General features: G+C 63.6%; 55 protein-coding genes and 1 pseudogene. 30 read left to right on the forward strand and 26 right to left on the reverse strand.

Annotation, left to right across the window (positions count from 1 at the left end):
* Both AC0L3O_RS12105 and AC0L3O_RS12110 read left to right on the forward strand, forming a co-directional pair.
* Positions 1-846: DbpA RNA binding domain-containing protein (locus AC0L3O_RS12105; protein ID WP_473615672.1), on the forward strand; the 846-nt coding region annotated here is incomplete at its 5' end.
* A 377-nt stretch (positions 847-1,223) separates the two neighbouring features.
* The gene (locus tag AC0L3O_RS12110) at positions 1,224-1,907 is read left to right on the forward strand and encodes a DUF805 domain-containing protein (protein WP_473475971.1); all 684 of its coding nucleotides are present in this window, start codon (positions 1,224-1,226) and stop codon (positions 1,905-1,907) included.
* Positions 1,908-1,949: 42 nt separating this feature from the next.
* On the opposite strand, the gene leuB is transcribed toward AC0L3O_RS12110, so the two are convergent.
* From leuB to AC0L3O_RS12125, 3 genes are all read right to left on the reverse strand, one after another.
* Positions 1,950-3,053, reverse strand: coding sequence for a 3-isopropylmalate dehydrogenase (gene leuB / locus AC0L3O_RS12115; RefSeq protein ID WP_473615673.1), 1,104 nt, complete (start codon positions 3,051-3,053; stop codon positions 1,950-1,952).
* 236 nt (positions 3,054-3,289) lie between these two features.
* Positions 3,290-3,673, reverse strand: a complete 384-nt coding sequence (locus AC0L3O_RS12120) for a RidA family protein (protein WP_473615674.1) — start codon at positions 3,671-3,673, stop codon at positions 3,290-3,292.
* Positions 3,674-4,390: 717 nt separating this feature from the next.
* Positions 4,391-5,614, reverse strand: a complete 1,224-nt coding sequence (locus AC0L3O_RS12125; protein ID WP_287121033.1) for an argininosuccinate synthase — start codon at positions 5,612-5,614, stop codon at positions 4,391-4,393.
* 182 nt (positions 5,615-5,796) lie between these two features.
* Here AC0L3O_RS12125 and AC0L3O_RS12130 point away from each other — a divergent pair, with 182 nt between their 5' ends.
* A complete protein-coding gene (locus AC0L3O_RS12130; RefSeq protein ID WP_473615676.1) occupies positions 5,797-6,438 on the forward strand; it encodes a LysE family translocator in 642 nt (213 codons plus the stop codon).
* Here the strand turns inward: AC0L3O_RS12130 and AC0L3O_RS12135 are convergent.
* From AC0L3O_RS12135 to AC0L3O_RS12155, 5 genes are all read right to left on the reverse strand, one after another.
* Positions 6,410-6,889, reverse strand: coding sequence for a hypothetical protein (locus tag AC0L3O_RS12135; RefSeq protein WP_023803326.1), 480 nt, complete (start codon positions 6,887-6,889; stop codon positions 6,410-6,412). The genes AC0L3O_RS12130 and AC0L3O_RS12135 overlap by 29 nt on opposite strands.
* Positions 6,886-8,121 carry a dual-specificity RNA methyltransferase RlmN gene (rlmN, locus tag AC0L3O_RS12140; protein ID WP_473615677.1) on the reverse strand — a complete coding sequence of 412 codons (1,236 nt, stop codon included), beginning with the start codon at positions 8,119-8,121 and terminating at the stop codon, positions 6,886-6,888. Before rlmN ends, AC0L3O_RS12135 begins: the two co-directional genes overlap by 4 nt.
* 180 nt (positions 8,122-8,301) lie before the next feature.
* The gene (locus AC0L3O_RS12145) at positions 8,302-8,805 is read right to left on the reverse strand and encodes an invasion associated locus B family protein (protein WP_023803328.1); all 504 of its coding nucleotides are present in this window, start codon (positions 8,803-8,805) and stop codon (positions 8,302-8,304) included.
* A gap of 234 nt (positions 8,806-9,039) precedes the next feature.
* Complete coding sequence (locus tag AC0L3O_RS12150; protein WP_473615678.1) at positions 9,040-9,402, reverse strand: YkvA family protein; 363 nt, start codon at positions 9,400-9,402, stop codon at positions 9,040-9,042.
* Positions 9,403-9,518: 116 nt separating this feature from the next.
* The gene (locus tag AC0L3O_RS12155) at positions 9,519-9,839 is read right to left on the reverse strand and encodes a 4a-hydroxytetrahydrobiopterin dehydratase (protein ID WP_473615679.1); all 321 of its coding nucleotides are present in this window, start codon (positions 9,837-9,839) and stop codon (positions 9,519-9,521) included.
* Between the two features lie 52 nt (positions 9,840-9,891).
* On the opposite strand from AC0L3O_RS12155, the gene AC0L3O_RS12160 reads away from it, so the two are divergent.
* Positions 9,892-10,410: a low molecular weight protein-tyrosine-phosphatase gene (locus tag AC0L3O_RS12160; RefSeq protein WP_473615680.1), complete on the forward strand. Its 519-nt coding sequence runs from the start codon at positions 9,892-9,894 to the stop codon at positions 10,408-10,410.
* Here the strand turns inward: AC0L3O_RS12160 and thpR are convergent.
* Positions 10,314-10,910, reverse strand: a complete 597-nt coding sequence (gene thpR / locus AC0L3O_RS12165) for an RNA 2',3'-cyclic phosphodiesterase (protein ID WP_473615682.1) — start codon at positions 10,908-10,910, stop codon at positions 10,314-10,316. The genes AC0L3O_RS12160 and thpR overlap by 97 nt on opposite strands.
* Positions 10,911-11,050: 140 nt before the next feature.
* Complete coding sequence (locus AC0L3O_RS12170) at positions 11,051-11,695, reverse strand: arylesterase (protein WP_473615683.1); 645 nt, start codon at positions 11,693-11,695, stop codon at positions 11,051-11,053.
* 85 nt (positions 11,696-11,780) lie between these two features.
* On the opposite strand from AC0L3O_RS12170, the gene AC0L3O_RS12175 reads away from it, so the two are divergent.
* The 4 genes from AC0L3O_RS12175 (at position 11,781) to AC0L3O_RS12190 (ending at position 16,754) form a co-directional block, all read left to right on the forward strand.
* On the forward strand, positions 11,781-12,491 hold the full coding sequence (locus AC0L3O_RS12175; RefSeq protein WP_473615684.1) for an ABC transporter ATP-binding protein: 711 nt from the start codon (positions 11,781-11,783) through the stop codon (positions 12,489-12,491).
* Positions 12,491-15,040, forward strand: coding sequence for an ABC transporter permease (locus AC0L3O_RS12180; protein WP_473615685.1), 2,550 nt, complete (start codon positions 12,491-12,493; stop codon positions 15,038-15,040). Before AC0L3O_RS12175 ends, AC0L3O_RS12180 begins: the two co-directional genes overlap by 1 nt.
* A gap of 241 nt (positions 15,041-15,281) precedes the next feature.
* On the forward strand, positions 15,282-16,061 hold the full coding sequence (locus AC0L3O_RS12185; RefSeq protein ID WP_091592171.1) for a Bax inhibitor-1/YccA family protein: 780 nt from the start codon (positions 15,282-15,284) through the stop codon (positions 16,059-16,061).
* A gap of 117 nt (positions 16,062-16,178) precedes the next feature.
* The gene (locus AC0L3O_RS12190; protein ID WP_473615687.1) at positions 16,179-16,754 is read left to right on the forward strand and encodes a GNAT family N-acetyltransferase; all 576 of its coding nucleotides are present in this window, start codon (positions 16,179-16,181) and stop codon (positions 16,752-16,754) included.
* Here the strand turns inward: AC0L3O_RS12190 and AC0L3O_RS12195 are convergent.
* Positions 16,751-17,137 (reverse strand): DUF2794 domain-containing protein, encoded by a 387-nt coding sequence (locus AC0L3O_RS12195; protein WP_023803338.1) that lies wholly within the window; start codon positions 17,135-17,137, stop codon positions 16,751-16,753. The two genes, AC0L3O_RS12190 and AC0L3O_RS12195, sit on opposite strands and share 4 nt — an antisense overlap.
* A gap of 585 nt (positions 17,138-17,722) precedes the next feature.
* The gene (locus AC0L3O_RS12200) at positions 17,723-18,517 is read right to left on the reverse strand and encodes a DUF1223 domain-containing protein (protein WP_473615688.1); all 795 of its coding nucleotides are present in this window, start codon (positions 18,515-18,517) and stop codon (positions 17,723-17,725) included.
* Positions 18,518-18,696: 179 nt separating this feature from the next.
* Between AC0L3O_RS12200 and AC0L3O_RS12205 the strand changes: the two genes are divergently transcribed.
* A complete protein-coding gene (locus AC0L3O_RS12205) occupies positions 18,697-19,368 on the forward strand; it encodes a ceramidase domain-containing protein (protein WP_473615689.1) in 672 nt (223 codons plus the stop codon).
* An 86-nt stretch (positions 19,369-19,454) separates the two neighbouring features.
* On the opposite strand, the gene acnA is transcribed toward AC0L3O_RS12205, so the two are convergent.
* Positions 19,455-22,145, reverse strand: coding sequence for an aconitate hydratase AcnA (gene acnA / locus AC0L3O_RS12210; protein WP_473615691.1), 2,691 nt, complete (start codon positions 22,143-22,145; stop codon positions 19,455-19,457).
* A gap of 285 nt (positions 22,146-22,430) precedes the next feature.
* Here acnA and ccmA point away from each other — a divergent pair, with 285 nt between their 5' ends.
* The 4 genes from ccmA (at position 22,431) to AC0L3O_RS12230 (ending at position 24,706) form a co-directional block, all read left to right on the forward strand.
* Entirely contained in the window at positions 22,431-23,039 is a 609-nt protein-coding gene (ccmA, locus tag AC0L3O_RS12215; RefSeq protein ID WP_473615692.1) for a heme ABC exporter ATP-binding protein CcmA, read from the forward strand.
* Between the two features lie 109 nt (positions 23,040-23,148).
* Positions 23,149-23,814: a heme exporter protein CcmB gene (gene ccmB / locus AC0L3O_RS12220; protein ID WP_023803343.1), complete on the forward strand. Its 666-nt coding sequence runs from the start codon at positions 23,149-23,151 to the stop codon at positions 23,812-23,814.
* Positions 23,815-23,963: 149 nt separating this feature from the next.
* Positions 23,964-24,131 (forward strand): heme exporter protein CcmD, encoded by a 168-nt coding sequence (ccmD, locus tag AC0L3O_RS12225; protein ID WP_023803344.1) that lies wholly within the window; start codon positions 23,964-23,966, stop codon positions 24,129-24,131.
* Positions 24,128-24,706, forward strand: a complete 579-nt coding sequence (locus tag AC0L3O_RS12230; protein WP_473615694.1) for a DsbE family thiol:disulfide interchange protein — start codon at positions 24,128-24,130, stop codon at positions 24,704-24,706. The genes ccmD and AC0L3O_RS12230 overlap by 4 nt, the downstream gene beginning before the upstream one ends.
* A gap of 89 nt (positions 24,707-24,795) precedes the next feature.
* On the opposite strand, the gene AC0L3O_RS12235 is transcribed toward AC0L3O_RS12230, so the two are convergent.
* Complete coding sequence (locus AC0L3O_RS12235; protein ID WP_023803346.1) at positions 24,796-24,963, reverse strand: hypothetical protein; 168 nt, start codon at positions 24,961-24,963, stop codon at positions 24,796-24,798.
* 269 nt (positions 24,964-25,232) lie between these two features.
* Between AC0L3O_RS12235 and AC0L3O_RS12240 the strand changes: the two genes are divergently transcribed.
* Complete coding sequence (locus AC0L3O_RS12240; protein WP_473615695.1) at positions 25,233-26,147, forward strand: SMP-30/gluconolactonase/LRE family protein; 915 nt, start codon at positions 25,233-25,235, stop codon at positions 26,145-26,147.
* 212 nt (positions 26,148-26,359) lie between these two features.
* Here AC0L3O_RS12240 and AC0L3O_RS12245 read toward each other — a convergent pair whose 3' ends face one another.
* The 8 genes from AC0L3O_RS12245 to AC0L3O_RS12280 form a co-directional block, all read right to left on the reverse strand.
* Positions 26,360-26,893 (reverse strand): NADPH-dependent FMN reductase, encoded by a 534-nt coding sequence (locus tag AC0L3O_RS12245; protein WP_473615696.1) that lies wholly within the window; start codon positions 26,891-26,893, stop codon positions 26,360-26,362.
* Positions 26,894-26,932: 39 nt separating this feature from the next.
* Positions 26,933-27,553 carry a pyridoxamine 5'-phosphate oxidase family protein gene (locus AC0L3O_RS12250; RefSeq protein WP_128171119.1) on the reverse strand — a complete coding sequence of 207 codons (621 nt, stop codon included), beginning with the start codon at positions 27,551-27,553 and terminating at the stop codon, positions 26,933-26,935.
* Positions 27,554-27,571: 18 nt separating this feature from the next.
* Positions 27,572-28,246 (reverse strand): septation protein A, encoded by a 675-nt coding sequence (locus tag AC0L3O_RS12255; RefSeq protein WP_023803351.1) that lies wholly within the window; start codon positions 28,244-28,246, stop codon positions 27,572-27,574.
* Positions 28,247-28,308: 62 nt separating this feature from the next.
* Positions 28,309-30,165: a signal recognition particle-docking protein FtsY gene (gene ftsY / locus AC0L3O_RS12260; protein WP_473615698.1), complete on the reverse strand. Its 1,857-nt coding sequence runs from the start codon at positions 30,163-30,165 to the stop codon at positions 28,309-28,311.
* 11 nt (positions 30,166-30,176) lie between these two features.
* Positions 30,177-31,493, reverse strand: a complete 1,317-nt coding sequence (gene mtaB / locus AC0L3O_RS12265; protein ID WP_473615699.1) for a tRNA (N(6)-L-threonylcarbamoyladenosine(37)-C(2))-methylthiotransferase MtaB — start codon at positions 31,491-31,493, stop codon at positions 30,177-30,179.
* Complete coding sequence (gene dapF, locus AC0L3O_RS12270) at positions 31,493-32,377, reverse strand: diaminopimelate epimerase (protein ID WP_287248237.1); 885 nt, start codon at positions 32,375-32,377, stop codon at positions 31,493-31,495. Before dapF ends, mtaB begins: the two co-directional genes overlap by 1 nt.
* Positions 32,378-32,551: 174 nt before the next feature.
* On the reverse strand, positions 32,552-32,713 hold the full coding sequence (locus tag AC0L3O_RS12275; protein WP_128175373.1) for a DUF1328 family protein: 162 nt from the start codon (positions 32,711-32,713) through the stop codon (positions 32,552-32,554).
* A 95-nt stretch (positions 32,714-32,808) separates the two neighbouring features.
* Entirely contained in the window at positions 32,809-33,819 is a 1,011-nt protein-coding gene (locus AC0L3O_RS12280) for an MBL fold metallo-hydrolase (RefSeq protein WP_473615700.1), read from the reverse strand.
* 293 nt (positions 33,820-34,112) lie between these two features.
* On the opposite strand from AC0L3O_RS12280, the gene AC0L3O_RS12285 reads away from it, so the two are divergent.
* Both AC0L3O_RS12285 and zapE read left to right on the forward strand, forming a co-directional pair.
* Positions 34,113-34,661 (forward strand): protease inhibitor Inh/omp19 family protein, encoded by a 549-nt coding sequence (locus AC0L3O_RS12285; RefSeq protein WP_027153708.1) that lies wholly within the window; start codon positions 34,113-34,115, stop codon positions 34,659-34,661.
* 140 nt (positions 34,662-34,801) lie between these two features.
* Positions 34,802-36,004: a cell division protein ZapE gene (gene zapE / locus AC0L3O_RS12290; RefSeq protein ID WP_473615702.1), complete on the forward strand. Its 1,203-nt coding sequence runs from the start codon at positions 34,802-34,804 to the stop codon at positions 36,002-36,004.
* Between the two features lie 173 nt (positions 36,005-36,177).
* On the opposite strand, the pseudogene AC0L3O_RS12295 reads toward zapE, so the two are convergent.
* Positions 36,178-36,489: pseudogene (locus AC0L3O_RS12295) on the reverse strand (GNAT family N-acetyltransferase); the annotation flags it as partial.
* Between the two features lie 241 nt (positions 36,490-36,730).
* Here AC0L3O_RS12295 and mdh point away from each other — a divergent pair.
* The 11 genes from mdh (at position 36,731) to lpdA (ending at position 48,180) form a co-directional block, all read left to right on the forward strand.
* The gene (mdh, locus tag AC0L3O_RS12300) at positions 36,731-37,699 is read left to right on the forward strand and encodes a malate dehydrogenase (protein ID WP_027153710.1); all 969 of its coding nucleotides are present in this window, start codon (positions 36,731-36,733) and stop codon (positions 37,697-37,699) included.
* A gap of 47 nt (positions 37,700-37,746) precedes the next feature.
* Entirely contained in the window at positions 37,747-38,940 is a 1,194-nt protein-coding gene (gene sucC / locus AC0L3O_RS12305) for an ADP-forming succinate--CoA ligase subunit beta (RefSeq protein ID WP_473615703.1), read from the forward strand.
* Positions 38,941-38,944: 4 nt separating this feature from the next.
* The gene (locus AC0L3O_RS12310; protein WP_473615704.1) at positions 38,945-39,316 is read left to right on the forward strand and encodes a cupin domain-containing protein; all 372 of its coding nucleotides are present in this window, start codon (positions 38,945-38,947) and stop codon (positions 39,314-39,316) included.
* Positions 39,317-39,376: 60 nt separating this feature from the next.
* A complete protein-coding gene (locus tag AC0L3O_RS12315) occupies positions 39,377-39,607 on the forward strand; it encodes a hypothetical protein (protein ID WP_292432382.1) in 231 nt (76 codons plus the stop codon).
* Positions 39,597-40,016: a PIN domain-containing protein gene (locus AC0L3O_RS12320; RefSeq protein ID WP_473615706.1), complete on the forward strand. Its 420-nt coding sequence runs from the start codon at positions 39,597-39,599 to the stop codon at positions 40,014-40,016. The genes AC0L3O_RS12315 and AC0L3O_RS12320 overlap by 11 nt, the downstream gene beginning before the upstream one ends.
* 15 nt (positions 40,017-40,031) lie before the next feature.
* On the forward strand, positions 40,032-40,934 hold the full coding sequence (gene sucD / locus AC0L3O_RS12325) for a succinate--CoA ligase subunit alpha (protein WP_023803366.1): 903 nt from the start codon (positions 40,032-40,034) through the stop codon (positions 40,932-40,934).
* A gap of 149 nt (positions 40,935-41,083) precedes the next feature.
* The gene (locus tag AC0L3O_RS12330) at positions 41,084-44,068 is read left to right on the forward strand and encodes a 2-oxoglutarate dehydrogenase E1 component (protein ID WP_473615707.1); all 2,985 of its coding nucleotides are present in this window, start codon (positions 41,084-41,086) and stop codon (positions 44,066-44,068) included.
* 50 nt (positions 44,069-44,118) lie between these two features.
* The gene (gene odhB / locus AC0L3O_RS12335; RefSeq protein ID WP_473615708.1) at positions 44,119-45,426 is read left to right on the forward strand and encodes a 2-oxoglutarate dehydrogenase complex dihydrolipoyllysine-residue succinyltransferase; all 1,308 of its coding nucleotides are present in this window, start codon (positions 44,119-44,121) and stop codon (positions 45,424-45,426) included.
* A gap of 68 nt (positions 45,427-45,494) precedes the next feature.
* Positions 45,495-45,983 (forward strand): hypothetical protein, encoded by a 489-nt coding sequence (locus tag AC0L3O_RS12340; RefSeq protein ID WP_091592210.1) that lies wholly within the window; start codon positions 45,495-45,497, stop codon positions 45,981-45,983.
* A complete protein-coding gene (locus AC0L3O_RS12345) occupies positions 45,980-46,735 on the forward strand; it encodes an SDR family oxidoreductase (RefSeq protein ID WP_128170452.1) in 756 nt (251 codons plus the stop codon). The genes AC0L3O_RS12340 and AC0L3O_RS12345 overlap by 4 nt, the downstream gene beginning before the upstream one ends.
* 38 nt (positions 46,736-46,773) lie before the next feature.
* Complete coding sequence (lpdA, locus tag AC0L3O_RS12350; protein ID WP_473615710.1) at positions 46,774-48,180, forward strand: dihydrolipoyl dehydrogenase; 1,407 nt, start codon at positions 46,774-46,776, stop codon at positions 48,178-48,180.
* 714 nt (positions 48,181-48,894) lie between these two features.
* Here lpdA and AC0L3O_RS12355 read toward each other — a convergent pair.
* Entirely contained in the window at positions 48,895-49,977 is a 1,083-nt protein-coding gene (locus AC0L3O_RS12355) for a TraB/GumN family protein (protein ID WP_473615711.1), read from the reverse strand.
* 113 nt (positions 49,978-50,090) lie between these two features.
* Positions 50,091-51,029 (reverse strand): tyrosine recombinase XerC, encoded by a 939-nt coding sequence (locus AC0L3O_RS12360; protein WP_128187221.1) that lies wholly within the window; start codon positions 51,027-51,029, stop codon positions 50,091-50,093.
* A gap of 132 nt (positions 51,030-51,161) precedes the next feature.
* On the opposite strand from AC0L3O_RS12360, the gene rimM reads away from it, so the two are divergent.
* Complete coding sequence (gene rimM, locus AC0L3O_RS12365; protein ID WP_023800594.1) at positions 51,162-51,761, forward strand: ribosome maturation factor RimM; 600 nt, start codon at positions 51,162-51,164, stop codon at positions 51,759-51,761.
* The gene (gene trmD, locus AC0L3O_RS12370; protein WP_473615712.1) at positions 51,758-52,456 is read left to right on the forward strand and encodes a tRNA (guanosine(37)-N1)-methyltransferase TrmD; all 699 of its coding nucleotides are present in this window, start codon (positions 51,758-51,760) and stop codon (positions 52,454-52,456) included. Before rimM ends, trmD begins: the two co-directional genes overlap by 4 nt.
* Here the strand turns inward: trmD and AC0L3O_RS12375 are convergent.
* Positions 52,438-53,190 carry a sulfite exporter TauE/SafE family protein gene (locus tag AC0L3O_RS12375; RefSeq protein ID WP_473615713.1) on the reverse strand — a complete coding sequence of 251 codons (753 nt, stop codon included), beginning with the start codon at positions 53,188-53,190 and terminating at the stop codon, positions 52,438-52,440. The genes trmD and AC0L3O_RS12375 overlap by 19 nt on opposite strands.
* Before the next feature lie 332 nt (positions 53,191-53,522).
* Between AC0L3O_RS12375 and rplS the strand changes: the two genes are divergently transcribed.
* Positions 53,523-54,062 (forward strand): 50S ribosomal protein L19, encoded by a 540-nt coding sequence (gene rplS, locus AC0L3O_RS12380; protein ID WP_023800592.1) that lies wholly within the window; start codon positions 53,523-53,525, stop codon positions 54,060-54,062.
* The last annotated feature ends 139 nt before the right edge of the window (positions 54,063-54,201 follow it).

Below are 54,201 nucleotides of genomic sequence, written 5' to 3' on the forward strand. Positions count from 1 at the left end.
CGCAAGGGTGTCAGGGCGCTGATCGTGCCCAACAATGCCCGCAGGCGCACCGAACGGCTGCTGCAAAGCGCTGGCCTTGCGGCGACCTGGGCAAGCCCGCCTTCGGCCGACGACGTCCTGCGCCGCGACGACGAGCGCATCCTCGCCGACCCGGTTTTCAGCGAGCCTGTGACGGATGATGAACGCGGCTTCATCAATGCGCTTCTTGAGCAGCACGGCCCCGATCAGGTGGCCGCCGCCTTCGTGCGTCTGTGCCGCTCCAGCCGCTCGGCGCCCGAGGATCTCCTAGACGTCGCTCCGTTCACGCCATCGGGCGACAGGCCCTCTGGCGACAGATCTGCCCGTCGCGACGAGGCGCCAAGCCGCCGCGACGATTTCGGCGACAGCGTCTGGTTCTCGCTGTCGGTGGGACGCAGGCAGAATGCCGAGCCGCGCTGGCTGATCCCGATGCTGTGCCGGACCGGCGGCATCTCCAAGCGCGAGATCGGCGCCATCAAGATGCAGCCGGAGGAAACTTTCGTGCAGATCGCGGCGGATTGGGCCGATCGGTTCCTCCAGGCGATCGGCCCGGACCGCAAGCTGCAGAACAACATCGCGGTGAAGCGGCTGGACGGCACGCCCGACCTGTCGCGGGCCGGCTATCAGGAGCCACGGCCGGACAAGAAGCCGCACCGCGGCAAGCGGACGTTCGACCAGAACGCGCCCAAATTCGAGAAGCGCGCACCGTCAGCCGATCAGCGCCCCGCCGCATTCGAGGCAAAACCCTGGGCCGGGAAGACAAGCAAGCCGAAATTCGACAAGGCCGGACCCGCCAAGAGCAAGAAAGCGAAGAAGCGGCCGGCTTAGCGATTTGCTGGCATCGTTGGCTTGTCATGGCCTGCAAGGGCTGGCCCTCGCCAAGGCAATCGATTCAGGTCTGCGCCGCCCCTCATCCGCCTGCCGGCACCTTCTCCCCGTAAACGGGAGAAGCCCGCTGGCCGCAGCCTCGGCGTTCTTTCCGCGACGCCCGCGATTGGCGAAACCGGCGATGACAGCGTCCTTCTCCCCGTCACTATACGGGGAGTGCCCGGCAGGGCGATGAGGGGCGGCGCAGACTTCGACGATTGGTCGTCTCCAACACGAGTGGCGCGCTATCTTTTGTCTGGAGCGATGCTCCCGCGCACGCACCCCTTGCGGTCTGCCGCAACTTTGAACAGTCTGGCCAGCGGGACGAGGGGCAGGACATGCGCGGCGAAGTGCTTCACTATGACGAGGACCAGGGTTTTGGTTTCATCTCCGGGGCCGACGGCAACCGCTACACGTTCGCGCGCGAGGATCTGCGCCGAGAGGCGACGATAGGCAGGGGCACGGCCATCGAGTTCCAGCCGGCTGGCGGACGGGCACGCGAGGTTTTTTCGATCCGTGTCCAGGCTGCCAGTCCGACGGACGCAACCGTGGCCCCGTCTCAGGCCGGCAATGCGCCCGTGGCGCCGCAACATTTCGGCCGTTTCGCTGAAAATGCTCCCGCCACCGACCTTTGGAGCTACTTCCGGCGGGGCCTGACTGAAAATTACTTCAATTTCGCCGGCCGTGCCCGCCGCAAGGAATATTGGGGCTATTGCCTGTTCTGGGCGATCGCGCTGATCGTGGTCGTCGGCGTCGGCCTCTTCATCGACGACGCGATGGGCGATCTTGACGAATTGCCGGCAGCGACGGTCGGTCTTTGCGGCGCGTTTGTGCTGGCGACAATCCCGCCTTGGATCGGACTGAACGTGCGTCGCCTGCACGACATCGGCCTGACCGGCTGGCTTTTTCTGGCGGTGCTCATCCCGACCATCGGCTGGCTGATCATCCTGGTCTTCGCGCTGATCCCGACGCAGGCCCGTGAAAATCAGTGGGGCCCGGTGCCGGCGGGGGTCAGGGCCTAGCTGGTCGACACAGTGATTTAGAGGACCTCGACAGCCACAGGCTCAGCCCAGGAACCTGGCGATGATCGCGTCGCCCATCTCAGTGGTGCCGACCTCGGTCATGCCCTCGGACAGGATATCCCTGGTGCGTAAGCCCTGATCGAGCACGGCGGCGATGGCGGTTTCCAGGCGGTCGGCCTCGGCCACCATGCCGAAGGAATAGCGCATGCACATGGCGAAGGAGGCGATCATGGCGATCGGGTTGGCGATGCCCTTGCCCGCGATGTCGGGCGCCGAACCGTGCACCGGCTCGTAAAGCGCCTTGCGCTTTTTCGTCTTGGCATCCGGCGCGCCGAGCGACGCCGACGGCAGCATGCCGATCGAGCCGGTCAGCATGGCGGCGATGTCGGACAGCATGTCGCCGAACAGGTTGTCGGTGACGATGACATCGAATTGTTTCGGCCAGCGCACCAGCTGCATGCCGCCGGCGTCGGCCAGCATGTGGTCGAGCTTGACGTCGGCATATCTGGTCTTGTGCGTCTGCGTGACGACCTCGTTCCACAGCACGCCTGATTTCATCACATTGCGCTTTTCCATCGAGGTGACGTGATTCTTGCGCGTGCGTGCCAGCTCGAAGGCGACGCCCGAGATGCGCTCGATCTCGAAGGTGTCGTAGACCTGGGTGTCGATGCCGCGCTTCTGGCCGTTGCCGAGGTCGATGATCTGCTTGGGCTCGCCGAAATAGACGCCGCCAGTGAGCTCGCGCACGATCAGAATGTCGAGCCCCTCGACCACCTCCTGCTTGAGCGAGGAGGATGCCGCCAGCGCCGGATAGCAGATGGCGGGTCTGAGATTGGCGAACAGCTCCATATCCTTGCGGAGCCGCAGCAGTCCGGCTTCCGGGCGCACTTCATACGGCACCGCATCCCATTTCGGCCCGCCGACGGCGCCGAACAGCACCGCGTCGGCGGCCATCGCCTTGGCCATGTCGGCATCGGAAATCGCCGCGCCATGCGCATCATAAGCGCCGCCGCCGACCAGCCCCTCATCGGTGACGAAACCACTGCCGAGCTTGTCGTTCATGGCGGCGATCAGCTTCTTTACCTCGGCCATCGCCTCGGGGCCGATGCCGTCGCCGGCGAGCAGGAGAAGATTTTTCGAAGCCATCGGAACCGTCCTAACTGTGGCGCATGACCCCAAAATCGGCATCGATTTCGGAAGGATCATGCGCAGAACCAAAATTCTACAGCGTCCTTTGCGCGTCCAAAAGGACGCGCGGCGCTGTCGTAAGCCGCGGCCTTGCTAAACGCCAAGCGGCTCACGCGCAAGCCTTTGGTTCAGAGCATCTTTGGCGATGCTTGACGCCCGCCGACGTCGCGCAATCTTCTGCGTCGCCGCCGCGCTCAGGCCGTGCGCTTGAGCGCCGTCACTTCGATCTCGATCTTCATTTCCGGCTTGTTGAGCTGGCAGACGATCATCGTCGCCGCCGGCCTGATGTCGCCAAAAGCCTCGCCGAGGATCGGAAAGACGATGTCGACGAAGGCCGCGTCGGAGATGTAGTAATGCGCCCGCACCACATCGGCCATCTCAAAACCGCCGTCCTGCAACGCCTTGGCAATCGTCGCCAGGCAATTGCGCGTCTGCGCCTCGACCGTCTCCGGCATCGACATGGTCGCATAGTCGTAGCCCGTTGTTCCGGAAACGAAACACCAGTCGTCCTGTACCACGGCACGCGAATAACCGGCGGCCTTCTCGAAGGGCGAGCCGGTGGAGATCAGTTTTCGCATGGTTCCCTCGCATATTCTTCAGGCGATATTGAGCTGAAGACGTGCCTTCGGGCTATGGGCCAGGCGGGGTGGATCGACAGCGCAAACCGTTATAGGCAGGCATGTCGGCCCTGCGTTCGATCGCAGCGAGGTCGAGCGAGGCGGCTCGAACTCCTCAAGGCCCCACCAGAAAGGCCAGCGGAACAGGCATCGGCCAACGCAGTGGTCTCCGTCCCGGAAGCCGAGCGGCAGCGAACGTCGATTGTTTCAGCGGCGATTTCATGGGCGCAAGGACATTCGAGATTGGCCGAAACATCCTCCACTTCGTCATCCTAGGGCGAAGCAAGGAGCGAAGCGACGCGGCGCAGACCCTTGGATCCATGCCGTCACCTCGCGGCAGTGCTCCTGCGGACCAGAACCGAACGCTACCACCCCGTTCCGCGCTCGGCCCTTCTGGATTGGTCTTCTCGATCAGTTCGATCTTCCATTGGCGCAGCGGTGGACGCAAGCGCCGTTCTGAGCCGCTGCATTCTTGGGCTGATGTCACGGAATGGATCCCAGGGTCTGCGCCGCGTCGCTTCGCTCCTTGCTTCGCCCTGGGATGACGAAGGCGTAGTAGCTCACGGCTTGTCGCAGACGCTGGTGATTGGCAGCTGGGGGCAGGCGGCCGCCAACGACCGTCCATCGTCCCTTTTGGGCTCGGTCTAAGAGCCAAAGCCCTCCGTGCAGAGAAACTGGCTAGCTTTTTCGGCCGCGCGCCGCCAGCGTCCGCAACCTCAGCGCGTTGAGGCGGATAAAGCCTTCGGCGTCCTTCTGGTCGTAGGCGCCGCGGTCGTCCTCGAAGGTGACCAGCGCGTCGGAATAGAGCGTCTTCTTCGACTTGCGGCCAGTGACGATGACGTTGCCCTTGTAAAGTTTCAGCCGCACCGTGCCTTCGACGTCTTCCTGGCTCTTGTCGATCATCGCCTGCAGCATCAGCCGCTCGGGCGCGAACCAGAAGCCGTTGTAGATCAGCTCGGCGTAGCGCGGCATGAACTCGTCCTTGAGGTGGGCGGCGCCGCGGTCGAGCGTGATCGATTCGATCGCCCGGTGGGCTGATATCAGGATGGTGCCGCCGGGGGTCTCGTAGACGCCGCGTGATTTCATGCCGACGAAACGGTTCTCGACAAGGTCGAGCCGGCCGATGCCGTTGTCGCGGCCGAGATCGTTGAGCGCCGCCAGCATCGTCGCCGGCGATAGTTTCTTGCCGTCGAGCGCGATCGGATCGCCCTTCAGGAATTCGATTTCGATCTCGGTGACCTTGTCCGGCGCGTCCATCGGCGAGATGGTGCGCTGGTGGACGAATTCCGGCGGCTCGCTCCACGGGTCTTCCAGCACCTTGCCTTCGGAGGACGAATGCAGAAGGTTGGCGTCGACCGAAAACGGCGCGTCGCCCTTCTTGTCCTTCGGCACCGGGATCTGGTGCTGCTCGGCGAAGTTGATCAGGTCGGTGCGCGACTTGAACGACCAGTCGCGCCATGGCGCGATGACCTTGATGTCGGGATTGAGCGCATAGGCCGAAAGCTCGAAACGGACCTGATCGTTGCCCTTGCCGGTGGCGCCATGCGCAATCGCATCGGCGCCGGTTTCTTTTGCGATCTCGACCAGGTGCTTGGAGATCAGCGGCCGGGCGATCGAGGTGCCGAGCAAATAGGTGCCTTCATAGACGGCGTTGGCGCGGAACATCGGGAAGACGAAGTCGGAGACGAACTCCTCGCGCACGTCGACGATGCGAATGTCCTTGATGCCCATCATCTCGGCCTTGCGCCGCGCCGGCTCCAGTTCGCCGCCCTGGCCGAGATCGGCGGTGAAGGTGACCACCTCGGCGCCAAGCTCGGTCTGCAGCCATTTCAGGATGATGGAGGTGTCAAGGCCGCCGGAATAGGCGAGCACGACCTTCTTGACGGCTTTTGCTTTCGACATTTGGCTGTTCCGCGACAGGGTTCTTTGCGGGCGAGGTATCACGGCCTTTCCGGGCTGCGCAAGAGACGAACGGTCCCTCGGTCGCTGCTGGCATACTGGATCAGCCCTTGTGCCGGCCAGTCGCTGGTGCGGAGAAGACGCTTGCGCTATAGGCTGCGCTTTCTTTATCCAGGGGCCCGCAGATGTCCTTCATTCCCGACACCACCACGCTGATCCAATTCGCCATCGCCACCGTGATCCTGGCGATCACGCCGGGCCCCGACATGACGCTGTTCGTGTCGCGCACGCTGAGCCATGGCCGCGCCACCGGCTTTGCCTCGATGGCCGGCGCGCTGTTCGGCACGCTGATCCACACCACGCTTGTTGTGGTCGGCATCTCGGCGTTGATCGTCGCCTCGCCAGCGGCCTTTTTTGTCCTGAAGATTCTCGGCGCCGCCTATCTCGTCTTCCTGGCGTGGCAGGCGATCACCAAGGGTTCGGCGTTTTCGCCCGAGAAGAAGAGCGGGCCGGAGATTTCGCTGTTTCGCGCCTGGGCGGCAGGGCTCGGCGTCAATCTGCTCAACCCGAAGATCATCCTGTTCTTCATGACCTTCCTGCCGCAGTTCGTCTCGGCCCATGATCCGAACGCGCCCGGAAAACTGTTCTTCCTCGGCGCGATGTTCGTCGTTTTGTCGATCCCGGTAACAGCGCCGATGGTCTTTGCGGCAGAAAAATTCTCGGCCTCGATGAAAGCAAGCCCGCGGGTAACGCGCGTCGTCGACTATCTGTTCGCCGGGGTGTTTTCGGCCTTCGCGCTCAAGATCCTGACCGCCCAGGCGAAGTAGACCTTCCGGCTTGGCGCCAGCTTCCGGCCGAGCGCCCGGCGCTCAGCCAGTAGAAAATGCCGCCGACCATGCCGCTGCCGATCACGGCAGCGACGACGCGCGGGTCGGTGATCTCGAAATTGGCGTCGGCGGTCTGGTGGGCGAAGCCGAGGAAGACCGCCGCGACCACCGCGCCCGCCAGCGCATAGAACAGCCAGTCGCGCCGTCCGAGGATTTCCGAGACGAGAATCGCCACCGCTGCCGGCATAAAGGCGAAATAGGCGACGAACAGCGCAACGAAGGGGATTGAAAAATACAGCGAGGCCGTCGCCGCCGGCTGCACATGCTCCGGCGTATAGCCCAGCGACGCCAGGAACATGACGTTGAGGAAAGCGCTGGCCGCCAGCGCGGCAACGCCATAACCGATCAGGATGATGGCGAAGCGGATGAAGTAGGCGACAAGGCGGGTCACGCCTCGCCGTGCCCCGCGATCATCATTGCTTCCAGCGCGAGCCGATCGACCTTGCGCATGCGCTCGGATTCCGACTTGAGCTGGCCGCAGGCGGCGAGGATATCGCGGCCGCGCGGCGTGCGGATCGGCGAGGCATAGCCGGCATTGTTGATGTAGTCGGCGAATTTCTCGATCGTCTCCCAGTCCGAGCACTGGTAGTTGGTGCCCGGCCACGGATTGAACGGGATCAGATTGATCTTGGCCGGAATGCCCTTGAGCAGCTTGATCAGTCCCTTGGCGTCCTCGATCGAATCGTTGACGTCCTTCAGCACGACATATTCGAAGGTGATGCGGCGGGCGTTCGACAGGCCGGGATAGGCGCGGCAGGCGGCGATCAGCTCTTTCAAGGGATATTTTTTGTTGATCGGCACCAAAAGGTCGCGCAGATCGTCATTGGTGGCGTGCAGCGAGATCGCCAGCATGACTCCGATCTCGTCGCCTGTGCGGAAGATCTCCGGCACGACGCCGGAAGTGGACAGCGTGATGCGTCTCTTCGACAGGGAAAGCCCGTCGCCGTCGGACGCGATCAGCAGCGCCTTCTTCACCGCCTCGAAATTGTAGAGCGGCTCGCCCATGCCCATCATGACGATGTTGGACACTTTCCGGCCCTCGGCCGGAACGACCGCGCCATCGGGCGTGTCGCGGTCGGGGAAATCGCCGAGCCGGTCGCGGGCGGTTAGAAGCTGGGCGAGGATTTCCTCCGCGGTCAGGTTGCGCACCAGCTTCTGCGTGCCGGTGTGGCAAAAGGAGCAGGTCAGCGTGCAACCGACCTGTGAGGAGATGCAGAGCGTGCCGCGGCCTTCTTCGGGAATGTAGACGGTCTCGATCTCGACCGGCCGGCCGGCGCCGCGCGGCGGAAAGCGAAACAGCCATTTGCGCGTGCCGTCGGAGGAAATCTGCTCCTCGACGATCTCGGGCCTGGCGACGGTAAAATGCCTGTCGAGCTCGGCGCGCAGATCCTTGGAGATGTTGAACATACCGGCAAAGTCGGAGACGCCGCGCACATACATCCAGTGCCAGAGCTGCTGGGCGCGCATCTTGGCCTGGCGCTCCGGCACGATGCCTGATGCAACGAGCGCAGCGCCAAGCTCGGCGCGGGTCAGGCCGATCAGCGACGGTTTTTCGGCCGGCGCGGCGCGGGCGCGCAACGCGTCACGGGCGCCTTCAGTGGTAAGGTCGAATGAGAGGGTCATTGTTGCGCCAATATAAGCGATTTACGGCCGATTACAGCATCGTGCCCGAAATGAAGCGCGGCGCATAGCACAGCTTGACGGCGGAGTCATGCAGGGGCGATCTTTACCCTTCTTCCCACAAGGGCGGAAGGGAGAGCCGTGCCAGGCCCGGACCGGCCCCTCACTCAAACCCGGCTTTGGCTATTTGCACTTGGCGATGGACGACAGCGCCGCCGAAATGCCTTTCAGCGAAAAGACATAGGTGGTGGTGTTGCCGCGGCCGGACTTCGCCTGCACCTTCATGTCGCTGCCGGTTTTCATCGCGGCGATCAGCACCGGCTCCTCGGCGGCGTTTTCGACCCAGGCCGACTTGCCGCGGGTGAACATCGAAAAGCTCTTGCCGTCGATGGTGACGGTGGCCTTGGAGTTTTCCTGGAAATTGTAGCCGGCGATGAATTGCGGCTCGTAAGACACTTGCTGTCCCGGCCGCTGGCTGACGAAGAAGAACATGTCGCCATGGTCAAGCGTCGGCGGCTGCTTGTCGGTCGGCACGGTCAACACATAGCAAACCTTGCCGCCCGACGCCTGGTAGCTGTAGGTGCCCCAGGCATTGTGCTGGCCGATCTTGGTTGCCGACTGCGCCAGAGCCGGCGCTGTCATGGCCACCAGTGCCAGGCTCGAAATTGTAGCAATCAATCCGCGCATCGCTTTTCCCATATATGGTGCGGAGGCAGGCCGGCTCGGCGTCCTGCCCGTCGCTTCATTTTGATTTAATCTGGGTTACCAAACGGTGAAGTTCCCTCAGGAAAAGGACATCCACCCCAGGAAACCGCCGCCATCCTTGCGCCCGTCGCTCGAGAGCGGCAGTTGCAACGTCCCTTTGGCGACTTGGATGCCACGAAAGCGGCAAGAGTTTGACTTTTCTGCCTTATCGCCGGCTCAGCCGTTGTCGGCAATCGCCTGTTTGGCGGCGAGCCGATGCGCCGATGTGATGTGGGCTTTGACGGTGGTGATCGCGGCGGTCAGCACAGCGATGTCGTCGGTAAAGCCCAGTCCGAGGACGAAGTCCGGGATGACGTCAGCCGGCAGCACGAAATAGCCCAGCGCCGCCACCAGGATGCCCTTGGCGCGCAGCGGCGTGTTCTTGTCCATGGCGCAGTAGTAGGCGGCGACCAGTTCCTCCATGAACGGGATCTGACGGGCAGCCCGCTTGGCCGTGCGCCAGAATTTCTCGCGCACTTCGATCTCGTCGCCCGGCTTGCCGCCAAAGCCGAAGAAATCAAAACCTGATTTTTGCGCCATCAGTCTCTCCTAACGAGGCTGCGCATGGCGTTCCACGCGCGCCTGCCAGCGGAAAATGTGGTGAAAGCTCCAGCCCACTACAAGAGCTCGGCCGCTCCCCGGCCTGAAAATCGGGGCTACGGCGTCGACAGATCTCCAACGACCTGACCGAAATAGCGGCTCATCGTCCTGGCCAGTTCGAAGTCGAGCGCGGTCAGGCCGCCGGCATCATGGGTGTTCAGCGTCACGTTCACGGTGTCGTAGACGTTCGACCAGTCGGGGTGATGGTCGATCTTCTCCGCCGCCAGGGCGACGCGGGTCATGAAGGCGAAGGCTTCGGAAAAATCGCTGAAGGTGAAGCTGCGCGCGATCGAGTCGCCATCCTCGGCCAGCGACCAGCCGTCGAGCCCGGCCAGCGCCTCGGCGACCGCCTCCCTGCCCAGTTTCTCTCTCGCCATGGTCGTTTCCTGTGCTATCTGGATTTGCAGTCATCAGCATAGTGCCGGATCGATGAGCGCCAAGCCGATAAAATCCATTCTCTTTGTCTGTCTCGGCAATATCTGCCGCTCGCCACTGGCGGAGGGCGTGTTGCGCGCGGTCCTGGCAGAGCGCGGCCTCGATCGGGATATCCTGCTCGATTCGGCCGGGACCAGCGACTGGGAAGCCGGTTCGGCACCCGACCCGCGCTCGATCTCGATCGCCAAGCGGCACGGCGTCGATATTTCCGGACAGACGGCGCGCAAGCTGGCGCCGGACGATTTTTCGCGTTTCGACCTCATTCTCGCCATGGACCGATCGAATCTCCGGGATCTTAAAGCGCTGGTGCCTGCCGCCATGCGCGACCGTGTCCATCTGTTCCTCGAGTTCGCCGAGGGAAAGGTGGGCGACGTGCCGGACCCCTATCATCAGGGGCCGGAGGCGTTTGCCTCGGTCTACCGCATGATCCGCGAAGCGTCGGAGGCGCTGGCGACGCGGCTCGAGGCACGGGCATCAGTGCCCGACAGCGGCCAGGCCTCCTCGACGATGTAGGGTCCGCCGCCGACCGAATCGCGCGACGACATCAGGACGAAGCGGCCGACACGGAAGGGCAGCGTCGAAAAATTGCCGCGCGCCGAAAGATACTGGGCGACGTCGAGCGGGCTCGAATTGCGCAACCTGGCCAGCGTCACATGCGGCATGAATTTGCGCGGGTCGGCGGGGATGCCGAGGCGCTGGCAGATGCGCTCGATCTCGGCTTGCAGTGCAACAAGATCGGGCGAGGCGGAGACGCCGGCCCACACCGCGTGCGGTTTCTTCTGGCCGAAGGCGCCGACGCCGGACAGTGTTAGCGCGAAGGACGGGCGGTGGACACGGTCGAGCGCGTTGGCGATCTCGTCGGCCACATGGCCCTCGACATCGCCAATGAAGCGCAGCGTCATATGGTAGTTCTCGACGTCGATCCAACGGGCCCCGGGCAGGCCGCCCCGGAGCAGGGACAGCGAAAGGGCGGCATCACGCGGTATTTCGAGGGCGGTGAAAAGACGCGGCATGGCAAGCCTCCTGTCCTCGAATCGAACTCTGCCCCTAGCGAATCATCGAAAATCGAGCGGGGCAAGCGGTTTGTTGGTTGCACCTGGCCTAAAATCAAATCGTGCGGGGAATGCGTAAGCCTCATCGAAATCCGGTCCCTTCAAGAGTTGCCCTTAACCGCGGCAATGGCTTTCTCGACATCCGGCAGTATGCGCTCGACCATGCGGTCGATGCCCTTGGCATTCGGGTGCAGGCCGTCCTCAAGTTGCATAGCTGGTTCGCCGGCGACGCCGTCGAGAAAGAATGGATAGAGCGGGACGCCGTGTTTTTCCGCCAGTTTCGGGAAGATAGCGTCAAAGCCGTTCTGGTAATCGGCGCCGAGATTGGGGGCGGCGCGCATGCCGGCCAGCAGCACGGCGATGTTGCGCTGCTTCAGCTTCGCCAGCATGGCGTCCAGATTTTTTTGCATGATATCGGGAGAAACGCCGCGCAGCATGTCGTTGGCACCGAGTTCGAGAATGACAAGCTGCGTGCCGTCCGGCACCGACCAGTCGAGCCGCGACAGGCCGCCACTCGACGTATCGCCGGAGACGCCGGCATTGGCGACGGTCACATCGTGGCCCTTGGCGCGAAGTGCTGCCTCAAGTTTACGGGTGAAGCCTTCGTCCGGTCCGAGGCCAAAGCCCGCCATCAGGCTGTCGCCGAGGCCGACGATCTTGAACGGCTCGGCGCGCGCCGAAGAAATGGCGCCGCAAATTCCGAGGAAAAGCACGAAGGCTGCGGCAAGTCGGTGTTTGAAAGCCATGCGGCAGGCCCCATATGACCGAGAACATTATACTGGCGGTAGGCGGAATTCTGCCTCTCCCTTTCCCATATAGGACGATTTTATTTTGACAGAAGCCGTCATCGCGCTGAAAAACGTATCGCTGACGCTCGGCGAAGGAGCGTCTTCAGTCCATGTGCTGAAAGGCGTCAGCCTCGACGTGGCAAGTGGCGAGGCGACCGGCATTGTCGGTCCGTCGGGCTCGGGAAAGTCGACGCTGCTGATGGTTTTGGCCGGTTTGGAAAGGGTCGATTTGGGTATGGTACGAATCGCCGGCGAATTGCTGAACGGCAAGAGCGAAGATCAGATCGCATTGTTTCGTGGGCGAAACATTGGCATCGTCTTCCAGTCCTTCCACCTCATTCCCAACATGACGGCGCTCGAAAATGTCGCAGTGCCGCTGGAACTAGCCGGCCATGCCGATCCGTTCGGGGTGGCGGCGCGGGAGCTCGAGTCGGTGGGCTTGAGCGACCGCGTCACTCACTATCCCGGCGAATTGTCCGGCGGCGAACAGCAGCGTGTGGCGATCGCCCGGGCGCTGGCGCCTTCGCCGCGTATCCTGATCGCCGACGAGCCGACCGGCAATCTGGACCAGGCTACGGGACGGCAGGTCGCCGATCTTCTGTTCGCCAAAGCGGCCGAGCGCGGCATGACGCTGGTGCTGGTCACCCACGATCCGGCGCTCGCCGCACGCTGCTCCCGGCAGGTATCGATGCGGTCGGGCCGGATCGAGGATGCGCCAGAACCAGTTCCAAAGTCTGGCAAGGTGCCGGCCTGATGCCGCTGTCGCGCACGCTGAAGCTCGCCTTCCGCTTCTCGCTGCGCGAGATGCGCGGCGGGCTGTCCGGCTTCCTGATCTTCCTTGCCTGCATTGCGCTTGGCGTGGCGGCGATCGGCGGTGTAAATTCGGTGGCCCGGGCGATTACCGCCGGTGTCGCCAACGAAGGCCAGTCGCTGCTCGGCGGCGATCTTCGTTTCCAGCTCAATCAGCGCGCCGCGACGCAGGCCGAGCAGGTCTTTCTTGACGGGCTGGGCACGGTCTCGCACAGCGCCAACATGCGCTCGATGGCGCGGCTCGAGGACGGCTCCGACCAGGCGCTGGTCGAGGCCAAGGCGGTCGACGGCGCCTATCCGCTCTATGGCGCGCTGCAGACCGAGCCGGCGCTGTCGAAGCAGGAATTGTTCGGCGAACAATCCGGTGTTTTCGGCGCCGCCGCACCCGACCTTTTGTTCGAGCGGCTGAACCTTCGGATCGGCGACCGGCTGAAGCTGGGCAGCGCCACCTTCGAACTGCGCGCCCGGCTCGTCAACGAGCCGGACGCGGTATCCGACGGCTTCGGCTTTGCGCCGCGGCTGATGATCTCGACGGACGGGCTTGCCGCTTCCGGTTTGATCCAGCCCGGCAGCCTGGTCGAGAACGCCTACAAGGTGCGCCTGCCCGGCGGCACCGGCGAGACGCGCATAAAAGCCATTCAGGATCAGGCGGCGGAGGAGTTTCCCGAGTCCGGCTGGTCGATCCGCACGCGCAGCAATGCAGCACCGGCGTTGTCCGCCAATATCGAACGGTTTTCGCAGTTCCTGACGCTGGTCGGGCTGACGGCGCTGGTGGTCGGCGGCGTCGGCGTAGCCAATGCGGTGCGCGCCTATCTCGACGGCAAGCGCGGCGTCATTGCCACCTTCAAGAGCCTGGGAGCTTCGGGCGGTTTCGTCTTTGCCGTCTACCTGGTGCAGATCCTGATGATCGCCGTGCTTGGCATCACGCTCGGCGTCGTGCTTGGCGCGCTGATGCCGTTCGCGGCGAGCGCGGCGCTGCAGTCGATCATTCCGGTGCCGGCGGAAGGCGGATTCTATCCCGGCGCGCTCGGCATGGCGGCGCTGTTCGGGCTGCTGGTGACGCTGGCTTTCGCCTTGCTGCCGCTCGGCCGGGCGCGCGACGTGCCGGCGACGGCGCTGTTTCGTGAAATGGGTTTTGAGGGCCGCGGTTTTCCGCGCCCGCTCTACACGGCGGCGGCGCTCGGCATCGCGCTGCTGCTGGCGGCGCTGGCCATTCTGTTTTCCGGCGACCGCTACATCGCCTCGATCTTCGTCGGCGCCACCATTTTTGCTTTTTTGGTGCTGCGCCTTGTCGGCGCGCTGGTGCAGTGGGCCGCCAAAAGGAGCCCGCGCGTTGGCTCGACGGTGCTCAGGCTCGCCATCGGCAACATCCATCGGCCGGGCGCCTTGACGCCGTCGGTGGTGCTGTCGCTGGGACTGGGGCTGACGCTTCTGGTGACGCTGGCGCTGATCGACGGCAATCTCAGGCGGCAGATTTCCGGCAGCCTGCCGGAGCGGGCGCCGAACTTCTTCTTCGTCGACATCCAGAGCAGCGATGTCGATGCGTTCTCGGCGCTGGTCGGCAGGGAGGCGCCGCAAGGCACGCTGGTCAAGGTGCCGATGCTGCGCGGCCGGGTGATGGCGCTGAACGGCGTCGACGTCGACAAGGTCAAGGTCCCGGCGGAAGGGGCCTGGGTGCTGCGCGGCGATCGCGGGCTGACCTACGAGGCCAGAATTCCTGCGAATGCGACGCTGACCGAAGGGACATGGTGGCCCGACAATTATGCCGGCGAGCCGTTGGTGTCGTTTTCGGCCGAGGAAGGCAAAGAGATCGGGCTGAAACTCGGCGATACCGTCACCGTCAACGTGCTTGGCCGCAACGTGACAGCGAAGATTGCCAATTTCCGCCAGGTCGAGTGGGAGACGATGGGCATCAATTTCGTCATGGTGTTTTCGCCCAGCACATTTGCCGGCGCGCCGCACAGCTGGCTGGCGACGCTCACCGAAAAGGGCGCGTCGCCGGCCGACGATGCCCGTCTTCTCAACGCTGTCACCCGTGCCTTTCCCGCGGTGACGACAGTCAGGGTCAAGGACGCGCTCGACATCGTCAACCGGCTGGTGGCGCAACTCGGCACCGCGATCAGGGCCGCGGCCGGGGTGGCGCTGATCGCCTCGGTGCTGGTGCTGGCCGGCGCGTTGGCGGCCGGCAACCGCGCCCGCATCCACGATGCGGTGGTGCTGAAGACGCTGGGCGCCACCAGGAAGACGCTGATCGCGGCCTTTTCGCTGGAATACATGCTGATCGGCCTCGCCACCGCGATCTTCGCGCTGGCGGCAGGCGGCATTGCGGCGTGGTTCGTTGTCGCGCGCGTCATGACGCTGCCGTCGCATTTCATGCCCGATGTGGCGGTGGCAACCATTGTCTTTGCCTTGCTGGTCACGGTCGGCATCGGCCTCGCCGGCACCTGGCGGGTGCTGGGCCACAAGGCGGCGCCGGTGCTGCGCAATCTCTGATCTGCAAGGGTCGGCAAGCTCAACGCGACCGGGATTTGGTTAAATCTTGTTAATGTTGGGCTTCGGACGGCCGATAAATCCGGATTTTTGCTACTTCACGAAGCATTACGCCCGGTTACGGTCTTGTTCTTGACGCCAATAACCATCATATTTCGCGTCAGGCATGCTGGAGCCCCGCCAGCGGCGCCTCGGTCAAAATCGACCGGACACCGGACGGGGCAGAAGCAATATGAGGATTTCCATGGCTGAACCCGTTCGCAATTATCAGACGCGTGCCGTGCCCGGCGTCGGCGTCGATGCTGCTATCGACCAGGGCCTGCGCGCTTATATGATCAAGGTCTACAATCTGATGGGGCTTGGCCTCCTCATCACCGGCCTCGCCGCGGTCGGAACGATCATGCTGGCCACCACCACCGATCCGGCTTCGGCGGTCGCTACGCTGCCGAACGGCGATATGCTGACATCCTTCGGCTACGCGATCTTCGGCTCGCCGCTGAAATGGCTGGTGATCTTTGCCCCCCTGGCAGCGGTGCTGTTCCTGTCGTTTCGCGTCCAGTCGATGAGCGTTTCGGCCGCGCAGACGACGTTCTGGGTCTATGCCGGCCTCGTCGGCCTGTCACTGTCGTCGATCTTCCTGGTCTACACCACCGCCAGCATCTCGCAGACCTTCTTCGCCACCGCCGCCGCCTTTGGCGGACTGTCGCTCTACGGCTACACGACCAAGCGCGATCTTTCCGCGCTCGGTTCGTTCCTGATCATGGGCCTGGTCGGTCTGATCATCGCAAGTGTGATCAACATCTTCCTGCAGTCGTCGGCGCTTTCCTTCGCCGTTTCGGCGATCGGCGTGCTGATCTTCGCAGGGCTGACCGCCTACGACACGCAGAACATCAAGGAGATGTATTTCGAGGGCGACGAGACTGATGTCGCCGGCCGCAAGGCTATCATGGGCGCTCTGAGGCTCTATCTCGACTTCATCAACCTGTTCATGTTCCTGCTGCAGTTCATGGGCGATCGCCGTTAACAACGGCCCCTTGAGTCTGTGGACCAGCGAATTTGGAAAGGGCGGCCCAACGGCCGCCCTTTCCTTCTGTGCCGGCCTTTGCTGTTATAGAAGGCAGATGAACGGCTTGCATAAATTATGAGCACCATCACGATACGCGGCGCGACAGCGGCCGATCTCGACCGGATCACCGCCATCTATGCCGATGCGGTGATCCACGGCACGGCGAGCTACGAACTGGAGCCGCCTGATCTTGCCGAGATGGGCGAGCGCTTCGACAGTTTGATAGCGGGCGGCTTTCCCTATCTGGTGGCGGAAAAAGCCGGCATCGTGCTCGGTTATGCCTATGCCGGCGCCTTCCGGGCGCGGCCTGCGTACCGGTTCATCGTCGAAGATTCTGTCTATGTCGCGCCCGAGGCCAAGGGCCATGGCATCGGGCTGAAGCTGATGCAAGGGCTGATCGCGGCGGCCGAGGCGGCGGGCTTCCGCCAGATCATCGCGGTGATCGGCGACGGTCGGCCGGACAGTGCCTCGGTCCGGCTGCATGAAAAGCTCGGCTTTCGCCATTCGGGCCGTCTGGAAGCCTCCGGCTACAAGCTCGGACGCTGGCTCGACACGGTGTTCATGCAACTGCCGATCAATGGCGGGTCTCAGGTTCCGCCCGATCCCAACTCACTGCCGGAACGGAGATTCCGGAAGCACAACAAGTGTTAGGCCTCGACAAGTTTCAGCGTGCGGTCGAACACGCCAAGCACGCGGCCAAGCTCCTGGCCGCGCTTAAGGATGCGGCCGCCGGCGGCAATGACGGCGAAAGCCCCTTGCCGGCGCGCCAGCTTCGGATCCTTGACGATCTGGAACAGCGGCACCTCGCTGGTGCGACGGAAGACGGAAAAGACGGCGCGGTCGGCAAGATGGTCGATGGCGTAGTCGCGCCATTCATTGGCGGCGACCATGCGCCCGTAAAGCCTCAGGATCTGGTCCAATTCACGCCGGTCGAACCGCACCGGCTGGTCGAGGCGTTCACGTCTTGCCTCATGCAGCGGGATCAGTATTGCGGATGCGTCCCCATCCTCCGTCCCACTGCCGTGATCAGTCATGCCTCGATCCCTTCGAATGAATCTTACATTAATCAAAGTTGGCGCTTTCGCCATGGAATTGCAAGCCCGGCTGGGGAAAGGCTGGCGGCGCAACGTTTCCGCGGTGTCCAGTCACGTTTATAAAAACGCCCGTTGAAATTGGTGATGCTTTGCCACAATCCCGCCTTCTTTTAACCGCGCTAAAGCCCCAATCTCCGACGAATTTACGGATGTTGCCTGAGACGGTTCGGTCCGGCACTGGCTCGTAAACCCCAAGCCCCCCGCCCACGGGTCTGCGTCGGATCGAACCAACCTCGGTTTCTCCCTTGGAGAAATCGAGTGCGACGATCCCAAAACCTAAATGACCGGCGTCAGAAGCAAGCTGACGTCGGTTTTTTATTTTATTGGCCGAGTGAATGCGCGGCCTTCCCTTCTCCACTGTGGGAGAAGGTGTCGCCGAAGGCGACGGATGAAGGATGTTGCAGCTTGGCAATTTGCTTGAAATCGCCGCTGCCTCATTCGACGTTGCGCGCCGATCCACCACCCGGGGCGAGTCGTGGGCCTCGCCCGCCCTTCGGGCCCCACAAGGGGAGAAGGAGAGGGCGTTCAGGGCTTGTGGATCAGGGCGGCGCCCAGGATGGGACCCGGCATGCCGTCCTTGCCCACCGATTGCAGCAGCACGGCGCAGCCGCCTTTCTTGGCAATCACGCTCATCGGCAATTCGTAGCGCTGCGCCTTGCCGTGCCACATGCCGGCGGTCTGGATGCCGGAGACGGCGTTCCAATAAGTCATGCTGCGGCCGGTGTTCTCGCCCTTGCCGATCTTGATGGTCTGCGGCGGGTCGAAATAGACGATGACGACATGGGCATCGCTGGGGCCGCTGCCGGCATCGCCGGCGTCGATGATGACGCGGTCGCTGGTCCGGCTGACGTCGATGGGGACCCGCATGCCCTCGCCGGATGTTTTCATGCGGGCGAGCGCGCCGTCGACTTCCTCGCGGCGGGCGCCGTTGACATGGCTGCGGCCATTGATGACGGCCTGCGGCGTATAGACCGAGCGGCTGCCGAAGGCACGCATATATTCATACTGCCGCTCGGTGTTCTCCTTGCGGCTCAGCGTGTCCTTCCAACCGAGATAATCCCAGTAGTCGACGTGATAGGCGAGCGCGACGATGTTCTCCTTGGCGGCAAGCTCGGCGAAAAATGCATCGGCCGGCAGGCAGGAACTGCAGCCCTGGCTGGTGAAGAGCTCGACCACGCCCAAGGGCTGGCCGACCAGGGATTTATCTGTCTGGGAGCGGTCGGCCTCGCCGGCAAGCGCATTGGCGGCAAGTCCAACTCCGGCAAGCACCGAGAGGGCCAGCGCAAACGCCGCAAGCCGCAATGGTCTTCGAGGTGTCATGGCCGTTTCGACTCCCGCCGGTGATGGCCGGCTTTATTCTGGTTGGCGAAATATGTGGCAGAAGCGGCAGTCAACGGGAAGTCACGTTGCGGTGAAAATTTTACCGCTGCAGCCAACTGCAAGGGCGCAACAGGACGGGCTACACTTCAGGGTAGATACCGATTCGGGCAACAATCAGCATGTGGCAAACTCTCCTGACGCCGGTCGACCTGTACTGCGAGCGGGTCGGGCCAGAGTTCTGGGCCGAGCCGGTCAACGCACTGACCAATCTGGCTTTTCTTGTCGCCGGGCTGTGGGGTGTCCGGGAGGTGCGCCGGCGCGGCACAGGCATCTTCGCCGAAATTCTGGCCTGGTGGGTGGTGGCGATCGGCATCGGCTCGGCGCTGTTCCACACCTTTGCCAACCATGCCACAGTCTGGGCCGACGTGCTGCCGATCGCCGGGTTCACGCTGGCCTACACGCTGTTCAACCTGCGCCGTTTCCTCGCTATGAAATGGGGCAAGGCGATCGCCACCTTCCTTGCCTTCTATGCCGTCACCGGATTGTTGACCTGGGCCGTGCCGGACTGGCTGCGCCAGGCATCGAACGGCACGACCGGCTACCTGCCGCCCTTCCTGGCGCTCGCCTTCTTCGGCGCCTGGGTGGCGGCGAGCGGCAACCGCGCCGGCTGGTACAATCTGGCGGGCTCGGCGATCTTCGTCGTGTCGGTCATCTTCAGGACGATCGATCCGCTGGTCTGCGGCAGCTTCCCGCTCGGCACGCATTTCCTGTGGCACATCCTCAACGGGCTGATGCTCGGCGTGCTGCTGGCGGCGGCGGCGCGGTTCGGAGGGCCGAAATTAGGGCAGTAGGGCAGTAGGAGTAGGGGATAGGACGAGGCAGCGGAGGCGACTTTTCCCCTACTGCCTTACTGCCCTACTCCCCTATTCCCTTCACATTATGCGGCCAGATCGCGCAGCACATATTGCAGGATGCCGCCGTTCTTGAAGTAGTCGAGCTCGTCCAGCGTATCGATGCGGCAGATGATCGGAATGTTCTTCACCGTGCCGTCGCCATAAGTGATCTTCGCAATCATCTTCTGACGCGGCTTGATGGCGCTCAGTCCGTCGATTTCGACCAGTTCGTCGCCCTTGAGGTTGAGCGAGGCCCATGAGGTGCCTTCCTCGAAGACGAACGGGATGACCCCCATGCCGACCAGGTTCGAGCGGTGGATGCGCTCGAAGGACTGAGCGATGACGGCGCGAACACCCAACAGGTTGGTGCCCTTGGCCGCCCAGTCGCGCGACGAGCCGTTGCCGTATTCGACACCGGCGAAGATGACCAGCGGCACGCCTTCCTTCTTGTACTCCATGGCGGCGTCGTAGATCGATTTCTCTTCCTTCGACGGATAGTGGATCGTGTAGCCGCCCTCGCGGCCGTTCTCGCCCAGCATGTGGTTGCGGATGCGGATATTGGCGAAGGTGCCGCGCATCATCACCTCGTGATTGCCGCGCCGTGTGCCGTACTGGTTGAAGTCGGCGACGCCGACGCCATGGTCGGTAAGATACTTGCCGGCCGGCGAGGCCGCCTTGATCGAGCCGGCCGGTGAGATGTGGTCGGTGGTGATCTTGTCGCCGAACAGGCCGAGCACGCGGGCGCCCTTGATGTCGCCGATCGTGCCGAAGCCCGATGTCATGCCAGCGAAGTAGGGCGGGTTCTGCACATAGGTCGAATTGTTGTCCCAGGCATAGGTCTGGCCTTCCGGCGCCTTGACGTTCTGCCAGTATTCGTCGCCCTTGAAGACGTCGGCATATTTGCGGGCGAACAGTTCGCGCGTCACGTTCCTCTCGATGAACTCCTGGATCTCGACCGAGCTCGGCCAGATGTCCCTGAGGTAGACCGGGTTGCCGTCGCGGTCCTCGCCGAGCAGTTCGGTGGTCAGATCCTTGGTCACGGTCCCGGCCAGTGCGTGGGCGACGACCAGCGGCGGCGAAGCGAGGTAGTTCGCCTGCACGTCGGGCGAGACGCGGCCTTCGAAATTGCGGTTGCCGGAAAGCACCGCGGCAGCAATCAAGCCCTTGTCGTTGATGGTTCTGGAGATCGGCGCCGGCAACGGGCCGGAATTGCCGATGCAGGTGGTGCAGCCGAAGCCGACCAGATTGAAGCCGATCTGGTCCAGTTCCTTCTGCAGGCCGGATTTCTCCAGATATTCGGCGACGACCTGGCTGCCCGGCGCCAGCGATGTCTTGACCCACGGCTTCTGCTTGAGCCCGAGCCGGTTGGCGTTGCGTGCCAGCAACCCGGCGCCGATCAGCACGCTCGGGTTCGACGTGTTGGTGCAGGAGGTGATGGCGGCAATGACGACGTCGCCATGGCCAAGGTCGTAGTCGGTGCCCTCGACGGCATAGCGCTTGTCGATTTCGACCGCCTTCTTGTATTCGGTTTCCATCGCCTTGACAAAGCCGGCCGGAATGCCTTCGAGCGCGACCCGGCCCTCTGGACGCTTTGGGCCGGCCATCGACGGCACGACACTGCCGAGATCGAGCTCGAGCAGGTCGGTGAAGACCGGATCGGCCGACCCGGTATCGCGCCACATGCCTTGCGCCTTGGCGTATGCCTCGACCAGCGCGATGCGGTTTTCCTCGCGGCCGGACATGGTGAGGTAGCGGATGGTTTCGCCATCGACCGGAAAGAAGCCGCAGGTCGCGCCATATTCGGGCGCCATGTTGCCGATGGTGGCGCGGTCGGCCAGCGTCATGTTGGACAGACCCGGACCGAAGAATTCGACGAACTTGCCGACGACGCCCTTCTTGCGCAGCATCTGGGTGACGGTGAGCACGAGATCGGTGGCGGTGACGCCTTCCCTGAGCCTGCCGGTGAGCCGGAAGCCGATGACTTCGGGCAACAGCATGGAGACGGGCTGGCCAAGCATCGCGGCCTCGGCCTCGATGCCGCCAACGCCCCAGCCGAGCACGCCAAGGCCGTTGATCATGGTGGTGTGCGAATCGGTGCCGACGCAGGTGTCGGGGTAGGCGGTGGTTTCGCCGCCTTCGGAGTTGGTCCACACGACCTGACCGAGATATTCGAGATTGACCTGGTGGCAGATGCCGGTGCCGGGCGGCACGACGCGGAAATTGCGGAAGGCCTGCTGGCCCCATTTCAGGAATTTGTAGCGTTCCTCGTTGCGCTCGTATTCAAGCTCGACATTCCGGGCGAAAGCCAGCGGCGTGCCGAACTCATCGACGATGACCGAGTGGTCGATGACCAGGTCGACCGGCACCAGCGGATTGATCTTTTGCGGGTCGCCGCCGAGCGAGGCCATGGCATCGCGCATGGCGGCCAGGTCGACCACGGCCGGAACGCCGGTGAAATCCTGCATCAGCACGCGGGCCGGGCGATAGGCGATCTCGACCCCGGCGGTGCCCCTGTCGGTCAGCCAGCCGGCGACCGCCTGGATGCTCTCCTTGGTGACGGAACGGCCGTCCTCGTTGCGCAACAGGTTCTCCAGCAGCACCTTCATCGAATAGGGCAGTTGGGCGATGCCGGTGAGGCCGTTCTTCTCGGCCTCGACGAGGTCGTAGTAAACATAGTCGGAGCCGCCCGCGGTCAGCGTGCGACGGCAATTGAAACTATCGAGGGATTTTGACACGTGCGATCCGTCCTTGTCTGTTCAGCCTGAAAGGGAACGGACGCCGATGGCATGCAATCACGCGCAAAGGTGCGGGTACGGCCATTTCCGCTGTCCGTTCCCAGCCAACCCGAGCCGTTCAAGGCGGCGCGTGCGCTGGTTCGGCGCTAATTCGCTTCCCGTGCCGACCGCTGGCACGGATGCCCCGCATATAGAGAATTTCCTGGAATAGTTCTAGACAGTCGAAAGGCTATTTTGTGCAATGCGGCAGCTGCCGTGAAGCGGCGTTCTCGGGACGGGCAAGAAATGCGGCTGATCGCCGAAAATCTGGGCGGCGAACGCGGCAGCGAGGCGGTTTTTTCCGGCATCGGTTTTGCCCTGGAAAAAGGCCAGGCGCTGATCGTCACCGGGCCGAACGGCGCGGGGAAATCGACGCTGCTCAGGGTGGTCGCCGGGTTGCTGCCGGTGGCGGCAGGCCGTTTGCTTGTCGAAGGCGGCGGTGAGGATTTTCCGTCGGTCGCCTCGGCCTGCCACTATCTCGGCCACCAGAACGCGATGAAGACGGCGCTGAGCGTGGCGGAGAATCTGCGCTTCTGGCGCGATTTTTCGGGCGCGGATTTCTTGAGCGCCGAAGAGGCGCTGGCAATGGTCGGGCTTGACGGTATCGGCCATCTGCCGTTCGGCTATCTCTCCACCGGACAACGCCGCCGCGCGGCGATCGCAAAACTGCTGGTCAGCCGGCGGCCGCTGTGGCTGCTCGACGAGCCGACGGCCGGATTGGACAAGGCTTCGGAAGAACGATTCGGCCGGCTGATGCGGGAGCATCTGGACGAGGGCGGAATCATTATTGCGGCGACGCATCTGCCACTGGGGTTGGAGGGGGCACAGGAATTGAGGATGGGGGAAACTCGGTAATGTCGGCGTTCCCGCCCACCCCCTTCTGTCCTGACAGCCAATCTCCCCCCTTGAGGGGGAGATGTCCGGCAGGACAGAGGGGGGTGCCTGGGCAAGGGCATCTAAAACCATGCTAGCCCTCTTCCTGCGCGATATCCGCCTGAGTATCCGGGCCGGCGGCGGGGCGCTGACCGGCGTGATCTTCTTTCTCGCGGTGATCGCCACAATCCCGTTCGGCGTCGGGCCGGACCTCAATCTGCTTGCCCGCATCGGCCCGGCGATCCTGTGGATCGGCGCCTTGCTGGCTTGCCTGCTCGGCCTCGACCGATTGTTCCAGGCCGACCGGGAAGACGGCTCGCTCGATCTGCTGGTGCTCGGCGACGACCGGCAGATGCTGGCGCTGACCGTGCTGACAAAATGCCTGGCGCATTGGGCAGGAAGCGTGCTGCCGCTGGTCATCGCGGCACCCCTGCTCGGCCTGTTCATGAACATGGAGCCGATCGGCATCGGCGCCACGGCGCTGACCCTTCTGGTCGGCACGCCGGCGATTACCTTCATCGGCGCTGCCGGTGCGGCGGTGGCGGTGGCACTGCCGCGCGGCGGGCTGCTGATCTCGGTGCTGGTGCTGCCGCTGACCATCCCGGTGCTGATCTTCGGCGTCTCGGCAAGCTATGGCGCGGTGGCGAACCCTGATCCGTTTCTGCAGCCTTTCCTCATTCTTGCCGCGCTGACCTTGTTTCTTGCCGTGCTGGGGCCGGTTGCGGCAGCGTTGGCGCTGCGCCATGGAACCGACTGATTTGGCCGGCCATGTTGGTGATTACAGGGCGTCAAAGGCTGCGGCGCTGCTGTCGATTGCGAAGCCGATGGCGCAGGGTTAAAGGAAGGCATGTTGGAACGAAGCGAAATGGTCCGGCTGAAAGGTTTTGCACCGGAGGAGCGACCCCTATGAGCGCGCATGCGCTCTATGTGACCGCTGCCTATGCCATTACGGCCGTGGTGCTGGCCGGGCTGATCGGCTGGATCCTGCTCGACCAGCGTGCACGCAGACGAGACCTCGCCGAGCTGGAAGCGTCCGGCGTGCGGCGGCGCTCCGATAAGGCGGGGAAATCATGAGCATGGAGACGGAAACGCCGGCGCGCTCACGCCGCCTGATCGTGCTGTTGCCGCTGCTGATTTTCCTCGGGCTGGCGGGGCTGTTCCTGACGCAGCTGCTGTCCGGCCGCGACACTTCGGAAGTGCCATCGGCGCTGATCGGCCTGCCGGCGCCGCAGACCAATCTGCCGGCGCTGGAGGGCATGAATTTGCCGGGGCTCGATTCCAGGCAGTTTGCCGGCAAGGTCACGCTCGTCAACGTCTTCGCGTCGTGGTGCGGGCCGTGCCGCGACGAACATCCGCTGCTGCTGGCGCTGTCGCAGGACAAGCGCTTCGTCATCGCCGCCCTCAACTACAAGGACCAGCCGGAAAACGCCCGCCGGTTCCTCGGCGATCTCGGCAACCCGTTCCAGGCGATCGGCGTCGACACGGCAGGGCGCGCGGCGATCGACTGGGGGGTCTACGGCGTGCCGGAAACCTTCGTCGTCGGCAAGGACGGCAAGATCGCCTACAAGCACGTCGGCCCGCTGACGCCGGGCTCAACACAAGCGCTGCTGCTGCCGGAGATCGAGAAGGCGCTGGCAGCACCCGGCTGATGGCCCCGCCGTTTCGTCATCCTTGGGTCTTCACTCCGCTTTGCGTCGTTACGCCCAAGGATTACGAACGTGATAGGTCGACCGAAGATTCAGCCGTAGACCTGCTTGTGGACCTGGTAGAGCATTTCGCTGCGGTCGGCGCGCATGTCGGCCAGATCGCGGCTGGAAAACGAATCGATTTCGGCGATGAGGCGGTTGTATTGCCGGCGCTTGGCGATGCTGGTGCGAGCGCGGCTCATTAGGCTGTCGAGAATCATAGCGAGGTTCCTTCTGTGCAGCATTGTTGCGGCAGGTTGTTCCTCCCTGATCGATACGCAGCATGACATAGTTATGGTGCATCGCAAAAAGAAGATGTTGCAATGCACCATTGCGCTGGGCGCATAGCCGGTTAACGGCGCATGGGCCCGTCCTTCGTCACTCGAGCAAGAGCCGCATTGCCTGTCCCGATACAACGATCTTGCCATATCGATCGCCGGCTGGCTTGATCGCGCCGGCACCAACGATTTGCATGACCCGGGAGAAAACCATGGCCGAAGATTACGAAATTCTCGATCCACGCTTTGCGCGGCTGTTCAACGGCAACGCACAGGTGGACAAGCTGTTCACCGGATGCCGGTGGGCCGAAGGGCCGGCCTGGTTTGCGGCCGGCCGTTATGTGGTCTGGTCCGACATTCCCAACAACCGCATGCTGCGCTACGACGAGACCGACGGCAGCGTCAGCGTGTTCCGGCAGCCGTCGGGCAATTCCAACGGCAACACCGTCGACCGGCAGGGCCGGCTGGTCACTTGCGAGCATTCGGGCCGCCGGGTCAGCCGCACCGAGCATGACGGCTCGATCACCACCATCGCCGACAAATGGCGCGGCAAGCGGCTGAACTCGCCCAACGATGCGGTGGTCAAGTCCGATGGTTCGATCTGGTTCACCGACCCGACCTACGGCATCGATACGGATTATGAGGGCGACAAGGCCGAGAGCGAGATCGGCGCCTGCCATGTCTACCGGGCCGACCCCGGCACCGGCGAGATCGAAGCGGTGATCACCGACATGGTCAGGCCCAACGGGCTTGCCTTCTCGCTCGACGAGAGCAAGCTCTATGTCGTCGATACCGGCCGCACGCATGGCGCGCGGAATCCGGCGCATATGCGGGTGTTCGATGTCGACGGGGCCGGCAAGAAGGTCTCAGGCGGAAAGGTCTTCGCCGATTGCACGGCCGGCCTGTTCGATGGTTTCAGGCTCGATGACCAGGGCCGAATCTGGACCAGTGCCGCCGACGGCATCCATTGCTACGATCCGGACGGGACGCTGATCGGCAAGATCAAGGTGCCGGAAGTCGTCGCCAATTGCGTGTTCGGCGGCAACAAGCTGAACTGCCTCTACATCGCCGGCACGACGTCGCTCTACATGGTCCGGCTGATGGTCAACGGCGCAAAGACATTTTGAGCGGCCCTGGGGCCTTCGAAGAGGTCGCTGCGCGTGACTGGTTCGTCGGCGAGACCAATGTCGCGGCGTTGAGACCGAAGGGAAATTTGCGAGAGGCTGCGGGACAGCGCCCCGCTCTGCCCTGCCGGGCATCTCCCCCACTTGGGGGCTTATCGCCGACGCTTGCTTCGCGTTCGCTCCGCCCGGGATAACGAAAGCACGGTGGCCGCCGCTTAACGCGACCGGATGAAATCGGCGAATGCCGAAATGGCGTTGTGCATTGCCAGTTGGCTTGCCGGCTCCGATAGGATTTTGTCCACCTCCGGTGGCCTCTTGCCGAGCAGGGCGATTTCGAGCGCGGTGTCTTCAACAAGCGCGAAAGACATGGTGCGCATGATCTCGGCCAGAGCCGCGCGGGCAAACAGCGAGCGCGGCGAGGCGTGCACCAGCATGGCCGGCTTGCCGACAGCTGCATCGCGCGACACCAGCCAGTCGAGCGCGTTCTTCAGCCCGCCCGGTACGCCATGGGCATACTCAGGGCAGGAGACGATCACGCCGTCAGCGGCGGTGACCGCGTCGATCAGCACGGATGCTTGCGGTGGCGTCCGCTCGCCTTCGTCATCCGGATTGAAAATCGGCAGCCGGCCAAGCCCGTCATAGACGGATACGTGACAGTCCGGCGGCGCGTTTTGCGCGAGCGCCGCGACCAGGGTCGAATTGGTCGAGGCGGCGCGCAGGCTGCCGGAAATGGCGAGGATGTTCAGCAAAGGCTTAGAGGCGGGCTCGGCGATTCGTGGTCGGGCACACTACCACATGGTGTGTTTGTATTCTTCGTCCAGCCAGCGGTCGGTCGCCTCGGCCGAATCGGCGAGCGCCAGCTGGTCGCGCAGGATCTGGCCGAGCGTCGGCAGCGTCGCGCGGTCGTACCAGGTTTCCGGCTTCCACAGATCGGAGCGCATGAAGGCCTTGGCGCAATGCATGTAGGCGGCCTTGACCGTCACCAGGACGACGCTTTGCGGTTCCTTGCCGTCAACGGCGAGCCGCTCGCGCAAAGCCGCATCGACGGTGATGCGGGCGTCGCCGTTGACGCGCAGCGTCTCGTTCATGCCCGGGATGAGGAAGAGCAGCCCGACCGAAGGGTTGAGAAGAATGTTCTCCAGCGTGTCGAGCCGGTTGTTGCCGGGCCGGTCGGGGATGGCGATGGTCTTCTCGTCGAGCACGGCGGCAAAGCCCGGCCTATCGCCCTTCGGCGTCACATCGGCATTGCCGGCGCCGTCCGAGGAGCCAATCAGCACGAAGGGGCTTTTGCCGATGAAGGAACGGCCGTGGCCATCCAGCGCCTTCAGTTCCTTGCGGATCGAGCCGTCGGTCGGCCGAGGCGTCTTGTAGATCGTTCTCAGCTCTTCGCGCGTGGTGACGAATTCCATGCCCTCTCCTTAAAATCGTTACTTGCCGGGCTTCCCTTCCGTTCCGGTCTTGCCTTCAAGCGAATGGCGCATGATCAGCGGCATCTGGCTGAAGGTGAAAAGAAGGGTGATCGGCATGATGCCCCAGACCTTGAATGTAACCCAGGCGTCGGTGGAAAAATTCCGCCAGACCACTTCGTTGACAAGGGCCAGGAACAGGAAAAACAGGCCCCAGCGGAAGGTGAGTTTCTTCCAGCCCTCGGCATCGAGGCTGAAGGCCGAATCGAAGACGTAGCCGAGCAGCGACTTGCCGAAGAACAGGCCGCCGAGCAGCACGCCGCCGAACAGCATGTTGACGATTGTCGGCTTCATCTTGATGAAGATGTCGTCCTGCAGGTAGAGCGTCAGCGCGCCGAAGACGAAGACGACGACGCCCGACACCATCGGCATGATCGGCAAGGTGCGGGTGAGCAGCCAGGACGCGGCCAGCGCGATCGCGGTCGCGGCCATGAACAGGCCGGTGGCGACGAAGATCGGTCCGCCGAATTCGGCCAGCACCGGAAACTTCTGCGACAGCCATGCGCCACGGGCGTTGGCGAAGAAGAACACCATCAACGGGCCGAGCTCCAGCACCAGCTTGAGCAGAGGATTGACGCCTTCCTTCTTCTGTTTCTGCGGGTCGGACGGGTCGCGTTCGAGGATGCGCGGGTTCATAGGCTTTCCTTCTTGCGCATGATCCTGGTCCAAAAGTCTGCAACTTTTTGGGATCAAGCTTGTTACGCCACTCCAGCGATCGCCCTGGCGAACTCGCTTGCGGAGAATGGTTCGAGGTCGTCGACCTGTTCGCCGACGCCGATGAAATAAACCGGCAATTTATGCTTTGCCGCAATCGCCACCAGAATACCGCCGCGTGCCGTGCCGTCCAGCTTGGTCATCACCAGGCCGTTGACGCCGGCGACATTGCGGAAGATCTCGACCTGGTTGAGCGCGTTCTGGCCGGTGGTGGCGTCGACCGTCTGCAGCACGGTGTGCGGCGCCTCCGGATCGAGCTTGCCCAGCACCCGGACGATCTTTTCGAGTTCCGCCATCAGCTCGGTCTTGTTCTGCAGCCGCCCGGCGGTGTCGATGATCAGCACGTCGGAGCCGGCTTGCCTGGCCTGTTCGAAGGCATCGTAGGCGAGGCCGGCGGCGTCGGCGCCAAGCTTCGAGGCGATGACCGGCGACCTGGTGCGCTCGCCCCAGATCTTCAATTGCTCGATCGCGGCGGCACGGAACGTGTCGCCGGCGGCGAGCATCACCGACAGGCCGCCGTCGGTCAGCTTTGCCGCCAGCTTGCCGATGGTCGTGGTCTTGCCGGTGCCGTTGACGCCGACGACAAGGATGACATGCGGCTTGTGGCTGAGGTCGAGCTCCAGCGGCAAGGCGACATGGGTCAGCACCTTCTCCACCTCGGTCGCCATGATGGCGCGGACTTCCGTCTCGGAGACGTCCTTGCCGTAGCGGCTGGCAGCCAGCGAATCGGTGATGCGCAAAGCCGTCTCCATGCCGAGATCGGCGCGGATCAGCACGTCCTCCAGATCCTGCAGCGTGTCCTCGTCGAGCTTGCGCTTGGTGAAGACGCCGGCGATGTTGCCTGACAGTTCCCGGGAAGAGCGGGCGAGCCCCTCCTTCATGCGCTGGAACCACGAGCGTTTCGGTGCCGGTTCCGGCGCCTTCTGCGGTTCGGCTCTCTGCTCGACCTTCTTGGCGACGGTGACCTTGCCGGCAGCCGGCTTTGGCTCCGGCGGTGGTTGTGGAACGGGCTCGCGCTTTACCTCCCCCGCGATGGGGGAGGTCCCGAGCGAAGCTCGGGGGTGGGGGTGACTGGCGCCGGCGCCGGCGCTGTCACCCAACCCCGCCGCTTCGCGGCGACCCTCCCCATCGAGGCGAGGGTGGGGCGCTGGAATGGCTTCAGGTTCGGGCGCGATCTCGGTAAGGACCGGCTTCGCCTCGATCGGCGCTGGCTGGCGAATGGGGGGCGGGATTTCGGCCGTCGGTGCGGCATCTTGCGCAGGTCCGCGCTGCCCCTCACCCTTACCCTCTCCCCGTGAAGGACGGGGAGAGGGGGGCGTCAGCGCAGCCGCTTCTTCCTCGGCCTCTGCGGGAGTGGTTCGGGCGGCGCGATCAGCACCCTTCTCCCCGTCCCTATACGGGGAGAAGGTGCCGGCAGGCGGATGAGGGGCGGCGCCAGCCGCTGATGATGGAAGCTGAGTGGACGCTTCGACGGACGCAGGTTCGGGTTGTTTCTTCGGGGCGATTTCCGGCTGCTCGGGCTCAGGAACGTCCTGCGGCTCCGGAGTTGGCTCGGGAATGACGGGAGCAGCCGGAATCTGCTCTGGCTCTTCGACCGGATCAGGCTCCGGCTGAGCAGGCTCGGCCTCTTCAACAGGCACCGGCTGTGCCGGAGGCGCAGCTTCCGCTTCGGGCCAAGGCTCTTCGCGTTTCAAAAATTCCGGAACGGCTTGCTCGGCCGCCGGTTTCAGTGCCTCGAGCGCGTCCCATTTGATCGGCGGCAGCGGTGCGGTCTCGTCGATCCGCTCCTCGACCACTTCCTTCTTGCCGAACGAAAAAATCTTCTTGAGAAAACCAGCCATGTTCTAGCGTCTCAGGCGGCGCGGGCGGCAAGCGGCGCCGCGATCAGTCTGACACCGTCATCGCCGGCGATATCAGCCTTAACGATTTCGCCCGGCGCACCCTCGGAGATCGCGGCAAGCGTAAACCCTTCGGTGCGGCCGAGCCCGTCGCGCTCGATCAGGATCGACTGGCGTGTTCCGGCGAGCGAGGAAAGGTGGCTGCGATAGGCGGTGTCACCGGCGGCGCGCAGCCGTGCCGCACGCTGCTTGACCAGTTCGCGGCGAAGCTGCGGCATGCGCGCGGCGGGGGTGCCTTCGCGCGGCGAAAACGGAAAAACGTGGAGATGCGTCAGCCCGCATTCCTCGACGATCTCCAACGATTTTTCGAACATGGCGTCCGTCTCGGTCGGGAAGCCGGCGATGATGTCGGCGCCGAAGACGATGCCGGGACGCAATTTGCGCAAATCCTGGCAAAAACGGATCGACTGATCCCGGTTGTGCCGGCGCTTCATCCGCTTCAGGATCATGTCGTCACCGGACTGCAGCGACAGATGCAGATGCGGCATCAGCCGAGGCTCGGTGGCGATGGCTTGGAGCAGATCGTCGTCAGCCTCGATCGAATCGATCGAGGAAAGGCGCAGGCGTGTCACGTCAGGCACCTGCTTCAGGATTGTCTTGACCAATTTGCCGAGTTTCGGGCTGCCCGGCAGGTCGGCGCCGAAACTGGTCATGTCGACGCCGGTCAGCACGATCTCGGCATAGCCATTGCCGCTCAGCCGCTTGACCTGCTCGACCACGGCGCCCATCGGCACCGAGCGCGAATTGCCGCGGCCATAGGGGATGATGCAGAAGGTGCAGCGGTGGTCGCAGCCGTTCTGAACCTGGACGAACGCCCGCGCCCGGCCTTCGATGGCGTCGACCATGTGGCCGGCCGTCTCGCGCACCGAAAAGATATCGTTGACGCGAGCCTTCTCGGTGTCGTTGACGCCGAAATCCGGCAGCGCGCGATAGGAATGCGCCTTCAGCTTTTCCTCGTTGCCAAGGACGAGATCGACCTCGTCCATGGCGACGAAATTCTGCGGCTCGGTCTGCGCGGCGCAGCCGGTGACGATGATGCGGGCGGCCGGATTCTCGCGGCGGGCCTTGCGGATCGACTGTTTTGCCTGGCGCACCGCCTCGCCGGTGACGGCGCAGGTGTTGAAGATGATGGCGCCGCCTTCCAGCGCGCCAAGGCCGGCACTTTCCGCCTCTCGCCGCATCACCTCGGATTCATAGGTGTTCAGCCGGCAGCCGAAGGTGACGACGTCAACACCTTTGGGAAGAGCGGGGCCCTTGGCAAGAGCGGCCATCAAGCGGCGCTTTCGGTGTCGCGGGCCCACACGCCGGTCGCCGGGTCGAAGCTGCCGGAAAATTCCCATTCGGCGGCACCGGTGAGGATGACGTGGTCGTCGCCGCGCCACTCGACATGCAAGGAGCCGCCGCCGGGCGTCACCAGGGAGACGCTGCGTCCGGTCCGCCTGGTGCGCGCCGCGGCGACGACGGCGGCACAAGCCGCCGTGCCGCAGGCCTTGGTCAGGCCGGCGCCGCGCTCCCAGGTGCGGATGACCATCGTCTCGGTCGAGGTCACCCGCGCGATGGTGATGTTGGCTCGTTCGGGGAAGATCGGGTGGTTTTCGAGCAGCGGACCGAAGCGGTCGAGCTCATAGGACCAGACGTCGCGGTCGACCCAGAAGATGGCGTGCGGATTGCCCATCGACACGACCGAGGGCGAGTGCAGCACCGGCGCGTCGATCGGGCCGACCTGCAGCTCGATCATGCGGGTATCGCGGAATTCCTCGGCGAGCGGAATATCCTGCCAGCCAAAACGCGGCTTGCCCATGTCGACCGAGATCAGCCCGTCGGCATGTTCTTCGGCGTTGAGGATGCCGGCGACGGTCTCGAAGGCGAATGTCTTCTGGCCGGTCTCGGCGGCAAGTGCCTGCACCACGCAGCGCATGCCGTTGCCGCAGGCCTGCGCGCCGGTTCCGTCGGAATTCAGGATGTCGATGAAAAAGGCAGTGCCCGGCGTTCTGGCGTCGTGGATCGCCATGATCTGATCGAACTTCGTCGCGGCATCGGCATTGAGCGCAAGGGCGGCAGCCGGCGCCACCCGGTCGGCGCGACCGCGCATGTCGGCAACGATGATTTCGTTGCCGATGCCGTTCATCTTGGCGAAGGGGGCAGTGCTTGCCATGGATCGAAAGGTCTCATGCCGGTTTGGCGCCTATATGGCGGATAGCGGCCGGAATTACCAGTGCGAGACGCCAGCGCGCCGTGCGTCGACTTGGACGCACAAAGTGCGCTCCGACATTTTGAACCCGCGCATCGTGCCTTCTGAAAATCGATTCCGATTTTCGGGCCGATGCGTCTACGCCACAGCGAAGACGCCAAGCATGACCAGCAGGAAGATGATCAGCACGATGCCGATGAGAATGCGGGCGCCGGTGGCAGCGGCTCCGGCCAATGCCGGCATGCCGAGCAGGCTGGCCGCGGCCGCGATTATCAGAAGAATCACAATCCATTTGATCATGGGAAATCCCTCGCAGCCGACGGTTGTGGACCACCACCAACGCGTTTACGACGTCCGGGTTCCCCCGGGGGCCTCTGGGGGGCCGGGTCGCCAGCCTAGAGCGCCGGCACGTCCCAGACTTCGCCGGGACGCAGGGCGCGAAAGCGTTCTTGCGGGACACCTTGATCGTTGAGGGCCTCGCCCAGCTTTCTTGCCGGCTCGTCGATCGGCTCGTTGGTGAGCCGGAACGTGCCCCAATGGCAGCCGGCGGCATAGTCGGCGTTGCACAACAGCATGCCTTGCACCGCCTCCTCCGGGTTCTGGTGGTGTGGCGCCATGAACCAGCGCGGCTCGTAGGCGCCGATCGGCAGGATGGCGAGGCGGAAGCCGCCGTGCCTTGCGGCCATCAGCCGGTAGTTGATGCCATCGTGGAAACCGGTGTCGCCGGCGAAATAGACCTTTCCGCCCGGCGTCTCGACCACAAAACCCGCCCACAGCGCCATGCGCCGGTCGCGGGTGCCGCGCGCCGACCAGTGGTGCACCGGCTCGACATGGACGGCGACGTCCTTGCCGATCTCGACCCGCTCGCCCCAGTCATGCACGGAAAGCCGCATTCCGGGAACGCCATCGTCGATGATGGCGTCGTTGCCGAGCGGCGTCAGCACCAGCGGGTCGTGCTTTGTCTTCAGCCGCTTCAGCGTGGCGAGGTCCAGATGGTCGTAGTGGTTATGGCTGACCAATACGAGATCGATCGGCGGCAGACTGGAAAAGGCGATGCTGGGCGGATTGACCCGTTTCGGCCCGGCAAAGGGGAGCGGCGAGGCGCGCCGCGACCAGACCGGGTCGGTGAGGATGTTCAGGCCGGCTGTCTGGATGAGCAGCGTGGAATGGCCGACCATGGTCAGCCTCAGTTCGGAGCCGTCGATCCGTTTGGCCGGTGTCGCCTGATGAAACGGACTTGGATTCGCCGACGGCCATTTCGAGCGTTCGCCGCCCAGCTGCCACTTCAAAAGATCGGAAAAGCGGGCAGGCAACTTGCCGTTGGGATTGAAGAACAAGGTGCCGTCGAAATGATCGCTGGGCGGCCCGCTATAGTAGCGGTTGGCCGCCCTTTTCCTCGCAGCCAAGATTTCGCCTCCGGCAAGGTTCGGTTTCATCAGAGATAGGACCGAAGCGGGCTGGCGCAAGCATTTGGCGGCCGGACGCCAGGGGCAGGCCTGTCCTGGCAAACCGCTGCGCAGTCTCGCGTCAGACCCCCAGGACAGGTTTTCGGGCGGCACGCATTTGTGGCAAAGTTGCAACAGGTGCCGCCGCAAATGCTATTTTAACCATACAGGGTTGAAATTTTGCCACCTTCTCCGTCTTGGTAAGGGGGATATTGTGCGGACGGCAGCCCGGCCGGATCCGACGGAGGTTTGAAATGAATTTTTCGAAAACCGGTCTGCTGGCCGTATCGCTGGCCGCGCTCTTTGCGAGCGGCTGTTCAACGTCACGGTTCTCGCCGATGGACCAGCAGCCGGCGCCGCTGCAAGCCGCGCCCTCCGGCAAGGTGACCGCAAACCAGCTGCCGCCGCCGGCGTCGCCTGGCACCGCCGACCCGTCGAAATTTCCGACGGCGCCGCAAGGCACGCTAAACCCGCAGGTCGCCTCGCTGCCGCCGGACGGAACGGCTCCGGCCGGAGCCCCGGATCTTACCGCAAGCAGCGTCGCCGGCGTGTGGAAGGCCAGCGTGTCCGGCCAGAGCTGCCAGGTGGCGACGCCGCAAACCAAATTCGGCTCCGGCTATCGGGCTGGACCACTGCATTGCCCGGCACCGATCGACGGCATCAAATCCTGGAACGTCGCCGGCAAGCAGTTGACGCTGTACGACGCGAACGGCGGCACGCTGGCACGGCTCTATTCCTCGGGCGGAGAGAAATTCGACGGCCAGACTTCCAACGGCCTGCCGATCTCGCTTACAAGAGGCTGACCCGCCCGCCCTTATTGTTTTTACGCGATTCCGAAAACCGCTACACGCTTTTCCCGGAATTGCTCTCTTTGTTTTTACGCAATTCCGGACAGAAAACCGCTACACATTTTTCTTGGAATTGCTCCGGAACGACGTGACCGATGCATCTGCGTGACGGCCTTCAGACCCATGCGACCGTCCGGCAGCGTTACGACCATTGGGTCGATACGGGCGTGATCGACCGCGATCCGGCGCAGGAGCGGGTCGTCGCGGCACTCGATCGGTTGATCGACGAGATTTCGGCAAAACGGCTGGCGCACAAATCGAGCGCGCTGGGCTGGCTGTTCGCTCGCAAGCGCGAGACGCGCGAGGCCGTCAAGGGCCTCTATATCCACGGCGGCGTCGGCCGTGGCAAGACCATGCTGATGGACATGTTCTTCGAGCTGGTGCCGGTCCGGCGCAAGCGCCGTGTGCATTTCAACGACTTCATGGCCGATGTGCAGGACCGCATCCAGAAGCACCGGCAGGCGCGTAAAGAGGGCACCGTCAGGGAAGACGACCCGATCGCGCCGGTGGCCCGCGCGTTGGCCGAGGAAGCCTGGGTGCTGTGCTTCGACGAGTTTTCCGTCACCGACATCGCCGATGCGATGATCCTGTCGCGGCTGTTCTCGGCGCTGTTTGCCAACGGCGTCGTGCTGGTCGCCACGTCCAATGTCGCGCCGCAGGATCTCTACGGCGACGGCTTGAACCGCAAGCTTTTCCTTCCCTTCATCGGCATCCTGGAGCGGCATGCGCAGGTGATTGCCCTCGATGCCGACAAGGACTATCGGCTGGACAAGCTCAGCCGCCTGCCGGTCTATGTCACCCCTGCCGATGCCGCCGCCGATGCTGTCCTCGACGAGGCCTGGAAAGTGATGACGCATGGCAGGCCGACGCAGGCAGCAGCCCTGACGGTAAAGGGCCGGCAGGTCGTCGTGCCGCGCGCCGCCGGCGAAGCGGCGCGGTTTTCCTTTGCCGATCTCTGCGAAAACCCGCTCGGTGCCCGAGATTTCCTGGCGATTGCCGGCCGCTTCTCGACCGTCTTTATCGATCATGTGCCGGTGCTTGGCGAAGGCATGCGCAACGAGGCGAAGCGCTTCATCCTGCTGATCGACACGCTCTACGACCATCATGTGCGGCTGGTGGTGAGCGCCGCCGCACCGCCAGCGGAGCTGTATACGGCTAGGCGCGGCAACGAGGTCTTCGAGTTCGAGCGCACCGCGTCGCGGCTGATCGAGATGCAGAGCCACGAATGGCTGGAAGACTGGGTGGAGAGGCAGAAGGCGCGGGTGGTGCCTGCGGAGGCGAGGCAGGATCGGGCCTGAACCTCGTTTCGTAGCGTTCCGGCACACCCCCTCTGTCCTGCCGGACATCTCCCCCTCAAGGGCCCCTCAAGGGGGGAGATCAGATGTCGCCTCGGCCCGTGCGGCTGCTTGCGCGACTCATAAAGCGCCTGGGCCGCCACATTGTCCGGCTCGGTGCCGACCCAGGCCTCCTCGCAGCCATGCTCCCGGCCGAGCTCAAACATGGCGTCGAGCATCTTCGTCGCTATGGCCTGGCGCTGGAAGGCCGGCGCCACGCCGACTTCGTCGATGTAGAGTTCGCTCACCTTGTCCGGGTGGCGGTGGATGACGGCCGCGCATTGGCCGACGACTGTGCCACCGGCCAATGCCACGATCATGAAATGACCGGGTTCGCGGAGATACGCTGCCAACCGATCCAGCCTGACCGGTTCATCGAACACATCTTCGGCGACCCGCATCACAAGGGCGTCATCGCCGGAAAACAGCCTTCTTGTTTCCATCTTCATTGCGTAACTTTCCCAAGTCGGCTCAATTCTTTTGACGTTTACGTAAATCCCAACCCATCCAACCGATTGAAAAATCTCACTCCAAAATAATCGTTTGAATATTCTATGCGCCGGGGCTATTGGGTGCGGCGAAATCTTCGCGGCTTCCCCGCCGCATTCCGGCCTCCTTCCTCGACGCCGTCATCCAATTCGTTAAGGGATTTGGGGCGCCGTCACAGTCCTAAAGGGAAAACATCCTGACATGGCACGCAACAAGATAGCGCTCATCGGCTCGGGCATGATCGGCGGCACGCTCGCCCACATGATCGGCCTCAAGGATCTCGGCGACGTTGTGCTGTTCGATATCGCCGAGGGCATCCCGCAAGGCAAAGGGCTGGATATCGCGCAGTCGTCGCCGGTCGATGGGTTCGATTCCAGGCTGACCGGCGTCAACGATTATGCCGGCATAGAGGGTGCCGACGTCTGCATCGTCACCGCCGGTGTGCCGCGCAAGCCCGGCATGAGCCGCGACGACCTTCTCGGCATCAATCTGAAGGTCATGGAGCAGGTTGGCGCGGGTCTCAAGAAATACGCGCCGAAAGCCTTCGTCATCTGCATCACCAACCCGCTCGACGCCATGGTCTGGGCGCTGCAGAAGTTTTCCGGCCTGCCGAAGAGCCATGTCGTGGGCATGGCCGGCGTGCTCGACAGTTCGCGCTTTCGCTATTTCCTGGCCGAAGAATTCAAGGTGTCGGTCGAGGACGTCACCGCCTTCGTGCTCGGCGGCCATGGCGATTCCATGGTGCCGATGATCCGCTATTCGACGGTTGCCGGCATCCCGCTGCCCGACCTCATCAAGATGGGCTGGACCTCGAAGGAAAAGCTCGACCAGATCGTGCAGCGCACCCGCGACGGCGGCGCCGAGATCGTCGGCCTGCTCAAGACCGGCTCGGCCTTCTACGCACCGGCCGCCTCGGCGATCGCCATGGCCGAAGCCTATCTCAAGGACAAGAAGCGCGTGCTGCCCTGTGCTGCGCATCTCTCCGGCCAGTATGGTGTCAAGAACACCTATGTCGGCGTGCCGGTGGTGATCGGCGCCGGCGGTGTCGAGCGCGTCATCGAGATCGAGCTCGGCAAGGCCGAGCAGAAGATGTTCGACAATTCGGTGGCGGCGGTGCAGGGCCTGTGCGAGGCTTGCGTCAAGATCGCTCCGCAACTCGCCGCCAAATGATCCGCCGCCAAGTGACTCGCCAGTAAAGTGATCTGGAGACAACGCGCATGAACATCCATGAATATCAGGGCAAGGCGCTGCTGAAGGGCTTTGGCGCACCGGTGGCCGAAGGCGTGCCGGTGTTTAGGGCAAGCGAGGCGGAAGCCGCCGCCAAGGCACTGCCCGGCCCGCTCTATGTGGTGAAAAGCCAAATCCATGCCGGCGGCCGCGGCAAGGGCAAGTTCAGGGAGCTTGGCCCCGACGCCAAGGGCGGCGTCAGGCTGGCGAAATCGGTGGCCGAGGTCGTCGCCAACGCCAAGGAAATGCTTGGCCACACGCTGGTCACCAAGCAGACCGGCCCCTCGGGCAAGCAGGTCAACCGCCTCTACATCGAGGATGGCGCCGACATCGAGCGCGAGCTCTATCTGTCGCTGCTGGTCGATCGCTCCGTCGGCCGCATCGCTTTCGTCGTTTCGACCGAGGGCGGCATGGACATCGAGGCGGTCGCCCACGACACGCCGGAAAAGATCATCACCGTCGCCATCGACCCGGAAAAAGGCATAACGGCGGATGATTTGAAAGAACTCAACGGCGCGCTGAAGCTCGACGGCGACGCCGCCAAGGACGGCGAGACGTTGTTCCCGATCCTCTACAAAGCCTTCGTCGAAAAGGACATGAGCCTGCTCGAGGTCAATCCGCTGATCGTCATGAAGAATGGCCGGTTGCGCGTGCTCGACGCAAAAGTGTCGTTCGACAACAACGCGCTGTTCCGCCATCCCGACGTGATGGAACTGCGCGACATTACCGAAGAGGACGAGAAGGAGATCGAGGCGTCGAAATACGACCTCGCCTATGTCGCGCTCGACGGCAATATCGGCTGCATGGTCAATGGCGCCGGCCTTGCCATGGCGACGATGGATATCATCAAGCTCTATGGCGCCGAGCCCGCCAACTTCCTCGATGTCGGCGGCGGTGCGTCGAAGGAGAAGGTGACGGCGGCGTTCAAGATCATCACCAAGGATCCGGCGGTCAAAGGCATCCTGATCAACATCTTCGGCGGCATCATGAAGTGCGACATCATCGCTGAGGGCGTTATCGCGGCGGTCAAGGAAGTCGGCCTGCAAGTGCCGCTGGTGGTGCGGCTGGAAGGCACCAATGCCGAACTCGGCAAGAAGATCATCAACGACAGCGGGCTCAACGTCGTCTCGGCCGATGACCTCGACGACGCGGCCAAGAAAATCGTGGCGGCGGTGAAGGGCTGATCTGGTGCCTCCGCACAAGATAAATCTGGTCGAGGCGGCGGATCAGAAGATCAAACAGGTCTTCGATCCGCATATCGCCGGTGACGTCAATGACGCCCAGGTCAAGATCGCCAAGTTCGGCGATGTCTTCGACTGGCACGCGCACGACAACGAGGACGAAGCGTTCCTGGTGCTGCGCGGCCGCATCGCCATCGATTTTCGCGACGGCACGGTGGAGCTTGGCAGCGGCGAGTTCATCGTCGTGCCGCGCGCCGTCGAGCACCGGCCGCGCTCGCTGAGCGAGGAGCCGGTGGTGCTGATGTTCGAGCCGGCGACGACGCTCAACACCGGCAACGCCAAAAGTGACCTCACCGTCGCCGATCTCAAGCGGCTGTAGGAACTTGCGAATGCCACACAGTTACACATATACTGTGTGGAATTTGCAGGAGAAAAGAGAATGAAGAACATCACGCTGGCGGTCGAGGACGAGGTTCTGGAGCAGGTCAAGCTGACGGCTGCCGAACAGCGAACGACCGTCAACGCCATGGTGCGGGAGTTTTTCGCGACAGTGGCCGCGAAGCGGCGCGCCAAGGACGAGGCACGGCAAGCCCTGCTGAACCTTGCCCGCGAGGCGGCAGGCGACATGGGCGGCAAGAAGTGGAACCGGGAAGCTCTCTATGACCGCTGAGTGCTTCCTCGACACCAACGTGCTCGTCTATGCCGCCATCGGACACAAATCTGAGCGCGCCAAGTACGAGCGCGCCGTGGAGTTGATTGCCACGGAAGACTATTCGACCTCCGCACAGGTGCTGCAGGAGTTCTATGTGAACGTGACCAAACGAGCGGATGTCACTTTGCCACCAGCCAAGGCGGCTGAGTGGGTCGCCGCGATCTCCATGAAGCCCTGCCAGGATTTAGACAGCGCAGTCGTCATGCGGGGGATCGAGAACTCGCAACGCTACCAGATTTCATATTGGGATGGCGCAATCATCGCCGCCGCCGAGCGCCTTGGCGTCAAGACACTTTACACCGAAGACCTCAACCACGGGCAGGCCTACGGATCCGTGGTCGCCGTCAACCCCTTCCGCACTCACTGATCAGGTCGCTAAAAAATGTCCATTCTCGTCGACAAGAACACCAAGGTGCTCGTGCAGGGCCTGACCGGCAAGACCGGCACGTTCCATACCGAACAGGCGCTGGCCTATCACGGGACAAAAATGGTCGGCGGCATCCACCCGAAGAAGGGTGGCGAGACGTGGACCGGCGCCGCGGGCGAGAGCTTGCCGATCTTTTCCACCGTCGCTGAAGGCAAGGCGAAGACCGGCGCCAATGCATCTGTCGTCTATGTGCCGCCGGCGGGCGCCGCCGAGGCGATCCTGGAAGCGATCGAAGCCGAGATCCCGCTGATCATCTGCATCACCGAGGGCATCCCGGTGATCGACATGATCAAGGTCAAGGCGCGGCTCGACCGCTCGACATCGCGGCTGATCGGTCCCAACTGCCCCGGCGTCCTGACCCCCAACGAATGCAAGATCGGCATCATGCCCGGCAACATCTTCCGCAAGGGCTCGGTCGGCGTTGTTTCCCGCTCGGGAACGCTTACCTATGAGGCAGTGTTCCAGACCACCAATGTCGGTCTCGGCCAGACCACCGCCGTCGGCATCGGTGGCGACCCCGTCAAAGGCACGGAGTTCATCGACGTGCTGGAGATGTTCCTCGCCGACGACGAGACCCAGTCGATCATCATGATCGGCGAGATCGGCGGCTCGGCCGAGGAAGACGCCGCGCAGTTCCTCAAGGACGAAGCCAAGCGTGGCCGCAAGAAGCCGATGGCCGGTTTCATCGCCGGACGCACGGCCCCGGCCGGCCGCACCATGGGTCATGCCGGCGCGGTCATCTCCGGCGGCAAGGGCGGCGCCGAGGACAAGATCGCGGCGATGGAATCGGCCGGAATTAAGGTTTCGCCGTCGCCGGCTCGGCTCGGCACGACGCTGGTCGAAGCGATAAAAGGTTAAGGCAGTAAGGGAGTAGGGCAGTATGGGAGTAGGGGAATAGGAAGAACGGGACGAACGATGGCTAGTGCCTGGTTTTCCCTACTGCCCTACTCCCTTACTGCCCTACTCCCTTCCAAAACAGGAGACGGAGCCAAGGCTCCGCGGAAAAAATGGCAAGACAAGATCAGGCCAACGACCAATTTTCGCTTACCTCTTTTCTCTATGGCGGCAATGCCGACTACATCGACGCGCTCTACGCCGCCTATGAGGACGATCCCTCTTCGGTCGATCCCGAATGGCAGGATTTCTTCGCGGCGCTGAAGGACGACGCCGGCGATGTCCGCAAGAATGCCAAGGGCGCCTCATGGGCCAAGCCCTCGTGGCCGCTGCAGGCCAATGGCGAACTGGTGTCGGCGCTCGACGGCGATTGGGGCATCGTCGAGAAGCACATCGAGAAGAAGGTCCAGAACAGGGCGGTGATAAACGGGGTCACCCTGTCCGACGCCGACGTCCATCAGGCGACGCGCGATTCCGTGCGCGCCATCATGATGATCCGCGCCTACCGCATGCGTGGCCATTTGCACGCCAATCTCGACCCGCTCGGCATCGCCAAGCTCGAGGATTACAATGAGCTGTCGCCGGAAAACTACGGCTTCACCGCCGCCGACTACGACCGCCCGATCTTCCTCGACAATGTGCTCGGGCTCGAATTCGGCACCATCCGGCAGATGCTCGACATCCTGACCCGCACCTATTGCTCGACGCTCGGCGTCGAGTTCATGCATATTTCCGATCCCGAGGAGAAGGCCTGGATCCAAGCGCGCATCGAGGGCACCGACAAGGAGATCTCCTTCACCGCCGCCGGCAAGAAGGCGATCCTGCAGAAGCTGGTCGAGGCGGAAGGCTTCGAGCAGTTCATCGACGTCAAGTACAAGGGCACCAAGCGCTTCGGCCTCGACGGCGCCGAGGCGCTGATCCCGGCGCTGGAGCAGATCGTCAAGCGCGGCGGCCAGCTCGGCATGAAGGAGATCGTGCTCGGCATGGCGCATCGCGGCCGGCTGAACGTGCTCTCCCAGGTGATGGCCAAGCCGCACCGCGCCATCTTCCACGAGTTCAAGGGCGGCTCGGCCGCGCCCGACGAGGTCGAGGGCTCGGGCGACGTGAAGTACCATCTTGGTGCTTCGTCGGACCGCGAGTTCGACGGCAACAAGGTGCACCTGTCGCTGACCGCCAATCCATCGCACCTGGAAATCGTCGATCCGGTGGTGATGGGCAAGGCGCGGGCCAAGCAGGACTCTCTGTTCGGCCGCAGCCGCGAAGAGATCGTGCCGCTGGAAGAGCGCGCCAAGGTGCTGCCGCTGCTCCTGCATGGTGACGCCGCCTTTGCCGGCCAGGGCGTGATTGCCGAAATCCTCGGCTTGTCCGGCTTGCGCGGCCACCGCGTCGCCGGCACGCTGCACTTCATCATCAACAACCAGATCGGCTTCACCACCAACCCGCGCTTTTCGCGCTCGTCGCCCTATCCGTCGGATGTCGCCAAGATGATCGAGGCGCCGATCTTCCACGTCAATGGCGACGATCCGGAAGCCGTGGTCCATGCCACCAAGGTGGCCATCGAATTCCGCATGAGGTTCCACAAGCCTGTCGTGGTCGACATGTTCTGCTACCGCCGCTTCGGCCACAATGAGGGCGACGAACCGGCCTTCACCCAGCCGATCATGTATCGCAACATCCGCAACCATAAGACGACGGTGCAGATCTATGCCGACCGGCTGATCGCCGAAGGCCATATCGGCCAGGCCGAATTCGACAAGCTGAAGGCCGACTGGCGGGCACATCTCGAGCAGGAATTCGAGGTCGGCCAGCACTATAAGCCCAACAAGGCCGACTGGCTGGATGGCGCCTGGTCGGGCCTGCGCACAGCCGACAACCAGGACGAACAGCGGCGCGGCAAAACCGCCGTGCCGGTCAAGACGCTGAAGGAAATCGGCAAGAAGCTGACCGAGGTGCCGAAGGAATTCGAGGCGCACAGGACGATCATGCGGTTTCTCGAGAACCGCCGCCAGGCGATCGAGTCGGGCGAAGGCATCGACTGGTCGACGGCCGAGGCGCTGGCCTTCGGCGCCATCCTGCTCGACGGCAATCCGGTCCGGCTGTCCGGACAGGATTCGGAGCGCGGTACGTTCTCGCAACGCCACTCCGTGCTCTACGACCAGCGCGACGAGACACGCTACATCCCGCTCAACAATCTGTCGGCGGCGCAGGCCGGTTTCGAGGTCATCAACTCGATGCTGTCGGAAGAGGCCGTGCTCGGCTTCGAATATGGCTACAGCCTGGCCGAGCCGAAGGCGCTGACGCTTTGGGAAGCGCAGTTCGGCGATTTCGCCAACGGCGCCCAGGTGGTGTTCGACCAGTTCATCTCGTCGGGCGAGCGCAAGTGGCTCAGAATGTCGGGCCTCGTCTGCCTGTTGCCGCATGGCTATGAAGGCCAGGGGCCGGAACATTCGTCGGCCAGGCTCGAGCGATTCCTGCAGCTTTGCGCCGAAGATAACATGCAAGTGGCCTACTGCACGACGCCGGCCAACTACTTCCACATCCTGCGCCGGCAGTTGAAGCGGGATTTCCGCAAGCCGCTGATCCTGATGACGCCGAAGTCGCTGCTGCGCCACAAGCGGGCGGTGTCGACACTGCCGGAGATGTCGGGCGAAAGCGCGTTCCACCGGCTGTTGTGGGACGATGCCCAGCAACTCCCCGGCCAGGCGATCAAGCTCACCAAGGATTCGAAGATTCGCCGCGTCGTGCTCTGCTCGGGCAAGGTCTATTACGACCTCTACGAGGAGCGCGAGAAGCGCGGCATCAACGACATCTACCTGCTGCGCGTCGAACAGCTCTATCCGTTCCCGGCCAAGGCGCTGATCACCGAACTGTCACGCTTCCGCAACGCCGAGATGGTCTGGTGCCAGGAGGAGCCCAAGAATATGGGCGCCTGGTCGTTCATCGATCCGTATCTGGAATGGGTGCTGGCGCATATCGACGCCAAGCACCAGCGGGTGCGCTATACCGGCCGGCCGGCCGCCGCGTCGCCGGCGACCGGGTTGATGTCGAAGCATCTCGCCCAGCTTGCCGCCTTGCTCGAAGACGCGCTCGGTGAATAGAACAGAGTTCGGCGAATAGAACAGAACCGACAGAAGAACGGACAGGCACAATGGCTACCGAAATCCGCGTCCCCACTCTTGGCGAATCCGTCACCGAGGCGACCATCGGCAAATGGTTCAAGAGGGTGGGCGACGCGATCGCCACCGACGAGCCGCTGGTCGAACTCGAAACCGACAAGGTCACGGTCGAAGTGCCGGCCGCGGCCGCAGGAACGCTCAGCGAGATCGCCGTCAAGGAAGGCGAGACGGTCGAAGTCGGTGCTTTGCTCGGCATGATTTCGGCGGGCAACGGGGCAAAGGCGGCAGCACCCGAAGCCGCGAAGGCGTCAACATCCGAAGCGAAGCAGGACGCGGTATCGCAGGCCTCGGCGCCGACCGCCGCAGCCACCGTCAAGCAAGCCGCGGCCGAGACTGCCAAGATCGCCGGCGATGCCGGGCCGATCGAGGCGCGCGCGATGCCGCCGGCGCCAGCGGCGGCGAAGCTGCTGGCCGAGAGCAATCTCGCGGTCGACCAGATCTCGGGTTCCGGCAAGCGCGGCCAGGTGCTCAAGGGCGACGTGCTCGACGCGATCGCCAGGGGCGCTCCGTCGCAGCCTTCCGAGACGCCGAAGGCCCCTGCACCGGTCGCCGCCCGTGCGCCGTCCTCGGCCGACGACGCGTCGCGTGAAGAGCGGGTGCGCATGACCAAGCTGCGGCAGACCATCGCCCGCCGCCTCAAGGAAGCGCAGTCGACCGCCGCCATGCTGACCACCTTCAACGAGGTGGACATGAGCGCGGTGATGGCGCTCAGGAGCAAATACAAGGATGTGTTCGAGAAGAAGCACGGCGTGAAGCTGGGCTTCATGGGCTTCTTCACCAAGGCCGTCACCCATGCGCTGAAGGAAATCCCTTCCGTCAATGCCGAGATCGACGGCACCGACATCATCTTCAAGAACTACGCCCATATCGGCGTCGCAGTCGGCACCGAAAAGGGCCTCGTCGTGCCTGTCGTGCGCGATGCCGACCAGATGGGAATAGCCGAGATCGAGAAGGAGATCGGCCGGCTGGGCGTCGCCGCGCGTGACGGCAAGCTTTCCGTGGCGGACATGCAAGGCGGGACGTTCACGATTTCCAACGGCGGCGTTTACGGGTCGCTGATGTCGACGCCGATCCTCAACGCGCCGCAGTCGGGCATTCTGGGCATGCACAAGATCCAGGAGCGGCCGGTGGTGGTCGGCGGCCAGATCGTAATCCGACCGATGATGTATCTGGCGCTCTCCTACGATCACCGCATCGTCGACGGCAAGGAAGCGGTGACCTTCCTGGTGCGGGTCAAGGAAAGCCTGGAGGATCCGGAGCGGCTGGTGCTCGATCTCTAGGCCCGGTCGAGGTGAGCCGGAGAATGGATCTGCGCCACCGAATGAGTTCCTCTCGTTTGCACTCCGGAATGTTTTTCGCAGCTGTGCTCGCGGCCGGCATTGCGCAGACGGGATCGGCAGCCTTTGCCGCATGCCCGCTCGAACTCGCCGTCTATGGCGATGCCGAAAGTGCGGCCGAGATCGATTTCAGGCCGACCGGGGGATCGGCTGTCGTCACCAACACCTTCAAGATGGTGCTCGATAACGATGTCGTTCTCGACGGGATCGTCATGTGGACGCAAGGCGTGGCGCGGCCGCATGGTTCGCTGATGTACAAATGCCCGACAGGCGACGTCACCGGCGACGAGCTCGCCGCCTGCACGCTGTGGGAGGGGGTCGTCTACAGTGCGGATGACAAGGGCAACATCGCTCTGTTGCCGGCCGAAGGGGTAGATGCTCCGAAGACCCTGATCTTTCCCGACCTCGGACCGTCGCTGCAGAGGTCGACCGCCTATGGCGCCAACGGGTTTTCAAAGGTGCCGTGGGATGTTTTTTCGTTGAAGGGCTGTCAGGAATGAGCGCGGCCAAAAAAGTGCTGCTGGTGACCGGCGGCGGCCGCGGCATCGGCGCTGCCACATCCAGGCTTGCCGTCACGGCTGGATACCGTGTTGCGATCAACTACGCATCGAATGAGGCTGCTGCCACGGCGCTTGTCGAGGCAATCGAACAGGCCGGCGGCGAAGCGCTGGCCATCAAGGGCGACGTTGGCAGCGAGGCCGATATCCAGGCGATGTTCGAGAGGATCGATCATGTCTTCGGGCCGCTCGATGCGCTCGTCAACAACGCTGGCGTGGTCGACCAGAGGGCGCGTGTCGACGAAATGAGCGGAGCACGGCTGGAGCGCATGATGCGCATCAACGTCATTGGCCCCATGCTCTGTGCCCGCGAAGCGGTGAAGCGCATGTCGACCAGCCATGGCGGCAACGGCGGCGCCATCGTCAATGTCTCCTCGATTGCAGCGAGAATTGGCGGGCCGGGCGAATATGTCGACTACGCTGCCTCGAAGGGCGCGATCGATTCTTTCACGATCGGCCTGGCGCGCGAGGTAGCCGGCGAAGGCATTCGCGTCAACGCGGTCAGTCCAGGGATTGTCGATACCGAAATTCATGCCTCCGGCGGACAGCCGGATCGCGTCGAGAGGATGCGTCACGGCGTGCCGATGCAAAGGGCGGGGACCACCGAAGAGGTCGCCGCGGCAATTCTCTGGCTCCTGTCGGACGGGGCGTCCTATACGACAGGCGCGAATTTGGAAGTGGGCGGCGGCCGCTAATCCCAGCCAAGGCTGAGTGCAGACCAGAAGGACAAATCATGGCTTATGACGTCGTTATCATCGGATCGGGACCAGGCGGCTATGTCTGCGCCATCAAGGCGGCGCAGCTCGGCCTGAAAACGGCGGTGGTCGAGAAGAACCCGACCTTCGGCGGCACCTGCCTCAATATCGGCTGCATCCCGTCCAAGGCGCTGCTGCATGCCTCCGAGATTTTTTCTGAGGCCGGCCACTCCTTTGATACACTCGGCGTCGAAATCAGCAAGCCGAAGCTCAATCTGGAAAAGATGATGGCGCACAAGGACGCGACAGTGGCGTCCAACGTCAACGGCGTCGCCTTCCTGTTCAAGAAGAACAAGATCGACAGCTTTCGCGGCACCGGCAAGGTCCTGTCCGCCGGAAAAGTGTCGGTGATCGGCGAGGACGGCAAGGTCGAGGAGATCGAGACCGGGAACATCGTCATCGCCACCGGCTCCGACGTCGCCGGCATTCCGGGGGTAAAGGTCGACATCGACGAGAAGGTAATCATGTCGTCGACCGGCGCGTTGTCGCTGGGCAAGGTGCCGGGCCACCTGGTGGTGGTCGGCGGCGGCGTCATCGGGCTGGAGCTCGGCTCGGTATGGGCGCGGCTCGGCGCCAAGGTGACCGTCGTTGAGTTCCTCGACACCATTCTCGGCGGCATGGACGGCGAGGTCGCCAAACAGTTCCAGCGCATGCTGTCCAAGCAAGGCATCGAATTCAGGCTCGGCGCCAAGGTGACCGGTGTCGCCAAGGCCAAGAAGGGCGCCACCGTCACCTTCGAGCCGGTCAAGGGCGGCGCGGCCGAGACGATCGAGGCGGATGGGGTGCTGATCGCGACCGGACGCCGGGCCTATTCGGACAGTCTCGGGCTGAAGGATGCCGGGGTCGAGGTCGACGAGCGCGGCCGAGTCAAGACCGACGGCCATCTCACGACCAATGTCCCCGGCATCTACGCCATCGGCGACGTCATCGCCGGGCCGATGCTCGCCCACAAGGCCGAGGACGAGGGCGTGGCGGTGGCCGAGATCATTGCCGGCCAGGCCGGCCATGTGAATTACGGGGTGATCCCGAACGTCGTCTACACCAGTCCGGAAATCGCCTCGGTGGGCAAAACAGAGGAAGAGCTGAAGTCGGCCGGCATCGACTACAAGGCCGGCAAGTTTCCGTTCAGCGCCAATGGCCGGGCGCGCGCCATGCTGCATACCGACGGCTTCGTGAAGATACTGGCGGACAAGCAGAGCGACCGCGTGCTCGGCGTCCACATCGTCGGCTTCGGCGCCGGCGAGATGATCCACGAGGCGGCGGTGCTGATGGAGTTCGGCGGCTCGTCGGAAGATCTTGCCCGCACCTGCCACGCCCATCCGACGATGTCGGAAGCGGTGAAGGAAGCGGCACTGGCGACCTTCTTTAAGCCGATCCACATGTAGGCCTTCCCAAGGAACTCCGGCAGCCATCTGACGGCTCAAACAAAAACGGCCCGCTTTTCAGCGGGCCGTTCGTATTTGAAGTCAGCAGCCGATCACTGCGGGGCTGGTGCGGGCGCCGGAGCAGGTGCTGGCTCTGCGGGTGCCGGAGCCGGAGCAGGCGCTGGTTCTGCTGGCGCCGGAGCGGGCGCTGGTTCTGCCGGCGCCGGGGCAGGTGCAGGCTCTGCAGGGGCCGGGGCAGGCGTTGGTTCAGCGGGCGCTGGCGCCGGGGCCGGCGTGGTTGCAGCCGGCGGTTCACCAGGCTCTGGCGCCTCACCGCTTGTTCCAAAAATATAATAAGCGACGATGGCCAGGATAACGACGACCAGGGCAATCAGCCAGCCGGTGCTGCCGCCACCCGACTTGGGAGGGGGGGTCGGAGTGGTGTACGGGTCGTTTGGATTCGCCATAAAAGTGTCCTCCGTGGATGAAAAGTATCAATCAACACACATCAACGCGCCATCGTTGAACAGGTTTCACGCTAGGAATCGAAATCGCCGAAAACAGGGCATTCTTCGCCGGGAATCGTTTGTTTGCAAGCACTTTACTCGCAAAACTCACCGTGATCGAGCCAAATTAGACCTTTCGACCGTCCTGTACTGAGACAAACCTCCGGCGACTCGGGCAAAGCGTCGCCCCGAATCACGCCTTGCCGAGTCTGCAACTCGACCGTGCAACTCAGTCGACGGCAGTGACGGTGTAGCCGGCCTTGCGGAAATCCTCGACCAGGCCCTCCGCGCCAGGGAGGTGCAGGGCGCCGACCGCCATGAACACGTTGCCCTTGGCGAGGATCGGCCTGGCATGGTCGATCATCACCTTGTTGCGGCTGGTGATCATGATTTCCTCGAAGGCGGCATAGCTTGCTGAATCGTCTTCGTCGCCGGGAAGGACGGCACGAAACAGCGGCCAGAGCATGCCGGTGTCGCCGCGCTGGTAAAGCACGATCATGGTTTCATTGACGTCGTTCACCCTGTCGCCGAGCTTCAGGGTGTCGACGAGGCCCTTCATGTGAAACGCAAGCGGCAGCGAGGCCATGGCGCGAAGCTGGTCGGCGACGGTCTCCAACCCATCGACGGCCTTGCCTGAGGCTTTGGCGTCCTCTGCAAGCTTGATGTCGAGCACCGGCGTGCCGCCGGCCTGGCGGGCCAGTTCACAGGCCGGGAGCGCGACCATGGTCGACAGCATCCACGGCTTCATCTTGGCAACGCTCGCCGGTGGAATGCCGCGCGCGTCGAGCGCCTTGTTCACCGCCGCCGCATCGTCCGGCGACAGCAGCGAGGACAGCGTGGTGCTGTCGGTGAACATCATTAGCTCCGGCTCTTTCAGGAACGCCGCCATCATCTTCTGCTTGTCGAGCACCTCCGTGGTCTCGATGACGACAGTGTCGGCGGCGTCAAAGGCCTTTTGCGCGGCGGGCGCCAGCGCGGTCACGCGCGGGTCGGTCATGTGCATGGTGCCGAACAGGAAGGACGGTCTTTCGCCCGCCTTTTCCAGTTTCCACAACAGGCCCTTACCGTTCGGTGTCGCGGCCGCTTCCGTCTCGATCTTGCGGTAGGCGGCCGGGTCGTCCTTCTGCAAGGCCGACAGCATGTCGGCGCCGGCGCAGACCTGGGTTTCAGCCCCTGGGGTTTCAGCGCGCGCCCTGCCGGCGGCGAGCAGAGCGATGACGAGGAAAGAGAGGAAAAACAGGACGTTCAGCGCGACGAGCAGCTTCAGCGAAGCAAAGGCGGTGCGGTCGGCGATAGCAATGACGCGTTTCATGGCTCGCTTTTAGAGACAAAGAACGGCGAAACGGTTAACCGCCGCGGCAAAATTGTCTCGGACATCGTTCCACGGCGCATACCCTGGCTGCAACTTGCGAAATCATGCGTCGGCTACGCCCGCGGGTGGGCCGCTTCATAGATTTCGAGCAGCCTCGCGGTGTCGACGCCGGTATAGATCTGCGTCGTCGACAGGCTGGCGTGGCCCAAAAGTTCCTGGATGGTGCGCAGGTCGCCGCCGCGCCCAAGCAGATGTGTGGCGAAGGAATGGCGCAACGCATGCGGCGTGGCGGTGTCCGGCAGATTGAGCGCCGAGCGCAGCTTGGCCATGTCGCGCTGGACGATGGCCGGGTTGAGCGGGCCGCCGCGGGCGCCGCGAAACAGCAGACCCTTCGGATCGAGATGATAGGGGCAGAGCCGGCGGTATTGGGCGATCGCCCGCAGCGCGATCGGCAGCACCGGCACCAGCCGCGTCTTGCCGCCCTTGCCGGTGACGCGCAGCACCGTTTCATCAGGCGACGACAGATCACCGCCGGACAGGCCGAGTGCCTCGGAAATGCGCAGGCCCGAGCCGTAGAGCAGCGTCAGCACGGCGGCGTTGCGGGCGGCGATCCACGGTTGCTCCGCCAGCTGGCCTTCCACCGAAACGACGTGTTTCGCATCGCTTGCCGTCAGCGGCTTGGGCAGCGACTTCGGCTGCCGCGGCGCGCGCAGTGCCGCAGCACCCGCCGCATTGACGAGGCCGCGCCGCTCCAGAAAGCGCAGCAGCGAGCGGATGCCGGCGAGCCCCCGCCCGAGCGTGCGGGCGCCGGCGCCTCCGGCACGGCGGGCAGCCAGAAAGCCGCGCAGATCGGCCGGGCGCAGATCGGCTATATCCGAAATGCCGGGCGAGCCGCCGCAATGGCCGGTCAGGAAGTGCAGGAACTGGCGCGTGTCGCGCTCATAGGCTTCCACGGTTTCCGGCGACAGCCGGCGCTCGCGCGCCAGCATCTTGAGCCAGCTTTCGCGGGCCGCCTGAAGGTCTGGCTTGGCCGGGATGAGGAATTCCTGCATTGCGCTCTTCCGATATGCCGCTCTTCCATTTCCGGGCGATCTTCCGGCAGCCGGGTTAGGAAGCGGTGAAGAGCCGCGTCATTGAAATGACAAGAGCGTGGAGCTAGAGCAAGGCAAAGGATTTTTCCACCGATGACCAAACCGCAAAACCCTGTCCAGATGGCCGTGATCGGCGCCGCCCATGGCATCAAGGGCGAATTGCGCGTGAAAACCTTCACCGGCGATCCGCTGGCGCTGGCCGACTACGGGCCGCTCTATGCCAGGGACGGCCGCGCCTTCCAGATCGTCGATATCAGGCCGGCCAATAACGTCGTGGTGGTGCGCTTCAAAGGTATCAGCGACCGAAACGCTGCCGAGGCGCTCGCCGGCACGGAATTATTCGTCGACCGCTCGATGCTGCCGGACGACGGCGAAGAGGACGAGTTCTATCATGCCGATCTCGTCGGGCTGGCGGTCCGGGACGATACCGGTGCTGACATCGGCAAGGTCGTCGCCGTGCATAATTTCGGCGGTGGCGATATCCTCGACGTGATATTGGCGGGGCGCAAAGGCGTGCTGATCCCGTTCACGCAGGCTGCCGTTCCTGACGTGTCGATCAAGGACGGTTTCGTCCGCATCGATCCGGCGGCGGCGGGCTTGATCGATGACGAAGACAGCGATGCTCCTGGCAGCGATGGTTTCGACCCGAAGGGCAGGCCGCGCGGGCCGAAGGACGCCGGGGGCAACCGGTGAGTTTTTCCGCCTCGGTGCTGACGCTCTATCCCGAAATGTTTCCCGGTGCACTCGGCGTGTCGCTGGCCGGCCGGGCGCTGGAGGCCGGCACATGGTCGCTGGAAGCAATCCAGATCCGCGATTTCGCCACCGATCGCCATCGCACCGTCGACGACACGCCGGCCGGCGGCGGCGCCGGCATGGTGATGCGCGCCGACGTTCTGGCCAAGGCGATCGACCATAGCTCGCCACCGGGCGATCCACGGCCACGGCTGCTGATGAGCCCGCGTGGAAAACCGCTGACGCAGGTGCGTGTGCGCGAACTGGCCGCGGGGCCGGGCGCGGTGATCGTCTGCGGACGCTTCGAAGGCGTCGACCAGCGGGTGATCGATGCGCGGGGGCTGGAGGAGGTCTCGGTCGGCGACTTCATCCTCTCCGGCGGCGAGCCGGCAGCGCTGGTGCTGCTCGACGCCGTGGTGCGGCTGTTGCCCGGCGTGATGGGCAATACGGTGTCGGGCGATGAAGAGAGCTTTGAAAACGGCCTGCTCGAACATCCGCACTACACGCGTCCGCAGGAATTCGAGGACCGGCAAATCCCCGAGGTTCTCACCTCGGGCAATCATCAGAAGATCGCCGCGTGGCGACGCGCCGAATCGGAAAGATTGACGAAAGAGCGGCGGCCGGACCTGTTAGCCGCTCAGCCCTTGGTGAAGTAATAGAAGGCAAGAAACACGCCGACCCCGACGACGAAGCCACGCACGGCAATTTGCGGCACGCGCTTGGCGATCCAGACGCCGGCATAGCCGCCCAGCGCGCCGCCCGGTATCATGACGATCGCCTGCCGCCAGGCGATGACATCGCCGGAGACGAAGACCAGGATGGCTACTGCCGCGATGACCACGGCCAGCAGGTTCTTCAGCGCGTTGAGGCGGTGATAGTCGCCGGCCTGGGTGAGGCCGAGCGTCGCCAGCATCATGACGCCCATGCCGGCGCCGAAGAAGCCGCCATAGACGGCGGTGGCGAACTGCGCCAGGGAACCGACCAGCGAACCCACCGCGGCCTGACGGCCCGGCTTGGGCGCCGGCTTCAGCCACGGCCCGGCGGCGAACAGCGCGGTTGCCGCGAGCAGCAGCCAGGGCACCAGGACGCGGAACGACGGATTGTCGAGCGCCAGAAGGATGAGCGCACCGGCCAGCGCGCCAGAAGCCGAGATAAGGCCGAGCAGCAACGCGGTGCGCCAGAAATGCTTGATGTCGGACCAGTAGGCGAGCGTCGAGGTGATGTAGCCGGGAAATTGCGTCAGCGACGAGGTGGCGTTGGCGACGATCGGCGGCAAGCCGACCAGCGACATGGCGCCGAAGGTTATGAATGTCCCGCCGCCGGCTATGGCGTTGACGGCACCTGAGAGAAAGCCCGCGAAAAAGAGCAGGGCCGCATCGAGAACTGGCATGGAGGGTGTTGCCGCCGGAGGAAAGTCACGTTCTGCCCGACTTAAAAAGCTTGGGCCTTCAACGCAACCCCTGTGCCGGAAGATTGGGACGTTGACCAACGACCAAAAAAGAACGCGGCAAAGGCGTGACAAAGCGTCGAAATAGCTGTATGTGCGCGCCGAACCGGGAGAAATTCTGCCGGACCCGTCAACAATGACGGTGTAGTCGCCCCTGCCGATGTTCTCGAACCCAGATGTTCTCGAACAAAGGGCATAGCCGAGCGGTCAATGGAACTGCAAGGCGAGTGTCGGACGCTCTGACTGTCGGAAGAACAAGAAGTGGATTTGTAGAGATGGATATCCTCCGTCAGCTCGAGGCCGAACAGGCCGCCAAGATCGAAGCCAAGCGCAAGCTTCCCGAATTCCAGCCCGGCGACACCGTACGCGTCCAGGTCCGCGTGACCGAAGGCACCCGCACCCGCGTCCAGGCCTATGAGGGCGTCGTCATCGCCCGCGCCGGCGCCGGTTTCCAGGAGAATTTCACCGTTCGCAAGATTTCCTACGGCGAAGGCGTGGAGCGCGTGTTCCCGGTCTTTTCGCCGATGGTCGAGGGCGTCGAGATCGTGCGCCGCGGCAAGGTGCGCCGCGCCAAGCTCTATTACCTGCGCGATCGTCGCGGCAAGTCGGCCCGCATTTCGGAAAACACCGGCGTGCGCGCCCGCAAGCTGAACGATGAGGAGCGCGATGCGCTGAACGCCGAGAAGGCCCGCATCGAGGCCGAGAAGGTGGCAGCCGCCCAGGCGCTGGCCGCCGAGAAGGCCGCGCAGGAAGCCGCAGAGAAGAAGGCCGCTGACGAGGCCGCCAAGGCCGAGGAAGCCGCTGCCGCCGAATAAGGCGAATTCAAAAACCATGTTTCGGAAAGGCGGCTTCGGCCGCCTTTTTTGCCTCGCGGAATGGGTTTCGATTTTGCCGGGCTGCCGGTGCGCAATCGAAACGGATCGTTCCGTAATGCCGTGAAAGCATGGAATCCAT

The sequence above is a fragment of the Mesorhizobium sp. WSM4810 genome (genome assembly GCF_055811235.1).

What these genes read in the sequence shown, in the direction of transcription:
- sucD (WP_023803366.1), top strand. Translation starts at nt 40,032, where the DNA reads ATGTCCATTCTCGTCGACAAGAACACCAAGGTGCTCGTGCAGGGCCTG.
- AC0L3O_RS12275 (WP_128175373.1), bottom strand. Translation starts at nt 32,713, where the DNA reads ATGATCAAATGGATTGTGATTCTTCTGATAATCGCGGCCGCGGCCAGC.
- AC0L3O_RS12360 (WP_128187221.1), bottom strand. Translation starts at nt 51,029, where the DNA reads ATGCAGGAATTCCTCATCCCGGCCAAGCCAGACCTTCAGGCGGCCCGC.
- leuB (WP_473615673.1), bottom strand. Translation starts at nt 3,053, where the DNA reads ATGGCTTCGAAAAATCTTCTCCTGCTCGCCGGCGACGGCATCGGCCCC.
- rplS (WP_023800592.1), top strand. Translation starts at nt 53,523, where the DNA reads ATGGATATCCTCCGTCAGCTCGAGGCCGAACAGGCCGCCAAGATCGAA.
- AC0L3O_RS12180 (WP_473615685.1), top strand. Translation starts at nt 12,491, where the DNA reads ATGCCGCTGTCGCGCACGCTGAAGCTCGCCTTCCGCTTCTCGCTGCGC.
- AC0L3O_RS12125 (WP_287121033.1), bottom strand. Translation starts at nt 5,614, where the DNA reads ATGTCGAAAGCAAAAGCCGTCAAGAAGGTCGTGCTCGCCTATTCCGGC.
- ccmD (WP_023803344.1), top strand. Translation starts at nt 23,964, where the DNA reads ATGAGCGCGCATGCGCTCTATGTGACCGCTGCCTATGCCATTACGGCC.
- AC0L3O_RS12150 (WP_473615678.1), bottom strand. Translation starts at nt 9,402, where the DNA reads ATGGCGCAAAAATCAGGTTTTGATTTCTTCGGCTTTGGCGGCAAGCCG.
- AC0L3O_RS12255 (WP_023803351.1), bottom strand. Translation starts at nt 28,246, where the DNA reads ATGAACCCGCGCATCCTCGAACGCGACCCGTCCGACCCGCAGAAACAG.
- AC0L3O_RS12145 (WP_023803328.1), bottom strand. Translation starts at nt 8,805, where the DNA reads ATGCGCGGATTGATTGCTACAATTTCGAGCCTGGCACTGGTGGCCATG.
- AC0L3O_RS12320 (WP_473615706.1), top strand. Translation starts at nt 39,597, where the DNA reads ATGACCGCTGAGTGCTTCCTCGACACCAACGTGCTCGTCTATGCCGCC.
- thpR (WP_473615682.1), bottom strand. Translation starts at nt 10,910, where the DNA reads ATGCCGCGTCTTTTCACCGCCCTCGAAATACCGCGTGATGCCGCCCTT.
- mdh (WP_027153710.1), top strand. Translation starts at nt 36,731, where the DNA reads ATGGCACGCAACAAGATAGCGCTCATCGGCTCGGGCATGATCGGCGGC.
- AC0L3O_RS12120 (WP_473615674.1), bottom strand. Translation starts at nt 3,673, where the DNA reads ATGCGAAAACTGATCTCCACCGGCTCGCCCTTCGAGAAGGCCGCCGGT.
- AC0L3O_RS12375 (WP_473615713.1), bottom strand. Translation starts at nt 53,190, where the DNA reads ATGCCAGTTCTCGATGCGGCCCTGCTCTTTTTCGCGGGCTTTCTCTCA.
- AC0L3O_RS12190 (WP_473615687.1), top strand. Translation starts at nt 16,179, where the DNA reads ATGAGCACCATCACGATACGCGGCGCGACAGCGGCCGATCTCGACCGG.
- AC0L3O_RS12250 (WP_128171119.1), bottom strand. Translation starts at nt 27,553, where the DNA reads ATGGAATTCGTCACCACGCGCGAAGAGCTGAGAACGATCTACAAGACG.
- ccmA (WP_473615692.1), top strand. Translation starts at nt 22,431, where the DNA reads ATGCGGCTGATCGCCGAAAATCTGGGCGGCGAACGCGGCAGCGAGGCG.
- AC0L3O_RS12205 (WP_473615689.1), top strand. Translation starts at nt 18,697, where the DNA reads ATGTGGCAAACTCTCCTGACGCCGGTCGACCTGTACTGCGAGCGGGTC.
- zapE (WP_473615702.1), top strand. Translation starts at nt 34,802, where the DNA reads ATGCATCTGCGTGACGGCCTTCAGACCCATGCGACCGTCCGGCAGCGT.
- AC0L3O_RS12170 (WP_473615683.1), bottom strand. Translation starts at nt 11,695, where the DNA reads ATGGCTTTCAAACACCGACTTGCCGCAGCCTTCGTGCTTTTCCTCGGA.
- AC0L3O_RS12340 (WP_091592210.1), top strand. Translation starts at nt 45,495, where the DNA reads ATGTTTTTCGCAGCTGTGCTCGCGGCCGGCATTGCGCAGACGGGATCG.
- ccmB (WP_023803343.1), top strand. Translation starts at nt 23,149, where the DNA reads ATGCTAGCCCTCTTCCTGCGCGATATCCGCCTGAGTATCCGGGCCGGC.
- rimM (WP_023800594.1), top strand. Translation starts at nt 51,162, where the DNA reads ATGACCAAACCGCAAAACCCTGTCCAGATGGCCGTGATCGGCGCCGCC.
- rlmN (WP_473615677.1), bottom strand. Translation starts at nt 8,121, where the DNA reads ATGACCCTCTCATTCGACCTTACCACTGAAGGCGCCCGTGACGCGTTG.
- sucC (WP_473615703.1), top strand. Translation starts at nt 37,747, where the DNA reads ATGAACATCCATGAATATCAGGGCAAGGCGCTGCTGAAGGGCTTTGGC.
- AC0L3O_RS12155 (WP_473615679.1), bottom strand. Translation starts at nt 9,839, where the DNA reads ATGGCGAGAGAGAAACTGGGCAGGGAGGCGGTCGCCGAGGCGCTGGCC.
- AC0L3O_RS12240 (WP_473615695.1), top strand. Translation starts at nt 25,233, where the DNA reads ATGGCCGAAGATTACGAAATTCTCGATCCACGCTTTGCGCGGCTGTTC.
- AC0L3O_RS12235 (WP_023803346.1), bottom strand. Translation starts at nt 24,963, where the DNA reads ATGATTCTCGACAGCCTAATGAGCCGCGCTCGCACCAGCATCGCCAAG.
- AC0L3O_RS12200 (WP_473615688.1), bottom strand. Translation starts at nt 18,517, where the DNA reads ATGACACCTCGAAGACCATTGCGGCTTGCGGCGTTTGCGCTGGCCCTC.
- odhB (WP_473615708.1), top strand. Translation starts at nt 44,119, where the DNA reads ATGGCTACCGAAATCCGCGTCCCCACTCTTGGCGAATCCGTCACCGAG.
- lpdA (WP_473615710.1), top strand. Translation starts at nt 46,774, where the DNA reads ATGGCTTATGACGTCGTTATCATCGGATCGGGACCAGGCGGCTATGTC.
- AC0L3O_RS12355 (WP_473615711.1), bottom strand. Translation starts at nt 49,977, where the DNA reads ATGAAACGCGTCATTGCTATCGCCGACCGCACCGCCTTTGCTTCGCTG.
- AC0L3O_RS12160 (WP_473615680.1), top strand. Translation starts at nt 9,892, where the DNA reads ATGAGCGCCAAGCCGATAAAATCCATTCTCTTTGTCTGTCTCGGCAAT.
- AC0L3O_RS12315 (WP_292432382.1), top strand. Translation starts at nt 39,377, where the DNA reads ATGAAGAACATCACGCTGGCGGTCGAGGACGAGGTTCTGGAGCAGGTC.
- AC0L3O_RS12195 (WP_023803338.1), bottom strand. Translation starts at nt 17,137, where the DNA reads ATGACTGATCACGGCAGTGGGACGGAGGATGGGGACGCATCCGCAATA.
- AC0L3O_RS12330 (WP_473615707.1), top strand. Translation starts at nt 41,084, where the DNA reads ATGGCAAGACAAGATCAGGCCAACGACCAATTTTCGCTTACCTCTTTT.
- mtaB (WP_473615699.1), bottom strand. Translation starts at nt 31,493, where the DNA reads ATGGCCGCTCTTGCCAAGGGCCCCGCTCTTCCCAAAGGTGTTGACGTC.
- AC0L3O_RS12285 (WP_027153708.1), top strand. Translation starts at nt 34,113, where the DNA reads ATGAATTTTTCGAAAACCGGTCTGCTGGCCGTATCGCTGGCCGCGCTC.
- AC0L3O_RS12130 (WP_473615676.1), top strand. Translation starts at nt 5,797, where the DNA reads ATGTCCTTCATTCCCGACACCACCACGCTGATCCAATTCGCCATCGCC.
- dapF (WP_287248237.1), bottom strand. Translation starts at nt 32,377, where the DNA reads ATGGCAAGCACTGCCCCCTTCGCCAAGATGAACGGCATCGGCAACGAA.
- ftsY (WP_473615698.1), bottom strand. Translation starts at nt 30,165, where the DNA reads ATGGCTGGTTTTCTCAAGAAGATTTTTTCGTTCGGCAAGAAGGAAGTG.
- AC0L3O_RS12110 (WP_473475971.1), top strand. Translation starts at nt 1,224, where the DNA reads ATGCGCGGCGAAGTGCTTCACTATGACGAGGACCAGGGTTTTGGTTTC.
- AC0L3O_RS12185 (WP_091592171.1), top strand. Translation starts at nt 15,282, where the DNA reads ATGGCTGAACCCGTTCGCAATTATCAGACGCGTGCCGTGCCCGGCGTC.
- AC0L3O_RS12345 (WP_128170452.1), top strand. Translation starts at nt 45,980, where the DNA reads ATGAGCGCGGCCAAAAAAGTGCTGCTGGTGACCGGCGGCGGCCGCGGC.
- AC0L3O_RS12230 (WP_473615694.1), top strand. Translation starts at nt 24,128, where the DNA reads ATGAGCATGGAGACGGAAACGCCGGCGCGCTCACGCCGCCTGATCGTG.